At 49.4% G+C, this 57,671-nt stretch carries 50 protein-coding genes and 1 riboswitch (2 of these 51 cut by a window edge); of the genes, 12 read left to right on the top strand and 38 right to left on the bottom strand.

The genetic code is table 11. The annotated features are described in order from the left end of the window. Nucleotides 1-292: the 3' portion of a heme oxygenase gene (gene isdG / locus E0698_RS09805; protein ID WP_192511438.1), read on the top strand. 65 nt of this gene lie to the left of the window's left edge; 292 of the gene's 357 nt are visible here — the last part of the coding sequence; its start codon lies off the left edge, out of view; the stop codon is at nucleotides 290-292. A 114-nt stretch (nucleotides 293-406) separates the two neighbouring features. Here the strand turns inward: isdG and E0698_RS09800 are convergent, their stop codons facing one another. The 4 genes from E0698_RS09800 to E0698_RS09790 form a co-directional block, all read right to left on the bottom strand. After that, the gene (locus E0698_RS09800; RefSeq protein WP_192511437.1) at nucleotides 407-1,417 is read right to left on the bottom strand and encodes an MBL fold metallo-hydrolase; all 1,011 of its coding nucleotides are present in this window, start codon (nucleotides 1,415-1,417) and stop codon (nucleotides 407-409) included. A gap of 194 nt (nucleotides 1,418-1,611) precedes the next feature. Beyond that, a complete protein-coding gene (gene cydS / locus E0698_RS27630) occupies nucleotides 1,612-1,722 on the bottom strand; it encodes a cytochrome bd oxidase small subunit CydS (RefSeq protein WP_404520786.1) in 111 nt (36 codons plus the stop codon). A gap of 6 nt (nucleotides 1,723-1,728) precedes the next feature. Then, the gene (locus tag E0698_RS09795) at nucleotides 1,729-2,760 is read right to left on the bottom strand and encodes a cytochrome d ubiquinol oxidase subunit II (RefSeq protein ID WP_192511436.1); all 1,032 of its coding nucleotides are present in this window, start codon (nucleotides 2,758-2,760) and stop codon (nucleotides 1,729-1,731) included. Next, entirely contained in the window at nucleotides 2,757-4,103 is a 1,347-nt protein-coding gene (locus E0698_RS09790) for a cytochrome ubiquinol oxidase subunit I (RefSeq protein ID WP_192511435.1), read from the bottom strand. Before E0698_RS09790 ends, E0698_RS09795 begins: the two co-directional genes overlap by 4 nt. Nucleotides 4,104-4,463: 360 nt before the next feature. Between E0698_RS09790 and E0698_RS09785 the strand changes: the two genes are divergently transcribed. The 4 genes from E0698_RS09785 to E0698_RS09770 all read left to right on the top strand — a co-directional run bounded on the left by E0698_RS09785 (nucleotide 4,464) and on the right by E0698_RS09770 (nucleotide 9,567). Next, complete coding sequence (locus E0698_RS09785) at nucleotides 4,464-5,018, top strand: MarR family winged helix-turn-helix transcriptional regulator (RefSeq protein WP_192511434.1); 555 nt, start codon at nucleotides 4,464-4,466, stop codon at nucleotides 5,016-5,018. 91 nt (nucleotides 5,019-5,109) lie between these two features. Beyond that, nucleotides 5,110-6,324 carry an MFS transporter gene (locus E0698_RS09780; protein ID WP_192511433.1) on the top strand — a complete coding sequence of 405 codons (1,215 nt, stop codon included), beginning with the start codon at nucleotides 5,110-5,112 and terminating at the stop codon, nucleotides 6,322-6,324. A 183-nt stretch (nucleotides 6,325-6,507) separates the two neighbouring features. Next, nucleotides 6,508-7,641 (top strand): virulence factor, encoded by a 1,134-nt coding sequence (locus E0698_RS09775; protein ID WP_192511432.1) that lies wholly within the window; start codon nucleotides 6,508-6,510, stop codon nucleotides 7,639-7,641. 122 nt (nucleotides 7,642-7,763) lie between these two features. Beyond that, nucleotides 7,764-7,966, top strand: a riboswitch (Lysine riboswitch). A gap of 134 nt (nucleotides 7,967-8,100) precedes the next feature. Further along, complete coding sequence (locus tag E0698_RS09770) at nucleotides 8,101-9,567, top strand: amino acid permease (RefSeq protein WP_149095171.1); 1,467 nt, start codon at nucleotides 8,101-8,103, stop codon at nucleotides 9,565-9,567. Between the two features lie 123 nt (nucleotides 9,568-9,690). Here E0698_RS09770 and E0698_RS09765 read toward each other — a convergent pair whose 3' ends face one another. Further along, the gene (locus E0698_RS09765) at nucleotides 9,691-11,031 is read right to left on the bottom strand and encodes an MFS transporter (RefSeq protein ID WP_192511431.1); all 1,341 of its coding nucleotides are present in this window, start codon (nucleotides 11,029-11,031) and stop codon (nucleotides 9,691-9,693) included. 52 nt (nucleotides 11,032-11,083) lie between these two features. Beyond that, nucleotides 11,084-12,211 (bottom strand): transglutaminase domain-containing protein, encoded by a 1,128-nt coding sequence (locus E0698_RS09760; protein ID WP_192511430.1) that lies wholly within the window; start codon nucleotides 12,209-12,211, stop codon nucleotides 11,084-11,086. A gap of 280 nt (nucleotides 12,212-12,491) precedes the next feature. Here E0698_RS09760 and E0698_RS09755 point away from each other — a divergent pair, with 280 nt between their 5' ends. Genes E0698_RS09755 through E0698_RS09745 form a run of 3 tightly spaced genes read left to right on the top strand, consistent with a single transcriptional unit; the run spans nucleotide 12,492 to nucleotide 14,950 of the window. After that, complete coding sequence (locus E0698_RS09755) at nucleotides 12,492-12,737, top strand: FeoA family protein (protein WP_044644606.1); 246 nt, start codon at nucleotides 12,492-12,494, stop codon at nucleotides 12,735-12,737. Further along, nucleotides 12,728-14,737 (top strand): ferrous iron transport protein B, encoded by a 2,010-nt coding sequence (gene feoB, locus E0698_RS09750; protein ID WP_192511429.1) that lies wholly within the window; start codon nucleotides 12,728-12,730, stop codon nucleotides 14,735-14,737. Before E0698_RS09755 ends, feoB begins: the two co-directional genes overlap by 10 nt. 36 nt (nucleotides 14,738-14,773) lie before the next feature. Next, entirely contained in the window at nucleotides 14,774-14,950 is a 177-nt protein-coding gene (locus E0698_RS09745; RefSeq protein WP_082067089.1) for a FeoB-associated Cys-rich membrane protein, read from the top strand. A gap of 86 nt (nucleotides 14,951-15,036) precedes the next feature. On the opposite strand, the gene xylB is transcribed toward E0698_RS09745, so the two are convergent. Together xylB and xylA are read right to left on the bottom strand one after the other, a co-directional pair. Then, a complete protein-coding gene (gene xylB, locus E0698_RS09740; protein WP_192511428.1) occupies nucleotides 15,037-16,560 on the bottom strand; it encodes a xylulokinase in 1,524 nt (507 codons plus the stop codon). Nucleotides 16,561-16,617: 57 nt separating this feature from the next. After that, nucleotides 16,618-17,934 carry a xylose isomerase gene (xylA, locus tag E0698_RS09735; protein ID WP_134912643.1) on the bottom strand — a complete coding sequence of 439 codons (1,317 nt, stop codon included), beginning with the start codon at nucleotides 17,932-17,934 and terminating at the stop codon, nucleotides 16,618-16,620. Between the two features lie 158 nt (nucleotides 17,935-18,092). Between xylA and E0698_RS09730 the strand changes: the two genes are divergently transcribed. Further along, complete coding sequence (locus tag E0698_RS09730; RefSeq protein ID WP_192511427.1) at nucleotides 18,093-19,265, top strand: ROK family transcriptional regulator; 1,173 nt, start codon at nucleotides 18,093-18,095, stop codon at nucleotides 19,263-19,265. 57 nt (nucleotides 19,266-19,322) lie between these two features. On the opposite strand, the gene E0698_RS09725 is transcribed toward E0698_RS09730, so the two are convergent. Next, nucleotides 19,323-19,553, bottom strand: coding sequence for a glutaredoxin family protein (locus E0698_RS09725; RefSeq protein WP_025684088.1), 231 nt, complete (start codon nucleotides 19,551-19,553; stop codon nucleotides 19,323-19,325). A 60-nt stretch (nucleotides 19,554-19,613) separates the two neighbouring features. Then, nucleotides 19,614-20,555, bottom strand: a complete 942-nt coding sequence (gene trxB / locus E0698_RS09720; protein WP_192511426.1) for a thioredoxin-disulfide reductase — start codon at nucleotides 20,553-20,555, stop codon at nucleotides 19,614-19,616. Between the two features lie 281 nt (nucleotides 20,556-20,836). On the opposite strand from trxB, the gene E0698_RS09715 reads away from it, so the two are divergent. Further along, nucleotides 20,837-21,568, top strand: coding sequence for a ZIP family metal transporter (locus tag E0698_RS09715; RefSeq protein ID WP_025684090.1), 732 nt, complete (start codon nucleotides 20,837-20,839; stop codon nucleotides 21,566-21,568). Between the two features lie 77 nt (nucleotides 21,569-21,645). Here E0698_RS09715 and E0698_RS09710 read toward each other — a convergent pair whose 3' ends face one another. Both E0698_RS09710 and E0698_RS09705 read right to left on the bottom strand, forming a co-directional pair. Beyond that, nucleotides 21,646-22,095 (bottom strand): hypothetical protein, encoded by a 450-nt coding sequence (locus E0698_RS09710; RefSeq protein ID WP_192511425.1) that lies wholly within the window; start codon nucleotides 22,093-22,095, stop codon nucleotides 21,646-21,648. Nucleotides 22,096-22,105: 10 nt separating this feature from the next. Continuing rightward, a complete protein-coding gene (locus E0698_RS09705) occupies nucleotides 22,106-22,660 on the bottom strand; it encodes an NAD(P)H-dependent oxidoreductase (RefSeq protein ID WP_192511424.1) in 555 nt (184 codons plus the stop codon). Nucleotides 22,661-22,788: 128 nt separating this feature from the next. Between E0698_RS09705 and E0698_RS09700 the strand changes: the two genes are divergently transcribed. Together E0698_RS09700 and E0698_RS09695 are read left to right on the top strand one after the other, a co-directional pair. Then, a complete protein-coding gene (locus E0698_RS09700; protein WP_192511423.1) occupies nucleotides 22,789-23,424 on the top strand; it encodes an HlyD family secretion protein in 636 nt (211 codons plus the stop codon). 9 nt (nucleotides 23,425-23,433) lie between these two features. Continuing rightward, the gene (locus E0698_RS09695) at nucleotides 23,434-24,957 is read left to right on the top strand and encodes a DHA2 family efflux MFS transporter permease subunit (protein ID WP_192511422.1); all 1,524 of its coding nucleotides are present in this window, start codon (nucleotides 23,434-23,436) and stop codon (nucleotides 24,955-24,957) included. Between the two features lie 169 nt (nucleotides 24,958-25,126). Here E0698_RS09695 and E0698_RS09690 read toward each other — a convergent pair whose 3' ends face one another. From E0698_RS09690 to cydB, 26 genes are all read right to left on the bottom strand, one after another. Then, entirely contained in the window at nucleotides 25,127-27,109 is a 1,983-nt protein-coding gene (locus E0698_RS09690) for a heavy metal translocating P-type ATPase (protein ID WP_238353935.1), read from the bottom strand. Nucleotides 27,110-27,430: 321 nt separating this feature from the next. Further along, nucleotides 27,431-28,885: a PEP-utilizing protein gene (locus tag E0698_RS09685; protein WP_192511420.1), complete on the bottom strand. Its 1,455-nt coding sequence runs from the start codon at nucleotides 28,883-28,885 to the stop codon at nucleotides 27,431-27,433. Nucleotides 28,886-29,159: 274 nt separating this feature from the next. Continuing rightward, on the bottom strand, nucleotides 29,160-31,574 hold the full coding sequence (locus E0698_RS09680; RefSeq protein WP_192511419.1) for a heavy metal translocating P-type ATPase: 2,415 nt from the start codon (nucleotides 31,572-31,574) through the stop codon (nucleotides 29,160-29,162). 188 nt (nucleotides 31,575-31,762) lie between these two features. Beyond that, complete coding sequence (locus tag E0698_RS09675; protein ID WP_014278144.1) at nucleotides 31,763-32,131, bottom strand: ArsR/SmtB family transcription factor; 369 nt, start codon at nucleotides 32,129-32,131, stop codon at nucleotides 31,763-31,765. A gap of 153 nt (nucleotides 32,132-32,284) precedes the next feature. Next, entirely contained in the window at nucleotides 32,285-33,409 is a 1,125-nt protein-coding gene (locus E0698_RS09670) for an NADH:flavin oxidoreductase (protein ID WP_192511418.1), read from the bottom strand. A gap of 178 nt (nucleotides 33,410-33,587) precedes the next feature. After that, nucleotides 33,588-33,923, bottom strand: coding sequence for a cytochrome o ubiquinol oxidase subunit IV (cyoD, locus tag E0698_RS09665; protein WP_134912595.1), 336 nt, complete (start codon nucleotides 33,921-33,923; stop codon nucleotides 33,588-33,590). Next, the gene (cyoC, locus tag E0698_RS09660; RefSeq protein ID WP_192511417.1) at nucleotides 33,924-34,532 is read right to left on the bottom strand and encodes a cytochrome o ubiquinol oxidase subunit III; all 609 of its coding nucleotides are present in this window, start codon (nucleotides 34,530-34,532) and stop codon (nucleotides 33,924-33,926) included. Further along, complete coding sequence (locus E0698_RS09655) at nucleotides 34,532-36,508, bottom strand: cbb3-type cytochrome c oxidase subunit I (protein ID WP_134912591.1); 1,977 nt, start codon at nucleotides 36,506-36,508, stop codon at nucleotides 34,532-34,534. Before E0698_RS09655 ends, cyoC begins: the two co-directional genes overlap by 1 nt. A gap of 25 nt (nucleotides 36,509-36,533) precedes the next feature. Further along, a complete protein-coding gene (cyoA, locus tag E0698_RS09650) occupies nucleotides 36,534-37,517 on the bottom strand; it encodes a ubiquinol oxidase subunit II (RefSeq protein ID WP_134912589.1) in 984 nt (327 codons plus the stop codon). Between the two features lie 344 nt (nucleotides 37,518-37,861). After that, a complete protein-coding gene (locus E0698_RS09645; protein ID WP_134912587.1) occupies nucleotides 37,862-38,110 on the bottom strand; it encodes a hypothetical protein in 249 nt (82 codons plus the stop codon). Between the two features lie 216 nt (nucleotides 38,111-38,326). Next, nucleotides 38,327-39,673, bottom strand: coding sequence for a GH1 family beta-glucosidase (locus E0698_RS09640; RefSeq protein WP_192511416.1), 1,347 nt, complete (start codon nucleotides 39,671-39,673; stop codon nucleotides 38,327-38,329). Then, nucleotides 39,670-42,177, bottom strand: coding sequence for a glycoside hydrolase family 95 protein (locus E0698_RS09635; RefSeq protein WP_202894844.1), 2,508 nt, complete (start codon nucleotides 42,175-42,177; stop codon nucleotides 39,670-39,672). The genes E0698_RS09640 and E0698_RS09635 overlap by 4 nt, the downstream gene beginning before the upstream one ends. A 99-nt stretch (nucleotides 42,178-42,276) precedes the next feature. Beyond that, on the bottom strand, nucleotides 42,277-43,971 hold the full coding sequence (locus tag E0698_RS09630; RefSeq protein ID WP_192511415.1) for an ABC transporter substrate-binding protein: 1,695 nt from the start codon (nucleotides 43,969-43,971) through the stop codon (nucleotides 42,277-42,279). Nucleotides 43,972-44,061: 90 nt separating this feature from the next. Then, on the bottom strand, nucleotides 44,062-44,964 hold the full coding sequence (locus E0698_RS09625; RefSeq protein WP_192511414.1) for a carbohydrate ABC transporter permease: 903 nt from the start codon (nucleotides 44,962-44,964) through the stop codon (nucleotides 44,062-44,064). 15 nt (nucleotides 44,965-44,979) lie between these two features. Then, nucleotides 44,980-45,993, bottom strand: a complete 1,014-nt coding sequence (locus tag E0698_RS09620; RefSeq protein WP_192511413.1) for an ABC transporter permease — start codon at nucleotides 45,991-45,993, stop codon at nucleotides 44,980-44,982. Nucleotides 45,994-46,374: 381 nt separating this feature from the next. Next, nucleotides 46,375-47,160 carry an ABC transporter ATP-binding protein gene (locus E0698_RS09615; RefSeq protein ID WP_149095190.1) on the bottom strand — a complete coding sequence of 262 codons (786 nt, stop codon included), beginning with the start codon at nucleotides 47,158-47,160 and terminating at the stop codon, nucleotides 46,375-46,377. A gap of 19 nt (nucleotides 47,161-47,179) precedes the next feature. Further along, nucleotides 47,180-47,980, bottom strand: a complete 801-nt coding sequence (locus E0698_RS09610; RefSeq protein ID WP_238353930.1) for an ABC transporter ATP-binding protein — start codon at nucleotides 47,978-47,980, stop codon at nucleotides 47,180-47,182. A gap of 1 nt (nucleotide 47,981) precedes the next feature. Next, nucleotides 47,982-48,785, bottom strand: a complete 804-nt coding sequence (nikC, locus tag E0698_RS09605) for a nickel transporter permease (protein ID WP_192511412.1) — start codon at nucleotides 48,783-48,785, stop codon at nucleotides 47,982-47,984. Further along, nucleotides 48,782-49,723, bottom strand: coding sequence for a nickel ABC transporter permease (gene nikB, locus E0698_RS09600; protein ID WP_149095192.1), 942 nt, complete (start codon nucleotides 49,721-49,723; stop codon nucleotides 48,782-48,784). The genes nikC and nikB overlap by 4 nt, the downstream gene beginning before the upstream one ends. After that, nucleotides 49,720-51,255: a nickel ABC transporter substrate-binding protein gene (gene nikA, locus E0698_RS09595; protein ID WP_420873685.1), complete on the bottom strand. Its 1,536-nt coding sequence runs from the start codon at nucleotides 51,253-51,255 to the stop codon at nucleotides 49,720-49,722. Before nikA ends, nikB begins: the two co-directional genes overlap by 4 nt. Nucleotides 51,256-51,440: 185 nt before the next feature. Next, nucleotides 51,441-51,857, bottom strand: a complete 417-nt coding sequence (locus E0698_RS09590) for a cupredoxin domain-containing protein (RefSeq protein WP_192511411.1) — start codon at nucleotides 51,855-51,857, stop codon at nucleotides 51,441-51,443. 134 nt (nucleotides 51,858-51,991) lie between these two features. Beyond that, the gene (locus E0698_RS09585) at nucleotides 51,992-52,651 is read right to left on the bottom strand and encodes a response regulator (RefSeq protein WP_149095194.1); all 660 of its coding nucleotides are present in this window, start codon (nucleotides 52,649-52,651) and stop codon (nucleotides 51,992-51,994) included. Continuing rightward, complete coding sequence (locus tag E0698_RS09580; protein WP_192511410.1) at nucleotides 52,648-53,487, bottom strand: sensor histidine kinase; 840 nt, start codon at nucleotides 53,485-53,487, stop codon at nucleotides 52,648-52,650. The genes E0698_RS09585 and E0698_RS09580 overlap by 4 nt, the downstream gene beginning before the upstream one ends. Before the next feature lie 214 nt (nucleotides 53,488-53,701). Continuing rightward, nucleotides 53,702-55,522, bottom strand: coding sequence for a thiol reductant ABC exporter subunit CydC (gene cydC, locus E0698_RS09575; protein ID WP_192511409.1), 1,821 nt, complete (start codon nucleotides 55,520-55,522; stop codon nucleotides 53,702-53,704). Next, the gene (cydD, locus tag E0698_RS09570; protein ID WP_192511408.1) at nucleotides 55,503-57,302 is read right to left on the bottom strand and encodes a thiol reductant ABC exporter subunit CydD; all 1,800 of its coding nucleotides are present in this window, start codon (nucleotides 57,300-57,302) and stop codon (nucleotides 55,503-55,505) included. Before cydD ends, cydC begins: the two co-directional genes overlap by 20 nt. Beyond that, on the bottom strand, nucleotides 57,302-57,671 hold the end of the coding sequence (gene cydB, locus E0698_RS09565) for a cytochrome d ubiquinol oxidase subunit II (RefSeq protein WP_134912569.1). Its footprint extends 644 nt past the window's final position; 370 of the gene's 1,014 nt are visible here — the last part of the coding sequence; its start codon lies off the right edge, out of view; its stop codon occupies nucleotides 57,302-57,304. Before cydB ends, cydD begins: the two co-directional genes overlap by 1 nt.

Below are 57,671 nucleotides of genomic sequence, written 5' to 3'. Positions count from 1 at the left end.
TAACAAAGAAGGTAAAGTGGAGAAAATGGAAGGCTTCCTCGGTCTGGAAGTGCTACTCACTGAAAATACAAAAGATTATGATGAAGTAACGATTAGCACACGCTGGAAGGAAAAAGAGAACTTCCAGGGCTGGACCAAAAGCGAAGCTTTCCGTGAATCACACAGCCACCGCCAAATTCCGGACTATATTTTAGAAAATAAAATTACGTTTTATGAAGTCAAAATCGTGCGGCATCCCATTACCAACACCGATTCCGATTCCTTTTTGGTGAACGATACCGAAGCGGTTTAATCCTGTAACACAGCGACAGACTTGTCTGCCTGTACCTTTTTACTCATTCAAAACAACCATAAAAAGGCGACTCCGCAGACCTTTGTCCGCAGAGTCGCCTTTTATATAGAATCCTCAGATTATAGTTGAACAGAGGCTTTGAATTTTCAGCGTCTCACCGTGCCCCAGTATATGAATGCGCTCCTTGGCGATGCCCAAGCGTTCACGCTCCGCTTCGAGACGATCCAGCGCCTCTCTCGGCGTATCATCCGCCAGTTTAAAGGCTCCGTAATGCATCGGGATCATCTGATTCGCGCCGCAATCCACGAACCCCTGCAACGCCTCCTCCGGTGTCACATGCTGTGAGGTCATGAACCATTCCGGCTCATACGCACCAATCGGCATAAAGGTCAGGTCAATGTCAAAGCGCTCGCCAACCTCCTTAAAGCCACGGAAATACCCGGTATCTCCTACAAAGTACAACGTCGGTGCAACTGCTGTATCTGAAATAGAATGAGTATGCGATTCTGTGACGGACGTGGCAGAGCCGATCACCTGCTGCTCACTTTGCAGCACGTATCCTCCCCAATGCGAAGTATTCGTATCAAACGGCGTACGCCGCGTCCAATGCTGGGCCGGAACAAATGTGAAGCGCACCCCGCCTACCGTAAAATGATCCCACCATTTCAGCTCATGGCAGTTACGGAAGCCTTTGCGGACCATTTTCGACTTCAACCCCGAAGGTACAAGCATCAGCGTATCTGCACGATACAATTTGCGCAACGATTCCATATGCAAATGATCATAATGCGAATGAGACAGCAGAATGATGTCCAACGGCGGTACATCCTGAATGTGGATGCCGGGCGGAGCCAGTCTTTTGTCGAAAGCCATACGCTCAGCCCACACCGGATCCGTAACGATGTTCAGTCCAAGATACTGGATGAAAAAGGTAGAATGCCCCACCCAGGTCGCCGTCGTCGTTTCCCGGTTACTGTGCAAAAACTCCAGCTCCGGGGGATGGTTCGGAACAACGAACGTATAATCCTTCGTTTTGCTGCGGCGCTCCTGCCGCCACTGTCTGAATTGCTTGAGTGTTTTATCGGTGTTGACATGATCCATGTTGTTAAAACGAACTTTGGGCATGATGTAACTCCTCCCCTGACGGACCCGTTCTCCAAAGAAACCGAAACGGTACAATTCATTTATATATTACACGCGAGTGTGAACATCAAATGATGCAACATGCTGGTGTATGTAAAGTATAATTCAATCCGCCTTTTACATGCAAAAATGGACCCTCCCCCATCAATCAGGAAGGGCCATCTCAGATGTTGCTGTCAGTCCTGTGGATTTTTAAAGCGTGCCGAGTACATAAACAGAAACACAATCGCCACCACAATAATAATAGGCGACTCATACATGATCGTAAAATGCTCGAAAGCAGCCATTTGTACTCACCCTTTCTTCCCCGCTTGTCCTCGCACATAATCCGCATCGAACAGGAACAGTCTCAAGATCAGGATCAGTGACGGGATCAGCACCAGCAGCCCCGCACTAAACGCCGTAATCAATGCATACGCCATGGCGGAGTTTGTAAAGCTGTGATGCACATTAATATAGGGATACAAAACATACGGCAGATGCGAGCGGCCATAGCCATACCAGGCAAATGCAAATTGCAGCATGACCAGAATAAAGGAGGTTCCGAGATGACGCCGCCGCCATACCAGATAAACAGCTCCGACAAAGCAGACGAAGGAGGCGACAAACATCCAGGCCATGTTCAGCATATTGGCAAAGTGGTCTGGATTCTGTTTGTTAATCTGAAAAAATGCAAGCAGACTCGCCACAATCGTAGGACCGCTCCAGAGTAGCGCGTACCCGCGCACGATTTCAAAAGCGACCTTGTCCCCTGCCCTTTTGGCATAGTACGACAAAAACATCGCCGAGATATACAGCACACTCACCAGCGCCAGGAAAATAACCGCCCACGTATAGGAGTTGCTTAATAACTCGCCCCATCGCAGATGAACACCTGTGCCGTTCTCCACAATAATACCGCCTTCCGAAATGGCGAGAACCGTCGACAGCGCCGCCGGAATGAGCAGCCCCGTCGCACCGTACAATGCCATGTAGACGATATTATTTGTACCGGAATGTCCATACGTGTTGTACGCATAGTACACCCCTCGGATCGCGAGAAGCACAATCGCAATACTGCCGGGAACGAGCAACGCTGTGCCATAGTAATAAGCCGCATCCGGGAAGAAACCATTCAGTCCCACCACGAAAAAAATGAGAAATACGTTCGTTACCTCCCACACCGGCGATAAATACCGCTGTATAATGTTGTGGATTTTGTTCTGGTGACCTGTCAGCACACTGTAAAAGCTGAAAAAGCCTGCGCCAAAATCAATAGATGCCACAAGCAAATATCCGAACAGGAAGGTCCACAAAATGGCGATACCTACAATTTCATAGCTCACTTGCCTTCAGCCCCTTCCAGCCCCAGCTGCCTCAGCTCCTCCACTGCATCTTTATTACGGAACAGCTTGCTAAGGACCTTAATGGCCGAGAAGCACAACACGAGATACAAAATGATAAACAATACGAGCATCCATCCGACACTCGTAGAGGTGGTTGCCGCTTCGGACACCTTCATGTAGCCGCGCAAAATCCACGGCTGCCTGCCGACCTCCGCAAACATCCAGCCCAGCTCAATGGCTACCATAGCCATCGGCCCCACCAGAATGAGTGCCAGCAGCAGCCATTTGGGGTATGGTTTGCGTCCTGGCAAACGTTTGCGAATCAGATACAACAGCGGAATGACCAGAATCAGCACCCCTGTGGTGATTTTGAGGTCAAACATATAATGGATAGACAGCGGCGGACGCTGATCTACGGGATAATCATTTAAGCCCTTGACCTCCGTACTGGGCAGGTTCCCGGCCAACACACTAAGTGCATAAGGCACTTTCAGCGCATACTTGATTTCACCGTTCTTATCCATGTATCCGCCATATACGAAGGGCGCGTGCGTCATTGTATCAAAATGCCATTCGGCGGCAGCCAGCTTTTCCGGCTGATATTTGGCCAGAAATTTACCGGAAGCGTCTCCGATCATCACGGTGCTGATGGCAAATACAATGGTGCAGGTGGCGGTCAGCTTCAGCGCTTTTTTGAAATACGGGTGGTTGCGCCCCCGCAGCATACTATAGGCAGCTAATCCCATCAGTAGCCCGGCGCTCAACGTATACGAGGAAGCCAGCACATGAGAAACTTTGGTCGGCGTGGCCGGATTCAGCATGGCCTGGATGGGATGAATATCTGTCATGACTCCATTTTTAAGTGTAAAGCCTTGAGGCTGGTTCATGAACGAGTTCACAGTTGTAATAAAAACCGCTGATGCAGATGAGGCAATCGCTACCGGAATGAGCAGCATCAGGTGAAAATATTTGCTTTTAAACCGATCCCAGGTGTACAAGTAGATACCCAGAAAAATGGCTTCAATGAAAAAAGCAAACGTCTCCAAAAACAGGGGCAGCGCAATCGCTTGTCCAGCCACCCGCATAAAGGTAGGCCAAAGCAAGCTGAGTTGCAGTCCAATGGAAGTACCTGTGACGACACCTACGGCAACGGTGATGACAAACCCCCGCGCCCACCGTCGGGCCAGCAGCGTATAGTGCGGATCACCAGTTCGCAGCCCGCGCCATTCCGCGAGCGCAATCATCAAAGGTACGCCAACGCCAATGGATGCAAATACAATATGAACAAACAGGGTAATTCCGGTCAACATCCGGCTTAGCAATACGGGGTCCAGTGAAGACAAATGGTACTCACTCCTTCATTTCACATTTTAAATAGAAAGCACCTGCATATATTCCTTTGGATTACGATCTAGGGAGTCAGGCGGGCTATGCTTTTAATAACTGCGTACAGCATAATAGCCGCTATCACAATACACACAATAATGAGCGTCCTTTCCTGCTTGCGGAACATGGGAACGCCTCCTTTACTCGTCGTTTGGAGCATGGGGAGAACACATCTTAGTCTAGCTAAATTTTGTTATTTTTAACCATGCTGCCGTTATAAATTTAGCAGGATTCCATTTTGGATATTGCCATGTGCAGTCGAATCGGTTATATTGCTATATAGTTAGATAACCTAATTATATGAAAAGAGTGAAACTATGCCGCCAAAACAAAATAAGCGGGATACCGTTCAACATCCCCTCCCCCGTCTCGGTCCAGAGCCTTATCTGGAGTTAATGGATCAAACCGCTCTTGCGGAAACCGACCGTCATCTTGCCCGCATGGGTCTCTTCTTGCTATGGACGGGTGATAACGTGCTCGACGCGATTGATCTGGATTTATCGGCTTTTGGCCTGACGGAGAGCAAGCTGGATTTGCTGTTGCTGCTGACACTACATCAATCACAGGAGCAAATGAGCCCCTCCATGATTGCCGACCGTCTCGGAATCCGACGTGCCTCCGTTACATCTATACTGGACTGGACGGAGCAAAGAGGATGGATTATCAGAGAACATAATTCTACAGATCGACGCAAGATTCATGTACGTATTACAGTAGCGGGCTCCAAGCTTGTGCAACAGGTACTGCCTGTATTCTGGTCTTCGTGCGCTTCCCTGACGAGCATTTTGGAGCCTGAGGAACAAGTGATTTTTTCGCTGATTATAGAGAAGCTTCATCATCATATGGAGCGCAGACTGGGGGTGGGCAGATAAATTTTTTTAAACATATAATTAGGTTATCTAATATAATTAATTACATGTATTAAATGATAGCTTATTTTATTATTAAGGGAGTGTTCGATTGATGAGTAAATTACGAACAGATCATACAGCTATACAGCAAAAATCCGTTGTTCTACCTTATGCATGGATGACCGTAATTCTATGTTGGTCAGCGATTGCAGTCATGTCCAGTCTATATGTAACCATTCCTTTAGTTCCGCTCTTTGCGGACATATTCGGCAAAACGCTCGCTGAAGCTGCGATACCGGGCAGCATCTTCTCCTTGGGGTTTGCGGCCGGATGCCTTGTGTATGGGGGATTGTCTGATCGTTTTGGACGAAAGCAGATTATCGTTACCGGACTATTCGCATTAACCATCATCTCGCTATGTCTTGGTTTTACCAGTCAGTATCCTTTATTAATTACACTACGCTTGCTTCAAGGTTTGGCGGCAGCCACCTTTTCTCCCGTAGCTCTCGCCTACGCCGTAGATATGTTTCCGTCCGAAAAGCGGGTAACGGCCATTGGCTTTATCAGTACCGGGTTTCTGGTGGCGGGGATTGCCGGACAGGTATTTAGTATCATCATTAGCGAACACATGGGATGGAATATGGTATTTCGAGTATTAGGCGTACTGTACGCCATAACCTTCTTGATCGTAACTTTTTTCTTACCGAAAGCACCCACGCCTCAACGGGGCGTCCGTATTTGGGCTTCCTTCAGTCAGCTAGGCACCGTTCTCCGGTCGTATCCTTTATGGTTTAGCTATACAGTCGCCTTCGTTCTCCTAATGTCTTTCGTGAGTATGTATACAGTTCTGGGCAGCTATCTTAGCGGACCCGAATTTGGCCTGACTAGCAAACAAATGCTTTATGTAAGATCTGCTGGCATTGTCGGTATGCTCCTTTCACCGTTTGCCGGAAAACTAGCCCGGAAATTCGGTGTGCATCTTATACTGCGAACAGCACTTATGCTCTCCATTCTTAGTCTGGTGCTGATGGGAATCACGCATTCTCTTATGGCTATGCTGGTATTGAGTGTATGTTTTGTAAGCGGCATTGCCCTGAGTGTCCCTTCACTCATTGCACTTGTCGGCCAACTCGGCGGTTCGGCAAGGGCGATAGCTGTTTCTCTTTACACCTTCATTCTGTTTGCAGGCACCAGCCTGGCTCCGGTACTCTCCATTCGATTGATGGGAAGTGGCGGGAATCAGACGACTACGTTTATGATGCTGGCGTCTGTTCTGTTCGTGGGCTTTATCGCCTCCCTCCTGATCCGTGGGAAGCGGAGTGCATAGCATCCTATTATTTATTCAAAGAACCTCCATATGCTTACAAGGCATGTTTACATGATAATGTGAGATTTGTCATTGTATTTTTCTAGAAACGACGAACTCCCTCTTTGGAGACATTCATAGAATGAGGTACAATACAGATAAGCTATATATGGAGAACTTTTGAATAGGAGGCTGTACCGAGCTATGAAAATAACATCTATCGAGCCAACTCCCAGTCCGAACACCATGATGCTGCATCTGGATGAGCGGCTGGAAGCGGGCATTCGCAGAACATATACACGGGATAATGAACGCTCCGCTCCCCCCTTTATCCGGCGTATGCTGGGCATTGAAGGAGTTAAAAGCGTGTTTCACACGACGGATTTTGTAGCCCTTGATCGCAAAGGGAACGCAGATTGGTCCACCATTCTGGGTCAGGTTCGCGACCAGCTAGGCGAGGAAGGCGCAGACGCCAATTGGGACTTGCCAGAGGAAACCTCCGGGGAAGCTTTTGGTGAGGCACAGGTATTTGTGCAATTTTTCCGGGGCATTCCGATGCAAATCCGGGTCAAAGCGGGCCAGCAGGAGGAACGGATTTCCTTGTCCGACCGTTTCGTGGAGGCCGTAACCCGGGTAGCCAGCGCGACGCTGATCAAGGAGCGCAAGCTGAGCGATTACGGCGTCCGCTATGGAGAACTGCCGGATATCGCGCGCGAGGTGGAGCAGGAGCTGGAGGCAGCCTTCCCACAGGAGCGGCTGGAGCAGATTATCCAGCAGGCGATTGCCCATGGCGCGGACAACAGCGAATTCGTGGAGGAACGCCGCGAGTGGAGCGATGCCGAGCTGGAGTTGGCCCTACAGCACAAGGATTGGCGCACTCGCTACGCTGCGCTGGATCGGCTGGAGCCGACGCCCGAGCATTTGCCACTCATCCGCCAAGCGCTGCATGACGACAAAATGCAGCTACGGCGGCTGGGGGTCGTCTATTTGGGCGATCTGCGCACACCGGAGGCGATGGAGCTGCTGTCCGAGGCGCTACGCGATCCTTCAGCGGCCGTACGCCGTACGGCGGGCGATACGCTGTCGGATATCGGCGACCCGGCGGCTACCGGAGCTATGATCGGAGCCTTGTCAGATAACAGCAAGCTGGTTCGCTGGCGGGCTGCCCGTTTTTTGTACGAGGTCGGCACCGAGGACGCGCGTGACGCGCTGGAGAAGGCTGTAGATGACCCCGAATTCGAGGTCAGTCTACAGGCCAAAATGGCGCTGGAGCGCATTGAGTCAGGCGAGCAAGCCGCAGGGACGGTTTGGCAGCAGATGGCCAAGCGCAACTCTTAACTTGTGATTTTACGACTGGACCTTCAAAAAATTGTCGATTGTCAGAAGATGTACAGGTACGATATACTGTAGTTCGCTATACAATAAAATATCATGTCATACACCTCATCAACCCTGTTTTATGATGAGGTAGAGGTCGCGGATGTAATCAGTACACCGGAGGAGACGCCAAGAGCCGTCTGAGATTCCAGTGGAAAGGTACACCCGCCGAAGTATGCGGAGCTGACTCTTTGTGAATACTCCGAATGCTGGGGCTGCTAACCGAAAGGAGCAGAACTGTCACGCGATGTCCTAACACAGACACGTGTGTTGAGCTATCTTGTTATAGAAGAAGGTATGGTGCGGAATGCATAGACAAGGCCGCAGGCGTATTCCCTGCGGTCTTTTGACGTTTGTAATCCCCCTCCTTCTGGCTCTTGCCCTGACATGAAATACCATTTCATGAAGGAGTGTTTGAACGTGCAACACAAAGCAACGCCTGCCGCAACCTTGCGGAAAAGTCTCAAAGCCCGACATATGACGATGATCGCCCTCGGGGGTTCCATCGGAACGGGCCTGTTCCTCGCCAGTGGAGGCGCGGTTGCAGAAGCCGGTCCCGGAGGCGCCCTGTTGGCTTATGCAGCGGTCGGCCTCATGGTTTACTTCCTGATGACCAGCCTCGGCGAACTGGCTACGTTTATGCCTGAATCCGGCTCTTTTAATACCTACGCAGGTCGCTTCGTCGATCCGGCTTTTGGTTTCGCCATGGGCTGGAACTTCTGGTACAACTGGGCCGTGACGATTGCCGCCGAATTGGCAGCAGCGACCGTGCTAATCAAATACTGGTTCCCGGAAAGCCACTCTGCCTGGTGGAGTCTGTTATTTCTGGCCGTAATCTTCGCGCTCAACGCGCTGACGGTCAAAGGCTACGGTGAATCCGAATACTGGTTCGCGATGATTAAAATTGTGACCGTGGTAATCTTTCTCGCTGTTGGTGTGCTGATGATCTTCGGCATTATGGGAGGTCCAGCGATAGGCTTCGCTAACTTCACTGTGGGGGATGCCCCGTTCCACGGCGGATTTTTCGCCGTATTGGGCGTGTTCATGGCCGCAGGCTTTTCCTTTCAGGGAACGGAGCTGATCGGGGTAGCCGCCGGAGAGAGTGAAAATCCGCGTGAAAATGTACCACGCGCCATCCGTCAAATCTTTTGGCGCATCCTGTTCTTTTATATTCTGGCGATTCTCGTCATTGGATTGATTATTCCGTACACCAATCCGAATTTGCTGCGGGGAGATATCAGTGACATCGGGGTCAGCCCGTTCACACTGGTATTTGAAAAAGCGGGGCTTGCGATTGCCGCCTCCGTTATGAACGCCGTCATTTTGACTTCCGTATTGTCGGCGGGTAATTCCGGGATGTACGCGGCAACACGTGTACTGTACGCTTTGGCACGGGAAGGTAAAGCCCCCCGTTTCCTCGGACATATCAATCGACGCGGCATTCCTATGAATGCACTGCTGATCACAACCGCTGTCGGTATGCTGGCCTTCCTCGCCTCCCTGTATGGGGACGGTGTGGTCTACAACTGGCTCCTGAATGCTTCAGGGATGTGCGGATTTATTACATGGGTTGGTATTGCTGTCAGCCATTATCGTTTCCGCCGTGCCTTTACAGCACAGGGTCGCAGTCTGAGTGAGCTTCCGTACAAAGCCCGCTGGTTCCCGTTTGGTCCCTTGTTTGCCTTCGCACTGTGTATCATCGTGATTATCGGGCAAGGTGCCGATGCCTTTACCGGGCAAGCCATTGACTGGAAAACGATGATCGCTACGTACATGAGTGTGCCGCTGTTCCTTCTTCTGTGGCTCGGCTACAAATGGATCAAGCGTACCAAAATCGTTCCACTAAACGAGTGTGATTTGGACCCGGATGCGTCTTCCGGTAAATAAACAATAGTAAAAAAAGCCCGTCTCTGGGCATATACAGGTGGAAATGCGGATGAACGGTCCTATAGATCGGATCAGGTTCATCAGCATCTTCTCCCTGATATGTGGAGATGGGCTTTTTTTCTGTTATTCGGAAGAAGAAGCGCCCGGAGCTGTCAAAGACATAGACAAGGCACGACGGCTAAAGATGCCATAAATCACAGCAATCAGCGTCAGCAGTGCAGAAAACAAGTACAAATTAACGATGCCCAGATGATCTGCAATCCAACCCATCAGCAATAGCGAGATGCAAAACGTCATGCTCGTCAGCGTAGCCTGTGCGGACAGCACCTTGGGTAAATCGTGCGCAGATACGCTCATTTGCATCATCGTGCGGCGGGATACGACGGACATTTCCGCAGGCAATCCCATTAACAGCACGATCAGCAGCGTCAGCGGCGGTAATGTGTTAAGCGCATACCAAGCTGTTAACAGTCCATAGCAAGCCATCCCCACCAGCATCGCGGGCAGCAGTCTGCGCTGCAAATACTTGACACTAGCGAGAACAATGATCCCGCCGCCAATCGCGCCTGCAAAATACGCCGCATTAATGTATCCCCACCATGCCTCGCTTTTGTGCAGCACTTGCTGAGCGAAGGCAAGCGTGAATGCTCCTACCCAAACCGAACCACCCAGCAGGTCGATCATATCCATGAAAATAAGAGCTTTCAGTCTGCGACTGGCTCCGATGAGGCTCCAGCCTTCACGGAGTATTTCCTTTTTACGTTTGGGAGGTAGCGCCGGGCTCTCTGATTCCGGGCCATACAGTGTATCTTCCAACTGTGCAGGAGAGGTTGAAGCCAAGGAATCTCCACTTCGCACCCTTGTTACGGGTTGCAGCAAATAATGGGCTTTGCCCTCTAGTGGATCTCGAATCAAGCTGGTGAAGATCATCGCTACCATATACAGTCCGCCAGCCACCAGCAATGTTTTTTCCGAGCCCAGCATGGCTACGAGCACACCACTAAGCCCCCATCCAGCCAATTGCACGGTCTGATCGCTGACCGATACGAGACTGTTCGCCCGCATCAGCCCTTCCCCGGACGCAAGGCGCGGAATCAGCGCATTACGTGCAGGTGTGGTCCAGCCGTCCAGAAAGGACATCGCTGCTACCAGTGTAAATACAAGCACCCATACCGGGCTCGGGCCCGCTGACCACAAATGCCCCAACAGGAGAGCGAAGAAAGCCAGTTGGCCAAATTGGGAAACGAACAGAATAAATGGAAGCTGGAACCGGGCCAGGATCAGCGGCGCTAAAAAGCCGCTGATCATCTGTGCGCCCATCCGCAACAGCGGAACGAGAACCGAGGAAAAGATCGAATCCGTTTCATGAAACACCAGAGACACCAGTGCCATGATATAAAGAATATCGGCCGCATTCGACATCGTCTGCGTGCCGAGCAGATAAGTAAAGGAACGCTTATGCATATGAATAAAATACTCCCTTATGAATGTAGCTTTTTCTATTGCAGCAAAATGATCAGGTCCATTTCAGGGTTACACGGAGATTTCCGGTGCTGCCTAAATCCGTGATCTGGTAGGAAATAGATTTTAACCCGAGCTGATACAACGACTGTAAATCTTCTTTGAGACTTCGCTCTGTTCCCTGATAGCCGAAGGTAAGCGTGACACCACCCTTATTGATCTCTTTGCGAACCTGCTCCTTGATTTCGGCGGATGATTTAACCAGACCCTTGCCATCTTGCAGCGTATATTCCAGAGTATTGTACAGCTTTTGATACACAGCAGCCTTGGGTCCGCCCGCAGCGACCAATCCCGACAATGTCTGCCGATACGAGGTGTTCGCCTGAGGATACTGTTTAACCCAGGAGTGATCCCGGCGCATTTCGGCATCAGTCAGCAGATAATACGAAGTGCTTACCTCGTTGCCACGATCCGGGGTCGGATCATCCCATGTCGTATCCATGTGGTACCAATGTCCATCCAGCAAAACAAGATTCCATGCATGCAGCTGGCCTCCTGCCCTTCCCTCTACAATCTGGTTGGAAATCCCCGAGCGTTCCAGCATTTTGTAGGCTAGCAAGGAATAGCCCTGACACACCGTGCTTCCGGTTTTCAGGCCATCGTATGCCGTGTATTTTTGCTGCGTTTCATCATATTTCAAACGAAGCACAATCCAGTCATGAATGGCCTTCACCTTCTCATGATCTGTCATTCCCTTCGTAATGATGTCACCCAGCACAGCTTTAACCGTGCTATCCACATATGCGGTCTGCTCCTTCGTCTCCCGGTAACTCAGACGGATCGTAACCTCAGCGGACGTGGTTGTGCCTGTATAGCTGAAAGCGTAGCTTTTGATCGTATAATTCACATACGGGTCGCTCTCCATCGCCTGTTTGATGGCTGTCTGTAACTGCTGCTTAAGACCGTTCACCCGCCCTTGATATGTAAAGGTCAGCGTTTCACTCCGCGTAGCCATTGCCTGTAAAAGCTTATTTTGAAGCTGCTGTGACGATACGGACGGAGCCGGCTTGACCGACGCAGCATATACATTGTTCCCCCACTCCACAGCATGCGGCAGCAACACAGCCAGCGCTGCACCCACCACCAGGCATTTTACAAGCCTAACCCCGATTTTCCTGTTCATACAGAGCGTTCCTGCCTTTCTTAGCATAGTTGTAAACAGCTCTATCTTACCATAAAAACAGCTAACCCAAGCGCTCTAGTTTTGTCGGTTACAGACGAGTAAGGGTTCAGTTAAAGACAGGTTGTGACACCATACTCGGCTATATAACAGACCGGACAATGGGCAAATATGTCGTCCCCAGAGAATTTTATCACAGCAATCTAGTAATCCTCATGTTATGGTACTGGCATCAGAAGTAAATGATATTGATTCTCATTCTACATTAGAAAGGCTGAGCACCATGCCAGAATGTATCTCGCTCCTTCGTACTCCACCGGGTCAACCCGTGCGGCTGCAATCCCTTGCCTCTCTTCACCCCTCATTGCGCCGACGCTTAACGGACATGGGGATTGACGAAGGTTCCATTATACGGTTAAAAAAAATCAGTCTATTGGGCGGCCCTATTGTCATTGAATGCAACGGTCAACTGGTCGGCCTCCGTCAAAATCAGGTAAAACAACTGGAGGTTGTTCCTTCATGGACATGATCGCTCTATTCGGTAATCCCAACACGGGGAAAACCTCATTATTCAACAAGCTGACTCGTACGTATGCAGAGGTAGGGAACTGGTCCGGGGTGACGGTGGAAAAGAAAACAGGCCTGCTGCGCGACAAGTCTGCCGTATTGGTGGATTTGCCGGGTGCCTACTCTTTACTCCCTCTTTCGCTGGATGAAGGTGTCGCAACCCGTTATTTGCTGGAAGAACCGCCTGCGGCCCTGATTAACATCGTGGATGCCTCCCAGCTCCAGCGCAATCTGTACCTGACTGTACAACTACTGGAATATGGCCGTCCACTTGTACTTGGGTTAAACATGACTGACGTAGCCGATGCCACTGGTCTTCGGGTAAGCAAGGAATTGTTGGCTGATCAATTGAACGTTCCCATCATTCCCATGGTGGCACGCACGGGCAGCGGCAGTAAGCAAATGCTCGCATCACTTCGAGAGGTACGACGTGCGCCAAATTCCTTCCAGTTGGATTACGGCCCTGCCGTCGAGGCTGCTATTACAGATATTTGCAGTTTGCTGACGAATACACTTGTGCCAAGTCCTCGGTGGGCAGCTCTACAGTGTCTGGAAAACAATCCTGTCGTTATGGAATGGATAACGAATGAGGTACAGCGTGAAAAAGTAACTGAACGCATCCAGCGTTGCGAGAAAGAACTTCTCCGTGAAGGCTATTCGGCTACTCCCGCTCAGCATATCCGTTCTGTACGTACAGCGTGGATCGCTGATCTGTGTACAAAGGCGCTCGACACGTCCAAACTCAAGCCGCACAGTCTGACAGACAGGCTGGACGCACTGCTAACACATCGGTATTTGGGGATTCCCATCTTTTTGTTGCTGATGTACGCTACCTTCAAGTTCACCTTCGATTGGGCGGGTACTGTTCTTTCAGATATGCTGGACGGATTTTTTTCAGGGACACTAAGCAGTTGGATTACTGAATTGCTCGTTTACTTGAACGCGTCCGCTTTTACGCAGAGTCTTATCGTGGACGGTATCGTGGCAGGAGTTGGGGGCGTGCTCGTTTTTCTGCCTCAGATCGCTATTTTGTTCCTGATTATTTCGCTGATTGAAGACTCCGGGTATATGGCACGGGTTACGATATTAATGGACCGTCTCATGCAAGCTGTCGGCTTGAACGGGAAAAGCTTCATTCCCTTCATTATCGGATTTGGCTGCAATGTTCCTGCGATTATGGCGGCACGCACCATTGAACAGCCCAGAGAACGCCTCATTACAACGTTGCTGGTGCCCTTTATGTCATGTTCGGCCCGCCTGCCGGTATATGCATTGTTTGCGGGTGTATTTTTTCCAACACATGCGGCAAGCATCATCATGCTGATGTATGTGTTAGGAATCACCGTATCGCTTATACTTGCCAAAATCTTTTCCAAAGTATCCATTTTATCGGGTGAGCCTTCCTTCTTCATCGTGGAGCTTCCCCCTTATCGTGTGCCGCAAGCTCTTACACTGTTTCGTAGCACGTGGGAAAAGGTCAAGGGCTTCGTCCGGAAAGCCGGAACGATCATTCTTGCAGGCTCCGTTGGCATCTGGCTCTTGTCCAATTTCGGCCCACAAGGGTTCGGTGCAGACATGAATGATAGTCTGCTTGCCACTGTTGGAGGATGGTTCGCCCCCATACTGGCCCCTCTCGGCTTCGGTACCTGGCAAGCAGGCGCATCCCTGCTCACAGGCTTTATGGCCAAGGAGGTCGTGGTATCGACGATGAATATCATTTACCACGTTCCGGACATGCAGGGACTAGAAATGCAAGTAAGGCATGCCTTCACGCCGTTGTCCTCTTTTAGCTTCATGGTGTTCATTCTGTTGTATGTACCATGCCTGGCTACGGTAGCGGTCATTCGTAAAGAAACCCTTTCGTGGCGCTGGACCGGATTCTCTGTGATCTATCCTTTGACCGTTGCGTATCTCATTGCCGTTGTGATCTATCAGTGTGGCAGATTATTAGGCTGGGGTTAAGTTAGAGCCCTATGAAAATAGAAGGAAGTGGATTCCATGATCAATATCATCATTTTATTGGTGATTCTCGGTTATAGCGCGTGGGTGTTTGTTCGCTTTTTACGGAAAAGCCGTCAAGGTGCTTGTGCCGGATGCTCATCAAGCAAGTCATGTCCGGGCTGTGCCACGAGTGCTGTGAAGGAAGACCAAGCGAACATCAACAGAAATATCTAATCCAAACTTAGCATCCCCATGAAAAAAGCGTCTTCGGGTTTATCCTGACCCGAAGACGCTTTTCCTTTACTCTCAAACTCACAATATTAGCGATATTCCGCCAACCGTTCATTTAGCTCCCGCGTGTGCAGGTAAACTTCACGATACAGCTCATACAGGCCTTCATACCGAGCCACACGTTCCGGGTCTGGCGAGTATCTCGCTGCTTCACGAAGAAAAGATTCCGCGCATGCTTGCAACGATTCAAACCATCCGCTACCGTATGCAGCCAGCATCGCCGCCCCCAAGGCAGGCCCTTGCTCACTTTCCAGCTTGACGATATCCGCGTTAAAAATGTCTGCCTGCATTTGCAGCCACGCCTCATTACGCGCACCGCCGCCGATGGAAATCACTTCATTCACTGTTTTGCCCGTTCCTCGGAGAATATCAATGGATTCCTTGAGCGAAAATGTAATTCCCTCCAGCACGGCGCGTGTAAAATGCGCAAGCTTATGTCCCGCGTCCATCCCGATAAAGCTGCCCCGTATGGTTGCATCCGGGTGAGGGGTACGTTCACCCACGATATATGGCGTGAACAGCAGCCCCCGGCTGCCAGGCTCAATGGAGTTCACATCTTCCAACAACGCATCAAAAGAATGCTCCGGTGCAAAGGTATCCTTAAACCACGTCAGGCTGTACCCGGCCGCGAGCGTAACGCCCATAATATAATAGGCATCCTGTTCACTATGATTAAAAAAATGCGCCCGTCCCTGCACATCAATGTCCTTGCGTTCCTCATAGGAAAGCACAACACCCGATGTGCCGATGCTGCATAAAGTGCGTCCTTCGCTCAAAATACCAGCGCCAATCGCACCACATGCGTTGTCCGCGCCACCCGCATACACCTTCGTTTCAGAAGCAAGTCCGGTCTGCTCCGCAATCTCCGGCAGCAGCGTACCTGTCTGATCGAACGATTCCACCAGCGGCGGGAACAGAGACGACGGCAGTTCGAAAGCAGCGGCGATCTCTTGGCTCCACTGCTTTTTTGCCACATCCAGCAGCAGCGTGCCCGCCGCATCCGAATACTCCGTCGCCAGCTCTCCCGTCAGGCGATACCGCACATAATCCTTGGGCAGCATAAAATGGGCCGCACGGGCCAGCACGTCTGGCTCATGCTCCTGCACCCACAGCAGCTTGGGCAGCGTGAAGCCTTCCAGCGCGCGATTACGTGCGATGTTCAGCAGCTCCGGCCCGAGCTGCTCTTCAATGCGGCGGCACTGCGCCGTTGTACGCGTGTCATTCCACAGAATAGCAGGGCGCAGCACTTGCCCTTCCTTGTCTGTCAGCACAAGCCCATGCATCTGCCCCGAAAAGCTAATGCCGTCCACGGCATCTGACCCGCCGATTCCGGCCTTTTCCACGAGCTGCTTCAGTGCTGTTAACGTACCGCTGACCCAATCCTCGGGATGCTGCTCGCTATATCCTGCCTTCGGTTGATGGAGTGGATAAGACTGGGAGGTTTCAAAGGCCACCTGTCCCTTGCGGTTGACCAGCACCGTTTTGACCGCACTGGTACCCAAGTCCACGCCGATGACGTAGCGCTCTTGCTCCTGTTTCTGCTTTTCCAGCATCGAAGTTCCTCCTTTCCTGTTACCTTGTAGACGCTGTCTCATGTATAGGTTCTGGCATTAATCCGCCAAAATGTATTGATTTAATGTCGCTTTCAGATACTCCTGACGACCGGATACGTTTTTGCGTGGTGCTTCGTTCGCCAGTGCATATTCAGCCAAAGAAGCAAGCGTTGCTTTACCGGATACGATGTCTGCTCCAATACCTTCTTTAAAGCTGCTATAGCGCTTATCGATAAAGTCCTCGAACACGCGGTCCTCGATCAGTTTGGCAGCTACCTTCAGGCCTTTCGCATACGTATCCATACCTGCGATGTGCGCAAGGAACAAGTCTTCTGGCTCAAACGATGCTCTGCGCACCTTGGCATCAAAGTTGATACCGCCGCGGCCCAAACCTTCATTTTGCAGCACTTCATACATGGTCAGGGTTGCATCATACAGATCAACCGGGAATTCGTCCGTATCCCAGCCCAGCAGCAAATCTCCCTGGTTTGCATCCAATGATCCCAGCATACCGTTAATCCGTGCTACACGCACTTCATGATCAAAGGTATGACCCGCCAAAGTTGCATGGTTAGCCTCCAGATTGAGCTTGAAATGCTGATCCAGATCATATTTTTGCAGGAAGGCAATTGTCGTCGCCGCATCAAAATCATACTGGTGCTTGGTTGGCTCCTTCGGCTTCGGCTCGATCAGGAACTGGGCATCAAAGCCGATCTCCCGCGCATAGTCTACGGCCAGATGGAACATCCGTCCCAAATTGTCCTGCTCCAGCTTCAAATCTGTATTCAGCAGCGTATCGTAGCCTTCACGGCCTCCCCAGAAAACATAGTTGTCCGCGCCCAGACGTTTGCCCACTTCCAGGCCTTTCTTTATCTGGGCAGCTGCGTGTGCGTATACATCTGCATTGCAAGTTGTCGCAGCTCCATGCAAATAACGTGGATGGCTGAACATATTCGCTGTGTTCCACAGCAGCTTTTTACCCGTTGCCTTCATATGCTCTTCGATCAAATCCACGATGGTATCCAGGTTTCTGTAAAATTCCTTGAGCGACGCGCCTTCCGGAGCAATATCAACATCATGGAAAGCAAAATAAGGCAGGTTCAGCTTATCCAGCAGTTCAAAAGCAGCTTCCACACGGGCCTTCGCCAAATCCAGCCCGGTAAACTTGGACCACGGACGCTCCGCCGTCTCTACCCCAAATGGATCGGAGCCACCTGCAACGAGTGTATGCCAATAGGCCATGCTAAAACGTAAATGCTCTTCCATTGTTTTCCCAGCCACAATTTCCTGAGGATTATAAAATTTGAACGCAAAAGGATTATTGGATTGCTTGCCCTCAAAGTTAATTTTGGATACCTGCTCGAAATAAGCCATTAATAAGTTCCTCCTTTGTGGTAACCGTTATAGCAATCTTTATAGTAAACGTTTACAAAAAAGATTCTAGCACAGCCAAAAGACTTTGTCTATTGCTTAAACTAAGTTTGTTTTTATGATATACTATTGGGAATTACACCAACAGGAAGTGAAAAATCATGAATGTCACTGGCGATCAGGCGCTTGTCAAAAAGCTGAATAAATCCATTGTGCTGGAGCGTATTCGCCTCCATGCTCCCCTATCCCGGGCACAATTATCCAGTCAAACCGGGTTAAATAAGGCTACCGTTTCCAACCTGGTGGCGGAGCTGATCACCGACGGGCTTGTATATGAAACGGGATTAGGTGAATCCAGTGGCGGTCGTAAGCCTTTAATGCTGCTGTTTAACAGTCGTGCGGGCTTTGTTCTCGGCATTGAGGTCAGCGTGCAGTATATCAAGGGTGCTCTGACCGATTTGGCAGGAACCATTGAAACAGAGCTTACCTTCCCCCTTGCGCAGCATGATCCTGCTTTTGTTATGGAGCAGATTCAAAGGCTGGTTCAGGAGCTTATGCAGACGGTCCCTCCCTCCCCTCATGGTATCGTTGGTATTGGGCTAGGGGTGCCGGGTATGGTGGATGAATCGGGAACTGTTTTGTTCGCGCCCAATCTGGGCTGGGAAGAGGTTCCGCTGCGGCAACAGCTTGAGGAAGAGCTTGGGCTTCCCGTGGTGGTGGATAACGAAGCCAATGTCGGTGCGCAAGGCGAGCTGTACTATGGTATGGACAGCGATCACCGGCAACTGGTGCGGGATCTGGTCTACATCAGTGCAGGGTCCGGGATTGGGGCCGGGATTATCATAGACGGCAAGCCGTATCAAGGAGCTTGGGGATACGCCGGAGAGACAGGTCATATGTCCATTGACTGGAACGGGCGGCTCTGCTCCTGCGGTAGCCGGGGCTGCTGGGAGCTGTATGCTTCGGAGAAGGCGTATGCGGCATCCACTTTCAAGCTGCCCGCACACAGTACAGCGGAATTACTGCCGTTTGCCCTGCAAGGTGATACGAATACGTTAAGCGTCTTTCGTGATATCGGGCGATATTTGGGCGTGGGCATTACCAACATTGTGAACAGCCTCAACCCCGGAATGCTTATCATCGGCGGTCCACTGGCGGAAGCCAGACCATGGCTGGAACAGAGTATGCGTGAGGTGATTGATGAACGTGCCTTGCCCTATCACCGACGGCAGCTGCAAATCCGTTTTTCCACGCTTGGCAGCCGTTCGACCATGCTGGGTGCAGCCTACGCGGCGACTGCTCCTTTTCTCGGGCGTGTACGGGTATCTTTGTAAAAGGAAAAGAACCCTTGTCTCCGAAGAAAAGGGTTCTCCATATCGAATGAAGTTGGATTAAGCGTTCAATACTTTTTCAAACTTGGTTTTGTTCATGCCGGAAATACGTTCTTCTCCGATCAGGGTCAACGGTACGGCACGAATGCCCATGTCCCAAACTTCTTGAGCGAAAGCATCATTGGTTTCGATGTTGCGTTCTTCGTATTCCACGCCCTTTTCACTCAAGTAGCTTTTTACTTGACGACAATGCGGGCAGTTTGTAGATGTGTATACAATTGCTTTTTCCATGAATATCACCTCATAATTTATTTTTGTAGAAATTATATTTATTCATACTTAAACGAAATATTACAGTGCCAGTGCGCTGTGCTCCAGACTTTCGATATACTTCTCGCTATCCATAGCAGCCATGCAGCCGCTGCCTGCTGCTGTAATCGCTTGTCTATAGCGTGTATCCTGTACGTCGCCACAAGCGAATACCCCAGGTACGTTCGTTTCGGAAGTACCAGGATTTACGACGATATAACCGTTCGCATCGGTTGTGATTTGACCACCCAGGAAGCCAGTATTCGGATGATGACCGATCGCCACGAATACGCCGCTAACTGTAATAATTTCCTCTTTACCTGTTTCATTATTCAACACCTTCAAGCCAGTTACCCCGTTCTCATCAGCAATCACTTCCACAGGAGTACGATTCAGTGCCCATTCGATTTTAGTGTTCGCACGAGCGCGGTCCTGCATAATTTTGGAGGCGCGCATTTCTTCACGACGATGCACCAGCGTAACTTTGGAGGCAAAACGCGTCAGGAAGTTGGCTTCCTCCAACGCCGAGTCTCCACCACCGATAACAACAATTTCTTTGCCACGGAAAAAGAATCCGTCACATGTTGCACAAGTGCTCACGCCGCGTCCAATGTTGTCCTGCTCGCCCGGAATACCCAGGTATTTGGCAGTTGCGCCTGTGGAAATGATCAGCGTATCTGTAACCAGTTCGCCCAAGCCCTCTACATCCAATGTGAAAGGACGAGCGGCTGTATCTACCTTGTTCACCCAGCCTGTGCGGAATTCAGCACCGAAACGCTCTGCTTGCTTACGCATATTATCCATCAGATCGGGTCCCATGATTCCTTCAGGAAAGCCAGGGAAGTTTTCAACTTCTGTTGTTGTAGTCAATTGTCCGCCCGGTTGTGGTCCTTCAATCACCAGTGGACTCATATTTGCGCGTGCCAGATAAATAGCAGCTGTCAAACCGGCAGGGCCGGTACCTATAATAATGGACTTGTACATATCTTTGTTCCTCCTAAAATATGATAAGAATGATATAGCGAGTTTTCGGTACCGGGAGATGGGCAGATGCATATACTCTAAAAGTAGTTCTGCCAGACGCTCATTCAAAAATGTGGACACCCGGATCTTGCAAAAACGATTCACATATTTAATGTCTTTTTATGACTTAGACTGATTCTAAATCCTAATTCCATTATGCGGAAAGAGCTACAAACAGTCAAATGAAGTTTTCATGAAGCGAACCTTAAAGATTAATCAGGTATGGAGGGATTATCCCGATTATGAGCGACGTGTTTGTAGGCAGCCTTATTTCTGCCCTGTCCACCGGGCTCGGTGCCGTGCCCATACTGTTTATGCGTAAAATTACGCACCGTCTTCGTGATGTACTGTTGGCTTATGCCGCGGGGATCATGACTTCTGCATCTGTGTACAACCTCATTCCCGAGGCCATCCATCATTCCAACTGGTTCGTGCTGTCTGCGGGAATTTTACTCGGCTGTCTTGTGCTGCTGGTGATGGAAATGTATATTCCACATGCCGATCTGGAGGACCCGGATTCCAAAACCTTTCATCTGGAGTCCAAATCTTTTCTCATTATCGCGGCTATTACACTACATAATTTGCCCGAGGGACTTTCCGTTGGAGTCAGCTATGCGAGCGAAACTCAAAATCTTGGCAATCTCATTGCCTTTTCCATCGGCCTGCAAAATGCCCCGGAAGGCTTTATCGTCGCGCTATTCCTCGTGAATCAAAACATCGGCCGTTTCAAAGCATTGGGCATCGCTACCCTCACCGGAGCCGTGGAAATCATTACGAGTCTGATTGGGTTTTATTTGAGTAGCTGGGTTAACGGACTGGTACCTTACGGCCTTGCTTTTGCCGCCGGAGCCATGATGTTTATCGTCTACAAGGAACTGATTCCCGAAAGCCACGGGGACGGCAACCAGCGGATCGCCACATTCTCTTTTATTCTCGGCTTAATTACGATGATTGGGCTAACCGAATGGCTATAGCTGTGTATCACAAAAAGGCTGCCCTCTGCCTGTAGTCCAGACAGAAGAGCAGCCTTTAGGCATGTCTCGTTCGCACTTCATTTTTTTCGGTTCATGGAGCGCAGCGCTTCACGATATTGCTCGTCCTCGCTTTTGTGCGTCTCACGTTCCCCATGATTATTTTTATGCGGTTCTTCCTTTTCTTCGCCCTTTCCGGCAAATCCACGCAAAGCCGCCCGATAGTCCTGATCCCCGTAGGAATCTTTGGTGTGTATGCTATCTCTCAGCGGCTTGGTATTCGTATCTACCTCAGGCTCCTCGTGATGAATCCCCGCCTCCGTAACCTTATGCCGTGTCTCTCGCACAGGATCAGGCAGCTCCCGTGCCTCAGGCTCCACTTCCACCGGATAAGGACGTTTGCTTCTTTGCCGTGAATCCTCATCGGACGGGCTGACCGCTTTGGGAGAGGGTTTACGCGCCATTTTCGTGTTGAATACCAGCAAAAAGATAAAAGCAACCGCAGCTACTACGATAAAAGCAATGGTCATAAGCGGCCTCCTATTCCCTGTCAGCGTTACGGTACCGTCCCGCCGTCTCAGCGACCCGTTTGCCCAAAGACCGACCAAGTGCAAGGTCATCACCCGTTGGGAAATTTGCCGGACCGTTCGGGTCTGTCTCCACCGGACACGTCACCCCTACGCCGTAATAGGAGCCGTAAAGCGCATTTTCCGCAATATTGGCGGGCAGCCCTACGATAATCATGCCTTGATGCAGCATCGGAGTAATCAAATTCAGCAGTGTGGATTCCAAGCCGCCATGAACGGTAGCTGTCGTGCAAAACACCGCGCCGATTTTATCTACCAGCTTGCCCTGCGCCCACAGATACCCGAGCTTATCAATCCAGCTTTTCAAGCCACTGCTGATCGTCCCAAAATGACCCGGGCATCCCCAAATGATCGCGTCCGCGTTCACCAGTTCATTCACATCGGCTTCATCAACATGCTTCAGCAATACTTCCGTGTGCTCATGGCGTGCGCCTTCTGCTATTGAACGGGCAAGACGCTCCGTATGCCCATTTTCACTGTCATATACAATCATGATTCTGGTCGTCATTATGCGCATCATCCTTTGTCAGCAAAATCATCCTTTTCGCGCTCTTAACCTTTCCCAAAATCCATCTGAATATTATGAATCGTTTGACGCATACTTTGAAAATCCAAAAACTAGGGAGGCATGTATACATGAATTCACGCGCCATATTAGTCAACCTGCTAGTTATTATCATTATTCTGGCAGGAGGTGGAGCCGCCGCTTATTACTACAATCAATCCGCCAACTACATAAAAACCGATAATGCCCAAGTGAGCGGACAAGCGGTTACAGTTGCCTCTCCAGGCGCGGGCAAGCTCACAGGCTGGAATGCTGAAGTTGGCAAAACCTACACCGCTGGAAGCACACTTGGTAGTGTAGGAGGAGGCGGAAGCCGGATTAGCGTTACAATTCCAACCGATGGTACCATTGTGCAGCAATCTGCGGTCAACAACTCGATTGTTGGGGCGGGCACACCTTTAGCGAAAGCTTTTGATCTGAACAATTTATGGATTACCGCCAATATAGACGAAACGGCTGTGCAGGATCTACAAGTGGGACAGACGGTGGATGTATATATTGATGCATACCCCGACACGTCCCTAAGCGGCAAAATCGAAAAGATCGGTCTGGCGACTGCCTCCATCTTTTCGCTGCTCCCTACCTCCAACACCACTGCCAACTATACCAAGGTGACGCAGGTCGTGCCTGTTAACATTTCCATTCAAGGCTACAAAGGACTGGGCATTATTCCGGGCATGAGTGCAAGCATCAGAGTACACAAGTAGGAGGCTGTCATGGAACAAAAAATGTCCATCGGACGAACCCTGTCCGTACTGCTGCTAGGCGCCTTCATTTCTATTTTGAATCAAACCCTGCTGAATGTGGCGATTCCACATTTGATGAATGACTTCAATGTATCCGCAACTACCGTTCAGTGGCTATCCACCGGTTATATGCTGACCAACGGGATTTTGATTCCGATTACAGCCTTCCTGATTGAGTCGTTCGGGACACGTGCGCTGTTTATTTCCGCGATGGGGCTGTTCACCGCCGGATCTGTCGTCTGCGCCGTCAGTAGCGGCTTTGCGCCTATGCTGGTCGGACGCATCATTCAGGCTAGCGGAGCAGGGATTATCATGCCAGTGGTTATGAATGTGTTCCTGACTGTATTCCCCCCGGAAAAACGGGGAGCAGCCATGGGGACGATGGGCATCGCCATGATGTTTGCCCCAGCTATCGGGCCGACTTTATCCGGCTGGATTGTGGAGCATTACAGCTGGCGACTGCTATTTTTACTGGTCATTCCGCTGGCGATCATTGATATCCTGTTTGCGGTACGCTGGCTCAAAAATGTGTCCAAGCTGACGTATCCGCATTTTGACCTGATGGGAACGATCTTTTCGACCCTTGGCTTTGGCTTCCTGCTGTATGGCTTCAGTTCCGCTGGAGACAAGGGCTGGAGCAGCAATACAGTAGTACTCACACTCGCTGCCGGGCTCGTGTTTATTGTATTGTTTGTCGTACGCGAGCTGAATATGAGGCAGCCCATGCTGGAATTCCGTGTGTTTAAGTATGATATTTTTACGGTATCCACATTGGTGGGCGCTACCGTCAATATGACGATGTTCGGCGGGATGCTGCTGTTACCGATCTATCTGCAAAATATACGCGGCTTTACACCGCTGCAATCTGGTTTGCTGCTGTTGCCGGGCGCACTGCTGATGGGTGTCATGTCACCGATATCGGGAGCCATTTTCGACCGTATTGGTGCGAGGCCACTGGCAATTATCGGGTTGATTATTACGGCGGTCACGACGTGGGAATTCAGTCTGCTGACGGATGCCACCACCTACGGACACATTATGCTCATCTACACGATTCGCAGCTTCGGAATGTCGCTGTTAATGATGTCTGTACAGACGGAGGGGCTGAACCAGCTACCTCCCCATCTCGGCAGCCACGGTACAGCCATGTCCAATACGGTACGGCAAATCGCCGGGTCCATCGGCACCGCATGGCTCATTACTGTTATGAGCAGCCGGGCTACGGTTCATTTGGCGGATTATGCGAATGTGGCTACCACCGCCAATGTACCTTTAACTGAAGGCGTAGCTGAGCTGGGGCAAACCCTCGTGCAAACGGCGGGGGTTTCGACGGAAACTGGCTCGGCACTTGCGTTACAGCAGGTATATCGAAGTGCCGTCACAGAATCGACGATCCACGGCATTAATGATGCCTTTATCATTGCTACCGGAATCGCACTGGCGGGACTGCTGTTCTCCCTGTTCTTGCGGCGGTCTATACCCCGTCGGAGGTGAAATTACAGCTATAAGCTGAACCAAAGATGTACATGAAGCGCCACTATGCGGTCGGATGGTACTTCCCATCGCTGTTGCGCTAGTTCATCTTATAGAGATGATTTCCGTGGTTACGCAAAGAAGGAGCATTCACCCCTGTCCTTTAAGGGATGTGAATGCTCCTTTCCATTTATGACCGCAGCAGGCGCAAGCCGTTCAAAATGACAAGCAACGTGCTGCCCTCATGCCCGATGACGCCAAATGGCAAAGCTATATCTTGCACAAAGTTGCTAATGATGAGCAGTAAAATGACACTTACGGCGAAGATCATATTTTGCTTGACCACGCGCTGTGCCTTTCGTGCCAGCGCTACCGTCGGAGCAATCTCTTCGATCCCGTCGTTCATCAGCACCACATCCGCGACCTCCAGTGCGGCTCCACTGCCATGCATACCCATGCCCAGTCCGACCGTTGCGGCAGCCAGTGCCGGAGCATCGTTCACACCGTCGCCGACCATGACGACATGCCCGTACTGCTCCCGAAGCATGCGAATATGACTGACTTTGTCCTCTGGCATCAGACCAGCGTATACCGCATCGACTCCAGCCTGCGCCGCGATCACAGCGGCGGTTTCCGGGCGGTCTCCGGTCAGCATGACGACCCGGATGCCCTGCGCTTGCAGGCGTCTCACCGCATCCTGCGCCTGTGGCCGCAGCTCGTCGCGCAATGCCAGCATCCCGGCAATCCGGTCATCCGCGAGGATAATGGATACGGTTTTGCCCTCGGCTTCTAGTCGAGCTCGTGTTTCCACCCATTCCGGCTCTGCCAGCGGACTAGTGTGATCCAGCACATCCGTGCGCCCGATTTTCCACCTCACCCCGTCTACAATGCCCTCCATTCCCCATCCGGTCAGGGATTGCACTTGCTCCACTGTGGGGAGCTCACGCTGCCCCAATTCGGCTTGGGCTTTGGCTACAATCGCTCGTGCCAACGGATGCATGGAGTAGCTTTCTACTGCCGCGACAATGTGTAACAGCTCATCGGCATCGTAGCCTGTGGCGGTAATCCAGTCAGTTACAACAGGCGACCCGATGGTCAGCGTACCTGTTTTGTCAAAGGCGACGACAGATGTCAGCGCCATATTTTCCACATGCGCACCACCTTTGAACAGGATGCCCCGACGGGCACGGTTGGAAATAGCCGACAGCATGACTGGCATAATGGATGATACGAGTGCGCACGGTGAGGCCACAACGAGAAATACCATTGCCTTGTAAAACGCTGCTGCCCACGTCCAGCCCAATACCATTGGCGCACCTGCAATAACAATCAGCGTAACAGCGACAACAATTCGGGCGTAAATCGACTCGAACCTTTTGATAAACCGTTGGGAATCGGGGACCTCTGTCTGCGCTTCCTCCACCATACGGATGATTTTTGAAAATAGAGTACCTTCGGAGGATTGACTAACCTCCACGTACAGCACGCCTTCCCCGTTAATGGTGCCCGCATATACCTCGTCACCCGCCGCTTTGTTCACCGGAATGGATTCCCCGGTAATAGATGCCTGATTCACCGCCGAAACGCCCTTGGAAATCCGACCATCCGCCGGAATCAATTCGCCCGGCTTCACCAGCAGCAGATCACCCGGCAGCAGTTGCTCAATGCCGACCATCTCCGTCCCCTCGGGGGACAGACGTAAAGCCGTTTCTGGCTTCAACGCCATCAGCTCGGAAATATCCTTGCTGCTGCGCTCGGTGGTATAGCTCTCCAGCGCACCGCTAAGTGCAAAAATGAAGATCAGCATTGCTCCTTCATTCCAGTAGCCAATAGCCGCCGCCCCCAATGACGCTGCGATCATAAGCAAATTGACATCCAGATCACGTTCACGAATCAGCGTCTCAATTCCTTCTCTGGCTTTGGACCAGCCACCCATGGCGTAGGAAACCACATACAGGATGACCGCCAGCCATTGCGACCAATGCGAGACGCCCCATGCCATCAGCATAAGTGTTCCACTGCCCAGAGCAGCCTGCATCTCCTTGTTTTTCAGCATGCTTTTGAGCTGGAATTGTGGTTTGCGATTCGGGCCTGGCCGTCCGCTGCCGCTGTTTTTTGAAAGTATCCGATCAGAGGGAGACAATGTCTTTTGAAGTTGTTGAACTGCTTGCATCATGTCACATTCCTTTCCTTTTTTGTTCTTTGTTACTGCATCTCATTGAGAATGATATCCATTGTTAAGTGCCTTAAAATAGCACATGCTGCTTCGGGAAGCCCGAAACAGCATGTTTGGCAATGAGAATGATAATCATTTTTGCATTTATGCAATTATTTTGGTTTAGAGAAACTTTCGCTTTATTATAACCCTTTTCTTCTCCGGTTGTAAACCGTCATTCGCCCCAAATAAAAAAAGATACCCGCGCAAGCAGCGCAGATATCCTATATTTTTCGAAGCATGCTGTCATATGAATTGCGTGCTACCTTCGGGATTGGTCTACAGCGGAAACCGCTGCGCGGGGTTTTGTAGAGCAACAAAGCCTTGTTGCTGCTCTGCATGTTGCAGCAGCCCAAAACGTGCAGCCGCAAGGCGTGCAACAGGAGCTGCTTTTTCAGGGCAAATCACGCCCGTTAGCCCGCTTCCCCAGATTGCAGCTTCATCCAGCGAATCGTGAATAGCATCTAACGCCACCCATACGGGCAGCTCGGACTTCACGCCCCGAATGGCGTGCATTATGCATTGTATCGTATCACTGGCGTTCTCAGAACCACCAGCAGCGGGTTGGTTTAATCGATGCTCTCCCTCGCCATTATATGATGGAATCGGTGCGATTTCCAAAATCACCGCATCGGCAAAACGTGCCATATCTGCGGCTTGAGCCGCCTGCTTGATCTGCTGCGCTCTCACTTCCGGCATGAGATTGGCACTGGCAGACTCATGAGACGGTTTGGCCTCCCCGTTCCATGTTAGGCTGACATTGAGCTTCGAGGACGCATCGACCGTCAAAAGCACGCCTACCCGATATGGAATGCACCGCAGGCGGCCGCATAAGGTTTGCTCCGCAACGCCGTCGATCCAGTCCCGTGTGGCCCGAAATTGGTTCACGTCAGCCGGATTGCGTACCATAATCTCCAGTTGCGGTTCTCCCCCCTGCTGCACACTTCGCAATGCTGCACGCAGCAACGCCTCCAACTGCATATCTTGCAAGCTTCCAATGCCCACCGCGTTGTTCTGTTCTATCAGGGCGATCGTGAGTGGCAATCCGTTCAGAGACTCGAATAACCCTTCATACTCTGTTTCCAGTAGCCCGATAATTCGCCGGGATAGATACTCACACAATCCGGGCAAGCCAGATGCCTGATTAAAGGCTTTGTACGTGTCTGATGCACGGGAGCCTGGAATAAGGAGGGGGGCTTGCTCCCCGTCAGGACCATGAATCGTATGCCCGGACTCCGCCGCGTCCAGATAGGCACGACATAATTCAGCCGCACGGCTGGACGACTGCGACAAGGGACCGTGCAGAAGACTATAGCCATCAAGGCTGCCCATACTTAGCCCTATCGCTGACTCCTTGCTTGTATGATTCGCATGGGCAGGATCATCCGCATAGATACGTATGAATGTACGCCTGTATTCATCGCTCCATTCCAGCAGTCTGATCATCGCTTCCCTGTCATCGTTGCCCTTATTCAGCAGCGTTTCCCCAATTAGCTCGGAATCCGCAGCCAGCAACGCCTCCTCATGACTGATTATGCCCTGTTCGGCTAATCCGACAAGCCAGCCCAGCGGGTCTTCCTCCTGAGAGGCAGATACTTCACTGCACCCTTCGAGCACCGACTCGATAGCCAGTCTCTGTGCAGCAGCCTCACTCCCCGACTCGGGGTCTTCGCAATTCCGGCTGTTTTTTTCACTCAACAGTTCTGCGAATACATGCATCATTTTAGCCTCCATGCTACAAATCCATCCTTTCTTCCGTCAGCAAGTTGGCACACACGAATTCGAGTATCCCACCTAAAAGAGAACGCTTACTTATTAGACGGCAAACAGAATTCAAATGAGACTTACATGTAAGGTCCCTACCTTAACGTATTAGGCGCACCCCACATTTATACATATCTGTAGAACGACCGGAAAACATAGATTAAACCGCAGCATTTAGCGCAAAAAAACCCCCGGATCTCACAGGATGAATACATCCGATGATAACCCGAGGGCACTGATTTTTTTATTCGAAAGAACGTACTTTCAGTACACGCATAACATTTAGTACGGCAAGCAGTGTTACGCCCACATCGGAAAATACAGCCTCCCACATGGTAGCAATACCGAAGGCACCCAACGTGAGAAACACGCCTTTGACACCGAGCGCAAATATAATATTCTGCCACACGATGCGACGCGTATGCTTGGCGATATGAATCGCTGTAACCAGTCTCGAAGGCTCGTCGTTCATGATCACGATATCCGCCGCCTCAATCGCGGCATCTGAACCCAAACCGCCCATCGCTACACCCACATCTGCCAGCGCCAGCACAGGGGTATCATTAATCCCGTCGCCCACGAACAAAATCTTGTCGCCCGCTTTTTTACTTGCAGACAGTTGTTCAATCGCTTCGGCTTTATGCTGGGGTAACAGCTCTGCACGTACTTCGTCCAGACCCAACTGTCGTCCTACGGCCTCTGCAACCGTCCGGCTGTCACCTGTCAGCATGATCGTTTTCACTATACCCAGCTTTTTCAGTGAAGCAATCGTTCGTGCCGCGTCCTCTTTGACCTCATCCGAAATCAGGATACATCCGGCGTACATTCCGTCTACAGCTACATGAACGACCGTTCCCTCATCAAGTGTTCCTGCACGTTGTGCGTCGTTATAAGCGACTTGCTCCCGCTCCATCAGCTTCGCATTCCCGGCCAACACCAGACGACCATCTATGTGTGCCTGAATTCCATGGCCGGAAATTTCGCTATATTGCTGTACCCGCTCGGCTTGAAGCTCCTTGCCATAGGATTCACGCAGGGAAGTGGCAATAGGATGTGTGGAGTGCAGCTCAGCCAAAGCGGCCGTTTCCAGCAAACTTTCCTTCGTAAATTCCCCGACAGGGTAAATTCCTGTTACACGGAAAACCCCTTTGGTGAGTGTACCTGTTTTATCAAAAACAGCATATTTCACATGGTTCAGTGCTTCAAGATAGTTCCCGCCTTTAATCAGCACACCTGAACGAGAGGCTGCCCCGATTCCGCCAAAGAAGCCCAACGGAATGGATACGACCAGCGCACATGGGCAAGAAATGACGAGGAAAACAAGTGCACGATATACCCAATCTGCAAACAGTGCCCCCGGTACGAAGAGCGGTGGAACGACTGCCAGAAGCAACGCAACGATAACCACAACAGGAGTATAGTATCTGGAAAACTTGGTGATAAACTTTTCGGTCGGCGCTTTTTTGGCGCTCGCATTTTGCACCAGCTCCAAAATTTTGGAGACCGCCGATTCGCTGAATTCCTTGCTAACCTCTACAGTTAAAAGTCCGTTTGTATTTATAAATCCGCTCATCACACTGCTTCCCGGCTCCACGGTACGAGGCACGGATTCACCCGTCAACGCCGAGGTATCCACATGCGATTTTCCGTCTACAACTTTACCATCCAGCGGAATCTTCTCGCCCGGCTTGATTACAATCAGATCACCTACACGCACATCCTCGGGTGACACACGACTTACGGAATCAGCTGTCTTCAGGTTGGCATAGTCCGGTCGAATATCCATAAGGTCGCTGATGGATTTGCGCGAACGATTGACCGCAATCCCCTGGAATAGCTCACCGATTTGATAAAAGAACATGACGGCTACGCCTTCCGGATATTGCCCAATTGCAAATGCGCCAACCGTTGCCACCGTCATCAGGAAATACTCGTCAAAAGCCATTCCCCGCACCAGACTGCGAACAGCCTGCAAGACTACATCTCCGCCGACAATGATATATGCCAGTAAAAACAGTGCCAGCTTGCCTAGGCCCTCTACAGGCAACCACCAGGCAACTGCCGCAACGACTGCACCGATAGCCAAGCGTGCAATCATCCGGCGCATACCGTCTGTACCGTGGTCATGTGTATGCCCGGCATGGCTGTCATCCTCATGCGAATGTGAATGAGCATGTGTGGAATCACCATGATCATGTGCATGTTCGCCATGGTGGTGGCCATCATGGGCATGAACTTCCTCAGCATGTGCTTCATGACTATGAGTATGACCTGTGTGGCTGTGAACTCCATGTTGTTGGCCGTTCTCATGCGTATGTCCTTCACCATGCTCATGACTATGGGGGCGCTCCCCTGAACTGCCTGCCTGTGCGGCACCCGCCACACTGCGATGGATCTCACTCGAGCGTCCACGTGCGCTTTTTTCGATCATACGGACGTGAGGCTCCAGTCTGTGAACCTTCTGTTCCGTTTGACGAAGAATCTCCTCTTTTTGATCCGGGCTTGCTGTCATCGTCAATGTTTTCGTCACAAAATTGACCGAGCAATCAAGTACACCTTCTATTTTACTGACTCCATTTTCAATCTTCAGAGCACAGTTGGCGCAATCCAAGCCTTCCAAAATCCATTCGTGCCGTTCCGTTCTTTTCAGAGCATCCATAATCATTGGCCTCCAATTAACTATATATGAGCAACTGTTCATATATTATTTATTAAGGCCATTATATTCAGGATCAGGGTCAAAAGTCAATGACAATAGCCTCTTTTCGCCAAAAAAAGCTCCGATTCCCCAGACAAACACCAAAAGAGCGCCATGCGCTGGCGCTCTTTTGTTTTTTGGTCCAAAAATCATTGATGTGAAATGTGCTGGTGGGTTTGCAAAAATATCTGCTCCACATGATTATCATCCAGCGAATAAAACACCGTCTTGCCTTCCTTGCGGCGTTTGACAATCCGCAAATTACGCAAATAACGAAGCTGGTGAGATACGGCAGATTGCCCCATATTCAATACCTGGGTCAGATCATGTACACACAGCTCCTTCTGAGCCAAAGCGTAGATTAGCTTGATCCGTGTCGGATCACCCAAGGCTTTGAACAGCTCCGACATTTTGTATGCGATAGAATCCTCAACAAGGGAAGATTTTATGTGCTCGATTTCTTTGTCTGAACCGTGACAAGCCGGCTCGCAATCCAAAGCTTCCGTTTCAGAATTCATCCATTTCACCCCGTGTATTTCGACTTGATGCTCCTATTATAGCAAATTCGTAGAATTTACGAATAGCTTATATTACAGCTTGCCCTGTAACAGAGAATTTTCAAGTCTCAATGCCTGGCTACCCACCCTGTATAGCGTTGCGCTAAATAAGGCTTAATTCAACGTTTTTAATGCTTCATCACTGTAGGGAATAATTTCTTCTATTTGTTGATCACGTAACTTCACCGCAAACGCCGGATCAACCAGCAAAGCCCGTCCAACCGCAACCAGATCAGCTTCCTCTCGTTCTACTTGCCCCACGAGTTGTTCCAATCTTGCCTCTACACTACTGGATTGATCGGTTTGACGACTATTATTTTTTTCCAAATCACTCAAAAAGGCCTTTTCCAAACCAATCGAGCCCACAGTAATAACTGGCTTGCCTGTAATCTTTTTGGTCCAAGCTGCCAGGTTTAGATCTGACCCTTCAAATTCCGGTTCCCAAAAACGGCGGCTTGAGCAATGGAATACATCCACCCCCGCCTTCACTAATGGAGCCAGAAACTGTTCCAGTTCCTGTGGTGTCTGTGCCAGTTTTTCTTCATAATGGTACATCTTCCACTGGGAGAATCTCAATACAATTGGGAAATTCGGCCCCACTGCACGACGACAAGCCTCAATGACCTCCACTGCAAACCGAGTACGCTGGGCCAAATTGCCTCCGTATTGATCGGTACGCTTATTGGTTTTGTCCCAGAAAAATTGATCGATTAAATAGCCGTGTGCTCCATGAAGCTCAATGCCGTCAAAACCCACTCGCTGGGCATCGGCAGCGGCCTGAGCATAAGCTGAGATAATATCCGCAATCTCCGCCTCCGTCAATGGCTCAACCACCTTTTCACCGGCGGGAGAGATACCGGACGGACCGACAGGCAATGCCTCGGGATTCGGTTGATTATCCGCACCTATTTTACGGGCCGTACCCACATGCCAGAGCTGCGGTATAATCTTGCCACCTACCGCATGAACCTCCTCGACTACCTTGGCCCATCCCTTTAATCCCTCACCATAAAAATTAGGAATGCTCGTATGCTCCACGGCTGCGGGATGATTAATAGCAGTTCCCTCTGTAATAATCAATCCAACTGCATTTTCCGCACGGCGACGATAATACGCGGCTACATCAGACCCTGGAATACCTTGAGGAGAAAAATTCCGTGTCATAGGCGCCATAACAATCCGATTGGGAAGAGATAAATTACCTGCCTTAAAAGGTTTAAACAGTAATTCTGTGTTCATTACTTTTTCCTCCGCTCTCCACTAGTATTATCGTTTTCATTCTACTGTTATACAATTCCATTTTACACATATGTAAACTTGAGTTCAAGCAGCCACAGTTTATAATTCCAATATGCTGCACAAAAAAAGAAGAAGCGGCTCTAAGTCCGCTTCCTCTTATCTAATTAGTTTGTACTTATTAGTGTGCTACCATGTTGTATTCCATAATCCATACAGAACCACCAACGACGGTCAACAGGATAACTACACCGAAAATCAAAGTCATGACATTCCAGCGTGGTCCATTGCTTTCACGGATGTGCATGAAGAAGAAAAGCTGAACCAGAAATTGCAGCACTGCCGCGACTAAAATAACAACCATAGTCGAAGTGCGGCTCAACATATGATTCATAACCACACCGAGAGGAATGATAGTCAGTACGATGGACAGAATAAACCCGATAACATAGGATTTCACTGAACCGTGAGAATCATCATGACCATGCGAACCCGCTCCTGATTGATGCTGTGCCATCTACATCACCCCCATCAAATAGACGACTGTCAGCAAGAAGATCCAGACAGCGTCCAAAAAGTGCCAGTACAAGCTCAATGCCGAAACTTTGCCCTTTGTCTCTGGTGTAAGCCCGCGCTTTTTCAACTGGAACATGAGTCCAATCATCCAAACCAGACCTAACGAAACGTGAAGTCCGTGCGTTCCAACCAAAGTGAAGAATGCCGACAAGAACGCACTGGTTCCAAAATTGGCTCCTTCGTGTACCAACTCAACAAACTCGTAAACCTCAAAACCGATAAAACCAAGACCCAGGATCGCTGTCACGATTAACCAGCTGATTAATCCCTTCATGCTACCTTTGTTCATGGCCAACACAGCCAGACCACTTGTGAAGCTGCTCGTGAGCAAGAGGAACGTTTCAATAATAACGCCCGTCATGTTAAACAGCTCTGCGCCACCCGGTCCTCCAGCTGTGTTGTTCCGAAGGACGACGAAGGTTGCGAACAAGGTACTGAACAGGATCACATCCGTTACGAGGAAGATCCAAAAACCAAGCATCTTCAACTCTTGCGGATCGTGATGCCCGTGGTCATGATCATGGCTTTGATGTGCTGCAGCTTGTGCCATTATACAGACCCCCTTATTGCCGCTTCCGTGCGTTTTACTTCATCCGCAGGGATATAGTAGTCGCCATCATAGGAGAAGAACGAACGGCAAATCATACAAATTGCCACACCGATCAGCCCTGGAATATAGAAGAACGACCATCCGAATACGAACCCGAAACCTGCAATGAAAAAGAATACCGACATAATGAATGGAATCGCCGAGTTCTTCGGCATATGAATCGCTTCAATTGGCGGTTGCTTTCTGAAAATACCTTTTGCACGTTTATCTTTTTCTGCCCACCAGTCATCGCGTTCTTCCACTTGCGGAATGGTAGCAAAATTGTACTCCGGTGCAGGTGAAGGAATCGACCATTCCAACGTATGGCCACCCCAAGGGTCGCCTGTTGTATCCTTCAGCTTGCGGTAATTCTTGATGCCCAGAAGAATTTGAAGAACCTGGAACAAGAAACCAATTCCCATCAGGAATGCCCCAACGGTCGAAACGAGGTTAAGCGGCTGCCAGCCGGTATCCCAGCCATAAGTGCTCAGACGACGCGTCATCCCCATCAGACCGAGAGAATATTGCGGAATAAAACATACATAGAAACCGATGTTCCAGAACCAGAAAGCCCATTTACCAGGCGTTTCAGGCAATGTGAAACCAAACATTTTAGGCCACCAATAGTAAAGACCTGCCAAGTAACCGAACACTACACCACCAATCAGAGCGGAGTGAAAGTGAGCGATCAGGAAGTAACTGTTATGGAACTGGAAGTCTGCAGGCGCTACAGACAACATTACGCCCGTCAAACCTGCAATCAAGAAGTTCGGAATAAAAGCAATTGACCACATCATAGGGGTCTTAAATGTGATCTTACCCCGATACATCGTGAACAGCCAGTTAAATACTTTAACCCCTGTCGGTATTGCGATAACCATCGTCGAAATCGCAAAGAATGCATTAACATCTGCGCCTGATCCCATCGTGAAGAAGTGATGCGCCCAGGTGAAGAAGGACAAGATCGCAATAATGAACATGGCGTAAACCATGGACTTGTATCCAAACAATTTCTTTTTGGAGAATACGCTGATGACCTCGGAATAAATACCGAAGGCAGGCAAAACTACAATGTATACCTCAGGGTGACCCCACATCCAGATCAAGTTGATATACATCATCGGGTTACCGCCGAAGTCAAGGGTAAAGAAGTGTCCTCCTCCAAAGCGGTCAAGGAATAGCAAAGCTAAAGTAACCGTCAGAATTGGAAACGCGAAAATGATAATAACACATGATGAAAATACGGACCACGTAAAGATAGGAATTTTCATCCAGGTCATACCAGGTGCACGCATTTTAATAATGGTAACAATAAAGTTGATACCCGTAGCCAATGAACCTATACCAGAAATCTGAATACCCCAGATATAGAAGTTCTGACCGACGCCGGGACTAAATTGCAGTTCTGAAAGCGGTGGATAACTCAACCAGCCTGCGTCTGGCGAACCACCGATAACGAAGGACAGGTTGAACAACATCGCTCCCATAAAGAAAAGCCAGAAGCTCAATGCGTTCAGGAAAGGAAACGCAACGTCACGCGCACCAATTTGAAGTGGTACGGCGATGTTAAACAAACCAAACATCAACGGCATCGCCATAAACAAGATCATGATCGTGCCATGTGTTGTGAAAATCTGGTTGTAATGCTCAGGATGCAGGAGTGTAACATCCGGAGTAGCAAGTTGAATACGCATCAATAATGCATCCACGCCACCGCGGAATAACATCAAGATGGCCGCAAGAATATACATAATACCGACTTTTTTATGGTCAACGGTAGTCAACCAGTTTTTCCAAAGCCAGCCCCATTTTTTGAAATAAGTGAGCACAAACACGATCCCGATCATTGCTAGTGCGATGGAAACGTCCGCTCCATAGATCATCGGGTCTCCAGTAACGAAGAAAGTGGATGCAAACTCTTTTATTTTGTCAAGCATTGGGGGCCTCCTTCCCTGTAATCATTTAATTGTGTCCGCTCATATTCATATGACTCATGTCCATTGCAGCTTTATCCTCTGTGCCGGACTTGGAAGAACCTTCTGTGGATGCTCCTTCACCATGTCCTGCATGCGGGTTAGAAGCACCGTCTACTACGTACTTGGTTACAATTTCCTGGAACAAGCCGTCGGGAATCGAAGAATACTCATCAGGCTGGGACAAACCTGGTTTTGCAAGCGCCAAATAGCCGTCCTTCGTCAGCGGCTTAGACTGCTTCTTGATGTTAGCGACCCAGTTTTTGTACTCTTCATCCGACTGAACCTCTACATCAAAGCGCATTTGTCCAAAATGCTCACCGCTAAAGTTTGCACCCGAACCAAAGTAAGTTCCTTCGTGGTCGGCCTGCAAATGCAGTTTCATAGCCATGCCTGACATGGTGTAGATCTGACCGCCCAATTGCGGAATCCAGAACGAGTTCATCGGGGCGTCGGCAGTCAGTTCAAAACGGACCGGAACACCTTTAGGAATGTGAATTTCATTGACTGTAGCAATACCTTCTTCCGGGTACATGAAGAGCCATTTCCAGTCCAGTGAAGTCACTTGAATGGTTACTGGCTTTTGTGTACTTGCCAACGGCTTGGAAGGCTCCAGCAAGTAGGTATACCTCGCGGTTATAACCGCAAGAATCAAGATCACTACGATTGGAATAGCCCACCATACGGTCTCCAGCTTTTTACTGTCATCCCAGTGGGGTTGGTACTTTGCTTTGTTATCCGGTGCGTCGCGATATCGCCAAATGATGAAAAAAGTCAAAATCATGACCGGTACAATCAGAAGTGCAGCCATAGACGTTGAAAGAATGATCAGCTCTTTTTGTGCTTGCCCAATAGGTCCTTTCGGATCGAAAACAACGTATTTTCCGCCAGCATAAAAACACGTCCAAATGAGCAATGCTACCGTGAGCACGGTCAAAACCAACGCAATAATCGCTTTTGGTTTTTTGTTCATGTTGTTCCCCTCTCCTTAAATAATAAATTACTCAAAACTAACGAACTCCTGTAATGTTGCCCCTATATAAGATATCAGAAAAGCAGGGACTTTTTTTATTGTTAACAGAATTGTCGATTATTTGTCCGTTTTTTGTGAAAAATCTCTCTTAAAATAAAATTTCTCTTGCAAATTCAAAATTTCTTGTTAATTCAAAGATGACATAATAAAAACGTTATTGTGTATCTTGAAGAAGCTATATTAAAGCAAAAAACGGGACTCCTTACAGTTATCATGCTACACTGCTCGAAGCCCCACGTTGTTGTTTTTATTATATGTTTTCTTAAAATATTTTTTCAATTGTTTTAACGATGTCCGTTTTCTTGGTCTTCCTTCTTGCGGGCAATGACCAGCCCTTTTCCGATCATATAAATAAAAAATCCGCCAACGACACATCCAATACCCACCATTAAATATATATTACGATCACTTAGATTACCTAAATTGAACAAAATAAGAATAATGCCCACAATCCAAGCGATCCAGGCGATGACAGACACCGAGCGGCTCATTTGCTTTTCGTTCGATCCTGATTTTCTAAAATTCGAAGCCATATCCTCCACTCCCCTTGGTCTAAAATTGTTGAAACGCCCTCTTCAGGTATTTTGTCAGTATGCACAATCACTGTGATTTTATTCTTGATAGCCTCACCATACTTCTAGCAACCTGCAATTTCATCCTGGGTATTATTACCCCGGAGGGCTTGCTGTTCAAACAAAAGGGAGCGGAGACAGGCCCATGTCCGCTTTATCCTCAAAGTGCATGCTCTTTTAGCGTCTGGTCTCCAGCCAGTTGTTACTTACCACATTTCGATACCAGTAGTAGCTTTCCTTGGGGGTGCGGGTCAGAGTGCGAAAATCGACATGAATCATACCGAATCTCATATTATACCCTTCCGCCCATTCAAAATTGTCCATGAGCGACCATGCCATATAGCCTTTCACATGAAGGCCGTCATGAATCGCCCGATGCACCTGCACCAAATGCTGCTGCATATAGGAAATACGGCGGTCATCCTGAACCTTGCCATTCACAATCTCATCGTTAATACAAGCCCCGTTTTCTGTAATATAAATATCGATGTTGCCGTACTTTTGCAAATAATGCAGGACCTCATACAGCCCGCGCGATTCCACCGGCCAGCCGATATCTGTCACAGGCAGCCCCATATTAATCTCTTCGGATTGAAGGAATCCAGCTTCGGGATTAAAACGATTGACGGACATAGCGTAGTAGTTTATACCGATCAGATCAATAGGTTCGCTAATAATGCCCATATCTCCTTCCTGAATCGGTACGGTAGCTCCTTGCCCGGCGAACCAGTCTACCAGAAACTGAGGATACGAACCCTGGTAGATGGGCTGGAGAAACCAGTCACTATGCAGGGAAACCGTACGCGCACACGCCGCTTTGTCTTCCTCGGAAGTGCTATAGGGTACAGCCCAGGAGACATTCGGCGCTATGCCAATCTGACCACTGGTGCCCAACTCGCGGAAACGGCGTACGGATAGGCCATGCGCAACCAGTAGATTGTGCCCAACGTTGATGGCTGTCTGGAGATTGGTCAGACCGGGAGCATGAACTCCCAGCATATTGGATAAAAAGGCGATGCACCACGGCTCATTGAACGTCAGCCAATGGTGTATCTTTCCATGGAACTCGCGGAACATCGTCTCTGCATACTGGACGAATGCCTGAATCGTGCGACGGTTTTCCCATCCTCCGGCATCTTGAAGTACCTGTGGCAGATCCCAGTGATACAGCGTACAAAACGGCTCAATTCCATTTTCGTTCAACATATCCACTACACGATGATAATAGTCCAGCCCTTCCTGATTGACTTCACCGTCACCATTGGGGAATATACGCGGCCATGACACCGAAAAACGATATGTACGAATGCCCAGCTCCTTCATCAGCCGAATATCTTCTTCATAGCGATGATAGCTGTCACAGGCTACATTCCCGTTATCTCCGTTGAACACCTTGCCGGGCGTATGGGCAAAGGTATCCCAGATGGACAAACCTCTTCCATCCTCCTCATAGGCCCCCTCGATTTGATAGGCTGCCGTTGCCGTCCCCCACATAAAGTCCTGCGGAAATTGAAAAAAGGTCATATTTTTTCTTCCTCTCCATCAATAATAATCGAATGTCTGTCCGTAGTTTCCTGCTCTTTGGTAAAATTCCATGACAAAATGAATCCTCCATGTTCTGGATCAGGCTGAGCCTTCCGAGCATCTGCACTGAACGGATGGGCACTGCGAATCGTGCAGCGTCCAGTCGGGACGTATGCGGCAAGTTCCGCGCGAACGAGTCGGGCACTGGACCATTCCATGTTGACCGTCATCCCGCCTTGTCCCCGCAATCCGCTGACCCGCCCCTCCGACCATGCCGAAGGCAGAGCGGGCAGTAAGGTCAGCTCACCCGGACGACTTTGCAGCAGCATTTCCGCAATCCCCGCCGTCGCGCCGAAGTTGCCGTCGATCTGAAAAGGCGGATGAGCGTCGAATAAATTCGGATAGGTCGAACGCGACAGCAATGTGCGCACATACCGATGTGCTGCTTCGCCATCCTCCAACCGAGCGTACAGGTTAATCAACCAGGCACAGCTCCATCCGGTATGACCACCGCCATGATCAAGCCGTCGGCGCAGCGATATGCGGGCTGCTTCTGCCAGCTCCGGGGTATCACGAACATGGATTTCTCGTCCGGGATACAAACCATACAGATGTGAAACATGTCGATGTCCCGGCTCCGCTTCCTCAAAATCGGCAAACCATTCCTGTAACTGTCCGTGACGACCAATCTGGTAGGGCAGCAGGCGTTGCAGTGTCTCTTCACAGCGGTTGCAGAATTCACGGTCTAATTCCAGCAGGTCGGCAGCCTGGATGCAGTTGCCCAGCAGCTCTCGAATTAGCGTCATATCCATCGTTGAACCCATGGATATACTGCAATCCTCTCCGTCCAGGGTTTTAAATTTGTTTTCAGGTGATGTAGAAGGTGAGGTCACAAGCCAGCCGTCCGGGCCTTCCACGAGCCAATCTATACAAAAGGCGGCCGCTCCCTTCATCAGCGGATAAGCTTGTTCCGCCAAATAAGCTGTATCCTGAGTAAACAGATACCGTTCCCATAAATGGGCGGTTAGCCAGACACCCCCGAGCGGCCAAAAGGCCCAACTGGCATGGCCTCCTGACGGTCCGGCATACCTCCAGACGTCTACATTATGGTGGGCCGTCCAGCCTTGAGCGCCATAATGTATCGAAGCAACTCTGCGTCCCGTACGGCTAACTTCACCAATCATGTGCAACAAGGGTTCATGGCACTCGGCAAGATTGCATATCTCCACCGGCCAATAGTTCATCTGGGTATTAATATTCGTTGTATAATCACTGTTCCACGGCGGCTGCACCCGGTCATTCCAGATACCCTGAAGATTGGCGGGCTGACTGCCCGGACGCGAACTGGCTATCAGTAAGTAGCGTCCATACTGAAACAACAGCACCTCCAAATCCGGGTCCGTCTGACCTTCGCGGTACTGCTCCAATCGCAAGTCAGTCGGAATTTGTCTTTTTGTCATTCGATCCTTCCCGGTATCATCCCCAAGCTCTAACTCGACGCGGCCAAATAGTTCCCGATGATCTTGCTCATGCCGTCGCTTCACCTGCTCGTATCCAAGCGAGACTGCTTTATCCAGAGTAACTTGGCATACGCCTGTCGGTTCCGCTGCATCACTGTCCGGTTTAGTATCAAATCCCCGGAATCCGGTAGCTGCGGCCAAATACACCGTGAGTTTATCCGCACCCGATACACTCAGCACTCCGTCAGCATCCTCTGTCAGCGTCCCCCCCTCGGGGATAACCCGCGTCTGAACCGCAAAGGCCATCCCCAATTCATCCTCGTAAACAACCGACTGCGGATGATCCCCGCGATAATTGGACTCCACATGGCTGGGCGCTCGTCCGGTTAACGTAATTACGTCCCTCGTTGATTCATCAGATGGGCCCTCTTCCTTGTCACTATTCCATTTCGATGAATCACCAAAATGTGCATCCTCGCCAGCCTCGGTTTCACAAGGATGCGGTGTAGTTATACGCACGATTGCATTGATCTTTCCAGGCCTATCCGCAGTCAGCGATACCATAATAATTCCATCTGGTGCACTGGCGATAACTTCACGGGTATAGCGGACCCCATCACTCTGAAAAGTGACCGCTGCCGTTCCGGTCAGCAAATCCAGTTCCCGTTCATAATGCGCAATTCCCCCTAGGCCCTCCTGCGTAAACCACAAATCTCCCAAAGGCTGATAAGCCTCCGTATCGCGACCTAGCATATTCGTATTAATCAGATGTTCCGCGTCCTTGTATTTTCCGTCCGCAATCAGTTCCCTGACGGGCTTCAAATATCTCAATGCACCATATTGAACGCCGTCTCTGGAAAATCCGGACCAGAGCGTATCCTCGTTTAATTGCAAACGCTCCTCCCCGATCCCGCCAAAAACTATCGCGCCCAGCCTCCCATTGCCGACAGGCAATGCTTCCTCCCACACCTTAGCAGGCTGGCGATACCATAAACGCAGGGATTTCTGCTTTTCGCGTTGTCTCACATCAAACCCTTCCCCCATTGAGATTAAACAGAGCGCCAATCCCGTATGAACCACAAGGACAAGCGCTCCGTCTTTCCGACAACCCATCATTTTGTTGCGCCTCGTTAAGTCAGCTCGCTATTTAGAAGCCTTGCCGCTCCATAACTCCACTCTGTCCTTCACCAGTTGCGTGTATTGCTGTTCCATTTGGACAGCTCCAGCGGCATCCAGTTCTTTAACCATGTTGTCGTATACGGTGTCAAAATTGGATGTTGGGGCCAAGATAGCTTCCGGTATACGTTTGCGGATAATATCCGTCGTTTTTTTGAACGTAACGTTATAATTTGATTCATTGTCTGTTGTCAGGTTATAGGCTGCACCCCATGGCTTCACATCAAATTCTTTCTTGTCCGGGAACAGATCTTTCCACGTTTTTACGCCATATGCTTTAAGTGATTCTTTCTCCGGCTCCGAATAAGCCGCGATAATTTGCTCCGGGAATTTGGCAGTATAGTAGTTACCTGTAGGATCCTTCACGCCATCACCATAGTGTCCGCTGATGAGCGTGTACAATTCTATTCCAGTGGATTTATTGAAGTTGGTTGCATTATTCGTTTTTTGCTCCAGCACATCAGCCGGAATGACGCGTTTGCCGTCTTTGATCTCATAATGCTTGCCCTCGATCCCCCAGTTCACTAGCACCTGTCCTTCATCGGAAGCTAAATAATCAAGGAATTTAATAGCCCGCACCGGGTCCTTGCAATTTTCTGTAATACCTACTCCATAACCGGACGTGAAGCCCGTATCCTGAAAGGAACGATCCTTGTATTCTTCCGAAAGTGTAACTGGAAAATGGGCGTAACTGGAATCGGCCTTGCCTGACGCTTTTAACGCATTCTCAGCATCCTGATAACCCCACTCCTGGTCGATCAGACCGAGGACACGACCGCTGGCAATTTTGGATTTGTATTGATCACTTTTTTGCACAAATGAATCTTTATCCAGCAGCCCTTCATTGTACATGTGGTTCAACCAACGGAAATATTCCTTTTCTTCTGGACGTTTATAATGAAGTTGGGCTTCAAATGTTTTGGGATCAATAAAATATTCACCATCATCCGGCGCTCCAGTCGTCTGGAAGGCAGGATTCGTTACGGTAATCATAATTCTCCAGTCGTCTGCATCCAGCGTGAGAGGGATCGTTTTTTTGCCATTGATCGTCGGATGCTTGGCTACATAGGTTTTGAGTACGTTTTCATAATCCTGTAGCGTTCTTACCTTTGGATAACCTAACTCCTTTAGCACTTTATGCTGAATTTCAAATCCCCCCGTCGCGTCAAAGCTCTCCTGTCCCACACCTGCATACGTAGGAAGGACATAGATAGATTGATCTTTATTACTGTATTTCAAACGATCCATATAGGGTCCGTATAGCTTTTTGAGATTGGGTGCGTGATCATTGATCAGATCTGTCAGATCAATCATGGCCCCCGCATCCACGAGCTTGCTAATATTCGCTTTAGGAGAAACCAAGTCCGGGTATTCTCCACTTGCTGCCATCAAAGCAATTCGGTCATCTCCACCTCCGCCGCTGACATCAAATTCCGCATTCAAGGTTATACCTGTTTTCTTGGTGATTTCCTTGCCTATTTCATCCTTCATTCCATTCCATTGCGGGCTTGTATCTGCTCCGAAGAAGCTAAACGTAATCGGGTCTGTGCCGCTGGATGTACCTTCCTTTGCTGCTTTATCGCTTCCCCCACAGCCTGCCAGTGCGGTAAGTGACACCGCGAGCAAGGGAATGAGTGCAAATCTGGACCAAACCTTTTTCATGAACAAAACCTCCTATATTCTTATGATGACTTAACCTGCAAATCGCAGTTACTTTACCGCCGGAAGCCCGGCTTTTATGATTTCACCGCATTATGATTTCACCGCGCCCAGCGTCATCCCGCCTACAAAATACTTTTGCAGGAACGGATATACCATCAGAATGGGAAGTGTAACCGTAATTGTAATCGCCATTTTAATCGACTCTGGTGAAATTTGAGCCATTTGCTTAGCCATATCGTTACTATTTGTCATACTGGAGCCACCTTGCTGCGTACTTTGCAGTATCTTCATCAGCTCATACTGCAGCGTCGTCCATTGCGGAGCCCCACCATTATACAAATACGTATCAAACCAAGCATTCCACTGACCTACTGCCAAAAAAAGAGCAATCGTTGCCAATACTGGTTTGCACAGCGGCAAAATAATTCTCCAGTAAATCGTAAAATCATTCGCCCCATCGAGTTTGGCAGACTCCTGCAACGCATACGGCAAACCGTCCATAAAGGAACGAATAACAAACACGTTAAATGCGCTAATTAAGCCTGGAAAAATGTACACCCAAAACGAACCCAGTAGATGCAGATCACGCATCAAAATAAACACGGGCACCATCCCGCCGGAAAAATACATCGTCAACGCCAGAAACGTGGAGATAAACTTACGAGCGCGAAACTCGACCCGACTCAATGTAAAAGCAAGCATAGACGCGCAGATCAATCCGAGTACCGTCCCGACTAAAGTACGAAGAATGGATATTTGCAGTCCCTGAAGAAGGCCCTCGTACTGGAAAATCGTTTTGTAATTTTCGAGCGTAAATTGGCGGGGCCATATATAAATACCACCGCGAACGGTGTCCGTTGAATTGTTCAGGGAAATCGCAAGTACGTTCAAAAATGGATATAATGTCACAACCACGATCAAAGCCATCAGGACATAATTAAACAGGTCAAACAGCTTTTCAGACCGAGTAGCATTAAATGCCTTATTCGTCATTTCGCATCTCCCTCCCTACATGATGCTTTCTTTGGTCAGTTTTTTGAATATGCCATTTGCCGTAAACAACAGCAGGATGCTGACCAACGAATTGAAAATACCAATCGCTGTCCCGTAAGAGAAACGACCCAAATTAATCCCGTAATTCAGCGCATACAAATCCAGCACCTCGGAATAATCCGTCACCAGACTGTTGCCGAGCAAGAACTGCTTTTCAAAACCGTTGCTCACCAGATGCCCAATCGCCATAATGAACAGAACGGCAATGGTCGAACGGATACCCGGTAGCGTAATATGCCACATCTGTCTCCAGCGACTTGCCCCGTCCACACGCGAGGCTTCATACTGTTCCTGGTCAATCCCGGTGATTGCGGCTAAATAAATAATCGTGTTCCAGCCCGTCTCTTTCCATATATCTGAAGCGGTTACAATATACCAGAACCAGCTACCCTTCGCCATAAATTGAATCGGCTCATCCACAATATGAAGCGCTATCAATATATCGTTGACGATTCCTCCGTCTATGGACAGCATTTTCGTAACCAACCCGGCAACAACAACCCATGATACAAAATGCGGGAGATAGGATATGGTCTGCACGAATCGCTTGAACAACATCCCCCGCAGCTCATTTAGCAGAATGGCAAAAAAGATTGGAACAACAAAACCAAAGATAATCCCCATCAGGCTCATCGCCAGCGTATTGCGCAGCACCAAATAAAAACGTTCGTCCTGAAATAGCTCAATAAAGTTATCCAGCCCCACCCACTTCTGATCCAGAAAGTATTTGGCGGGCTTATAATTTTGAAATGCCATCGTCCAGCCCCACAGCGGAAGATAACTGAAAACAAACACCCATATGACGAAAGGAATGGACATAAAATAAAGGTACTTTTGTTGCTTTACACTGTCCCACAAGCCTTTTTCTCCACGCCCGCGCTTCGGCCCGCGTACCTTGCGCGGTCTGCCCCGGTTAGACTCAGGAATCGTAGCACCAGCATTGGAAGCGGTTTCAGTTGATGATTCCATAACAAGCTCCTCCTTGTATGTAGTTACTATTATCATACTTGGCTGACTTGAAAGCGGATACCCAACGAATTAGGAGAAAAATCAGTTCAAAATTAGATATATGGGGGGAACGTTGAAAATTACATTCGTGCCACTACGCATGCGGATGGTGCTTCCCATCGCTGTTGCCCCCGGATTTCTTGAATAAGCACATAATGGTAGAAATCCCGGGGCAGTTTATGCTTACGATGCGAGCTTTCCTACGGAAAGCTTTCAGGCGATCGCTTCGCTTGTCCAGCAACATTCCGCCTGCTCCGTTCTAATGTGAATTTTCTAATTTAAAATCATAGATACAAAAAAGACCAGCAATTTAAGCTGGTCAGGGCAATGAATTAGAATCTATTAATCATATTCTGCAACTAATTGGCGGGTGTATGGATGTCTGTTGGGAGCAAAAAGTTCCTCCTTTACAAACTCGTCCACCAAATGTCCTTCGTGCATGACTAGCACCCGGTCGCACATATACTGCACCACAGGTAAGTCGTGGGAAATAAACAAATACGAAAATCTCAGTCTGCCCTGTAACTCCTTGAGTAAGTTCAACATTTCTGACTGAATTAAGGTATCCAGACTGGATGTTGGTTCATCCATAATAATGAGTGCAGGCTCCACGCTGATAGCTTTTGCCATGCAAAGCCGTTGCTTTTGTCCACCGCTGATTTCATGAGGGTATCTATCCAGCAATTCAGGTGATAGGCCCACATATTCCAGCAATTTTCCTGCTATTTCTCTTCTGTCCGAACCACAGTCTTTCAAAAAGGATGGAATCTTTTGTTCCAGTTGATCCAGTGGCTCCATGACGGATTCCAGTAAACGAAACCTTGGATTTAGCGCCGCAGAGGGATTTTGAAATACGGCCTGCATCTGTCCTTTATAACGTTTTAACGATTCCTTTTTTTCTGCTTGAACGGGCGTTCCCTGAAACCAGATTGTTCCTGCATCTATACCTTGCATGAGCATGATGCAGCGTGCCAATGTGCTTTTTCCACAGCCGCTTTCTCCAATCAGTCCCACACATTCACCCGCTCGAATCGTCAACGATACCCCGCCGAGCACTTGTCTCTTTTTGCGGTAAGATTTATGCACGTCCTGCACGACTAAAAGTTCAGGTACAAGTTTCGGGTTCATAACGATGTTGCCGCCCTCTCTATATGGACTCATGCACGGATTTCATTGATGGGCGCAAGGATGGAATAGCTTCAATCAGCCTTCGGGTGTAGGGCTGCTTCGGGTTGTTCAACAATGGCAATGTGTTCCCCGACTCCATAAGCTGCCCTTCTCGCATTACGGTGACTTGATCGGCGTAGCGCTTGACGTTTCTCAGGTCATGCGAGATGAACAAAATGCCGCATTGGGTGCGTTCTTTTAGCTCTGAAATGATCCGTAAAATTTCGTTGGCATTCGTTTGATCCAATGCTGTCGTAGGCTCGTCCATAATCAGCAGCTTGGATTCCAGCATGATGGCTACCGCAAGCGATACCCTTTGTAGCTGCCCACCGCTGAGCTGAAATGGATAACGGTTGTATATTTCTTTCGGTAATCGAACGTGTTCGAGGACTTGCACGATGCGCTCTTTGCGGCTTTTGCGTTCTAACACATGATGTGCTTTTAGCGTTTCGTCCATTAGTTTGCCTATAGTGATAAACGGCGTAAACACGCTGGCATAGTCCTGAAAAACATAAGCGATTTCCTGCCCGCGAAGGCGTTCTCTATCTCTCTTGGACAGGGTGAGTAACGGGCTTCCACACAATTCGATCTTACCGGATTCTACCCAGACCGTCGCAGGAAGCAGATCGCCAATCGACAGCGAGGTCATGCTTTTCCCACTACCGCTTTCACCAATCAGCGCATGGCACTGTCCCGCGCTAATAGATATATGAAGATCACGTACGATCAAGCCTTGCTCTGACCTCAAATGCAGTCCGGTTATTTCCAGAATGTTCATCATTTCATTTCCCCCGTGGCCTTAGTTCAAGATTGTCCCGTAGCTGATCCCCAATCAGATTGGATAAAAGAACGAACAGCATAATGGCCACCCCCGGAATAACCATCGCCAACGGAGAACTGTGAAAATAGGCCCGTCCCTCATTCAGCATCGCTCCCCATTCGGGAGTAGGCGGCTGTAGCCCGAGTCCAATATAGGATAGACCCGCGATCATTAAAATGATTTTACCCAAATCCAGTGTGGCTACGACCACAATTTCTCTGAAAGCCGCTGGCAGCAAATGCCGGATGACCAATCGAATCGTCGGCACCCCGCTCAAGCGGGCGCTGTAGATATAATCCTTCTCTTTTTCAGCCATCAAGCTGCTTCTTACCAGACGAGCGTATGCCACCCATTTTACCGATACAATTGCAATCATCAGGTTGACGACACCCGGCCCAAGCAAGCCTGTCAGTACGATGGCAATCAAGTAATCGGGAAAAGCCAAAAAGGAATCCGACACACGCATGAATAGTCGGTCTATCCCTTTGCCCATAACCCCTGCGATTACGCCGGCCGGAATGCCAATACCGAGAGACTGAAGCAAAATCAACAAGCTTGTGCCAACCGTATTTCTGCCTCCGTATACCAACCGTGACATTAAATCTCTGCCTAAACCATCCGTACCCAGCCAATGCTCGCCGCTTGGGGATTGAAGCCTATGATTGAGCGAAACGAGTAACGGATCATTTTTCATAAACTCAGGCAGGATGAACAATGCAGCTATTCCACCGATAAACAACCATAGAGGAAGTCGGGATGTACTCAATGTCCTCCCTCCTTCAAGCGGATTTCAGGATTCACGTATCCTACCGTTATATCCGTCACCACGTGAAGCAGCATAATGATAGCACCCATAAATAAAATGTATCCCTGAATCATCGGGTAATCCCGGTTATGAATGGCTTCTACAATAAATTTCCCCAGACCCGGATAGGCGAATATCGTTTCGACCACGACACTCCCACCCAACAAGCTTCCGACACTAATGCCAAACATAGTCACTACGGGAGTCAGGCTATGGCGACACGCATGCAACCAAAAAATACGCTTCCTTCCAATCCCTCTGGATCTTGCACCCAGTATAAAATCCTGGCTCAAGCTGTTTAACAGGCTGGAACGAATAAGACGCACATATACCGCAGCCATTGTCAGCCCCAGTGTCAGCGAAGGCAACACCAGATGCATCAAAGTACCGTTCCCCATGGAAGGAAAAACCGACCAGCGCACCGAAAATCCCTCAATAAGTAAAATTCCTAGCCAAAAGCTGGGGATCGATGCTCCCATAATCGCGAGCACCCGGCTGACTCGATCAATCCATTTCTTGGGATATAAAGCTGAACAAGCGCCCAACGGTACCGCAACTCCGATCAACACCACAATGGAGGTACACGTCAGAAGAAGCGTCGCCGGCATCCTCGTCCATATTTCTTCTATGACCGGACGATGTGTCATGTAGGAGGTTCCCAAATCCAAACGAATGAATTTCGAGAGCCATTCCCCATATTGCACGATAACCGGCTCATTCAGCCCCATGATCTCCCTTTGGATCTCTACTTGCTCGTTCGTAACCGCCACATCATCCACACGCAGAAGTTGTCGCACCGCGTCTCCCGGAGCAAGCTTAATGCCCGCGAAGCTGATAAGCGACAGAAGAAAAATAAACAGGAAAAACTCGATCAGCCTTTTCCCAAGCCTTTGAATCATTTTGCTTCAACATCCAACTGGTTGGTAAGCATGTAATATTCGCTTTTGCTGGTTACCCAGTTTTTCACACGGTCTTTGTATACAACCAGCGTGTTCGGATGCACCAGATAGGAATAGTACGTTTGCTCATGAATTCTCGTGAGCGCTTGAGATATTAGTTCATTCCGTTTTGCTGTATCTACGGTTTGATCTAACTGGTAAATCAATTTATTTAAGAACTCATCGTTGATTTTTCCATAATTCAGCGTACCATCTGGTAGAAACGATACATTCAAAAAGTAGCTGGCATCACCACGAGGCGCAATCAACGGACTGTACATGCCCAGATCCCAAGTCGTATCGTTCATCAAATAGTCTTCGTAATTTTCAACCTGCTCGATTTGCAGCGTAATGCCCAAATGCTGGGCTTCCGATTGCAACGCTTGTGAGAAGATAGGGAACTCGGCTCTGGATGCGTAAGTCACCAGCTTTAAGGTTAACGGCTTCCCGTTTTGCGTTACTTTGCCGTTTTCCACCTGATACCCGGCTTCCTTAAACCACTTGAGCGCTTCTTCAGTCCCGGTTTTGCGGGTTGGATATTCCGGTACAAACGGGAAATTCGGCAAAAATGGACCTTGCGCGACCGTAGCCTGTCCGCCCATAATAGCATCCTTCAGCTCCTCACGGTTAACCAAAGCATCAAATGCCTTGCGCAAATTCGCATTTTGGAACAAAGGCTTTTTCGTGTTAAAAATCAACTCATGGGTACGCAAGCTAACCACTGAATCCAGCTTGAGCTGATTGTCTTGCTTCATTTTGTCCATGCTTTCAACAGGTGGGCGATAAACGATATCTGCATCACTGGATAAAATGGCGGATAAACGTGCATTCGCATCCTCGTTAAAAGCAAAAACCGCCCGATCCAGCTTGGCTGCCCCACCCCAATATCCATCATAGCGGGCAAGCTTTAATGATGTGCCTGCAGTGAAGGATTCTACTTGGAAGGGCCCTGTACCGATTGGCTTTTTATCCGGATCGGCTGCTTCTGTATCCAGAATGGCTGTGTTGGGATGAACCAGTTCGGATGGGAACTGAGGGAATGGTTCTTCCGTCACCACATGCAGCGTTTGGCCGGAGGCCTTCACGGATTTAATTCGCAATACCTGCTTAACCCCCGGATTTAGCTCTATTGAGCGTTCCAGCGATTGCTTAACCGTCTCTGCGGTCAGTTTTTTTCCGTTTTGAAAGGTTACACCGTCGCGAATCTGAAACTCCCAGTTTTGCCCGTCTTTACTCGACCATTGGGTAGCCAGCCTTGGCTGTATTTTTACATTCTCGTCCAGTTTAACCAACGTTTCTACGACTCCTGCTCTTAGCGGAGTGTAATCCAGACTGGGATCAACAGTCTGACTGGCGAAGTTAAACAGGAAGGTTAGCTCTTTCTTTGGCTGCTGCGTTGCTGGCATTGAACTTTCTTGCGGGCCAGAACAAGCAGCCAGTAAGACTACGGTCAGAAACATACATATCATTTGGGTGAATCTTCTTTTTTTCATGCTTCCCCTTCATTTCTCTATCATTTCCTTCCATCATACCTACCTGTCACTTGTCATGACCTGACCCACTTGAGCTATATCAGCCTACTAATCTTGAACATTTTGTGACTTTTATTATAGATCCCTTGTATTAAGGCAAAAAAATAGCCCCTCAGCACAAAATGTGTTGGAAGGCTACTATTGATTTATTTCACCGTGATGGTCCCATAGTACATGTACATGCCGCAATTATACTCATATACACCCGGTTTCAGGTCTTTGATGGTAAAATAGTTATTTTCGTGGTCCATAAAAACGTCCATTCCAAGCTTCAACGATTGTACTTCGTCTATGCAAGTAAAGGATGTCGATCTCTTAAAATTAATTTTAGTCGGGACACCAGCTTTTATTTCAATATTTTTAGGATAAAAACCGTCTCCCTCTACATTTACCGTAACAATTTCATACTTGGCTTTGTCCGGCTCTTCTTGAACGGTTTTAGGTTGGCTAGCCGGAAACGAAGACACGCTCCCCTGAAAATAAAACAAGACAAACCCGCCTACGATCAGCGCTACAAAACCAATCAGCATCAAGTGCCAATTTTTAGAGATGAATGTTTTCATTCAAGTCAATCCCCTCCAGTTGATCGTTCACATGTGACACATCAACTCTAACCAGTATATAAAAGTTAATCAAAATTTAAAACACCTCATTCGAGCTATATTTTGAACTAAATGGTGTCAAAAAACAAAAAGGCTTATGGCCTGAATTTAGGATCATCAGGAACAAGCCCCATTTCCAATGCATATCTCGTCAGTTGTACACGGTTCTGAACATGCAGCTTCTGCAAAATATTTTTTAAATGGTTTTTTACCGTGTACTCGGAAATACCGTATTTTTCGGCGATCTCCTTGTTCGTCCACCCTGCCGCCACCCCATATAAAATATCCTGCTCTCTTGAGGTAAGACGGACCTGCGGTTCCTTTTCCGCTGTTATGGTGACGTCTTTCAAGATTTGAAAAGCCAGTTCCCGGCTCAGCGGCGCTTCCTCATTCACAATAGAATGCAGGTATTCCAGCCATGTGGAGGGCGCTATATTTTTTAACAGGTAGCCTTGGGCACCCCGTTTCAAAGCCTCAAGTAGATGAATCATGTCATCCGACACGGTAATCATCACTATTTTGACATATGGATACATGAGCTTAATCCGCTGTGTAGCCTCCAGTCCGTCCATTCCAGGCATCGAAATATCCATCAGGATCAAATCTGGAAGCCATTGCTCGGTAAATTCAATTGCTTTTTCGCCGTTATCCACCACACCGATGATTTTAAAGCTTTGATCCATAGACAATATTTCACAGATGGCCTCGCGAGCATGAACAGAATCATCTACGACCAGTACACGGGTATGTGTCATTTGTGTTCTCCCTCTTTGGATATTTCCACTATGGTATACGAAGAATCCGACAGAAGCTGCAACGTCCAGTTCATATCTTCCGCTCTTTCCTTCATGATATTTAGGCCGTATCGGTCTTTAAACCGAAAAGGATCGGTCGTAAAACCTTTGCCGTTGTCCTTGACGATGACTTTCCATTGATCGAGGTCACCTTCTCCAATAATCCAGCCTTTGGAAGCCCCAGCGTGCTTTTCAATATTGACAACTGCCTCGCGAATGCAGGCCAGAAGCTCTACTTTCTCTTTGGGAGTCAGCGCATCATCAGGAATGGTCCACTGAATATCTACATACACAGGAATTTCGTGAATCATTTGCTGCACCTTGTAGTCCAGGGATTCGTTGGTTGCCAGCATCTCATCGGTGGTCGGATCAAATCTTAAATTGGCAATCGCCTGGCGAACATAACGGTTCACTTCGTGGACGGTCTTTCTGACTTTATAAATATCCTGATGATACTGCTCTTGATCGCCGTTGTGCTCCAGCCGGTCCATTTTGACGGACAATAAAAAAAGTGATTGGGCAATCCCGTCATGCAGCTCCTTGGCAAGATCCTCTCTGGCTTCAAGGGCTGCTTTGGCCGCGCGTTCGTATTGCAACTCCATCTGAATACGTTCCAGCATATGAAAAAGCTTGGTTAACAGCGTCACACTGATTAAATACAAGATGACCGGAGTCAGCCAGTTTCCCAGGTCCATAGATATATAGGGGAGCAAGAACTGGTGTCTCACATATTCCCAGGCTCCAACCGTTAGTGTAGGTACAAATAGGATAATCGATTTAATTTGTTTATACGTCATGCGGGCCTCCTCGCAGCACCACGAAACTCGCACTAACCGAGCAGATCAGTGGTTCAAACCGTTCCGAGTGTCTTTATGCCTTCCAAGCATAACTTTTTTGCTGATTCAGAACAAGATCGTTCTACAGCGGATAGAGAAGGAAAAAAGCCGGCATATATCCATGCCGACTCCAATGTTAAGGATCTTTTTACCGAAGCTTGATCTTCTCTATTTCTTACAGACCGGGATGATCCAGTTCATACAGGTTGCGGTATCGGGGTTGCTCCTGCCAAAGCTGCTCATGACTGCCTCGCATCGAAATGCCGCCTTGCTCCATAAAGATCACCTCGTCCATATGCTCCATTCCGGTCAGATGATGTGTAATCCAGATGAGCGTTTTGCCCTCCAGCACACGAAACATCGTCTGCATTAGTTCATGCTCTGTCAGCGGATCGAGTCCCACCGTTGGCTCATCCAGTAGAACAATGGGGTGATTTTGAAGCAAAATCCGCGCCAGTGCAATTCGTTGTCTTTCTCCACCGGAAAAGCGCAGGCCCGTTTCCTGCATCCGGGTGTCGTAGCCATCCGGCAAAGAATCAATTAGCGTTCCCAGTCCCACCTGCTCGGTTACTGCACGAACCTCTTCCAGCGTAGCATCAGGCCGCGCCAACCGAATATTGTTCGCTACCGTTGTATCGAACAAATACGGTTGCTGGTTTAACACTGCAAACAGGCTGGAATACGCCCCGCCTGTATACACGGGCGCACCTGCGACAGTGACGCTCCCTTCATCCGGCTGCAATGCACCCTGAATCAGATTCAGCAGCGTGGACTTGCCCGCACCGCTGCGACCAAGCAGCGCAACCTTACCCCCTTGCGGCACACGCAGGGAAATGTCGCGCACGCTCCATTCTTGCGTTGCTGCATAGCGGTAGCTCACGTTGTTCAGCAGTAGCTCTTTTGAGTTGCCAGATAGCTGGGCGGTCACATGTTCTACCTCTGTTTTGTCTACTGTGCCACCTGCTGCTTGCTGCCCTGCTTTCACAGAAGCCGATGCCGAAAACGATGCAGGTGCAGCAGGTGTAGGTGTATTCTTCTCTGACTCTTTCAGGCGTCGAAGCGAATCCTGATATTCCGGCGCATGGACCACCGCTTCTCCAGCGCGGACAAAAGCATCCAGCAGCGGAAAAGCAACAAGCGCAAAGGATGCCAGCCATGTTGCCTCTATGCGGTTCTCCGCTACCAGTCCTCCAGCCCATACGGTCATCATCACAATTCCGCCACCTACGACGCACTGTGCGATCCAATGAGAGCGCCATTCGCCCCGTCGAAGTGAATTTTCCACTACAGCAGCCTTGTTTTGCCGTTGGGCGAAGGAAGCCAGAAAATGTCCAGTCCGCCCGCTCAGCACCAAGTCACTCATACCAAACAAAGCATCGGTCAGCTCCTGATAGGCTGTATTTCGTTCCTGCTTGAACGTTCGCCGTTTGGCGAGCGAGGTCCACAGCGAGATGGCCGGGGCAATAAAAAGTAAAAATCCGCAATACAGTGCCATCATCAGGGCAAAGGTTCCGTCCATCCGTCCGAGCGCCGAAATGCCTAATGCATAAATGAGCAACGCCGATATCGCGGGCAGAACCAGCTTCAAATATATGTTTTGAAGCTGCTCAATATCCTCCGCCAGCAAACCCAACAGATCCCCTGTGCGAAACTTGCTGCGAATCATAAGTGCTTGTGGTTCTACTGCCCGATACAGCCGTACCCGCATACGGGACACGAGACGCAGCGCGGCATCATGTCCTACCAGCCGTTCCAGATACTGAATGACCGCCTTACTAAAGCCGAACGTCCGTACAAGCACAATCGGAACGTACACCATCAATATATTTTCCGGTTTTAAAGCCGAACGGGTAATCAGATGACCGGACGTAAAGAGCAATGCGCCTGCACATCCAATCGCCAGAGCGCCCAAAAGCGCCGCAGCCAGAAAGGCCCAGAAATATTGTCTCAGATAAAATATAAACCAGCCTTGGCCGCTATTGTCCGTGGCTCGCATATCGTCCGTCCCCTCCTTCCGTCATTCCCGTCAGCAAACGGTAATATCCTCCCTTGCGGGCAACCAATTGCTTATGTGATCCTGCTTCTTCCAGACAGCCTTGATTCATCATCCAGACACAGTCCATATCCGGCATCCAATGGAGTCGATGGGTCGCGAGAAACACTCTTTTATGTTGCAAAACAGATAAAATCGTCTGTTTTAGCTCCCATTCCGTCTCAATATCCAAATGTGCAGTCGGCTCATCCAGCAAAATCACTGGACGATTACTCAGTAAAGCACGCGCCAACGCTATCCGCTGCGCCTGTCCTCCACTCAGCGCCCGGCCCGCTTCACCAATCGGCTCATCCAATCCATTCGGAAGACCATCCACCAGCTCACGCAGTCCAACCGCGTCAATCGCCCATTCCACTTGCTCGTTGGATGCCTCCGGTTCATAAAACCGGATATTATCCGCCAAAGAAGCGCTGAACAGGTACGGATGCTGCGGAATATAGGCAATATGACGCTGCCATTCGGCTTTGTTATCACCAGCCAATGCCCATCCATTCACGTTCAGCTCGCCCGAGGTCGGTTCAGCGAAGCCGCCAAGCAAACTGAGCAGCGTTGTTTTACCTGCACCGCTGGCTCCGACGATGCCGATCATATTCATATGCGGCTCAACACTCGCGGATATGTGGTCAAGCCGTGCGGAACCGTCCTCGTTGAGAAGGCATATATCCGACAACCTGATCGTACCCTGTCCCGTGATATTTAGGGCATTGCCGTCACCCTTAGCATTGTCTGTGCTGCCACTCCCCGTAAGGATATCCACGGAATTTGTTTGTTGAGCCGCTTCATCCTCTGTACTGAGAATGGAGCGCATTGCACCCCAAGCCTCCTTGCCATCCAGCGAGGCATGATAGTCCGATCCCAACTGGCGTACAGGCATAAAATATTCCGGGGCCAGAATGAGTACCGCAAGTGCCGCTTCCAGTCCCACCGATCCGGTAATCAGTCGCAAGCCCAAGCCTACCGCCACAAAAGCCACCGACAGCATACTAAAAAAATCGAGAGCAAAAGAGGACAGAAACGCGACCCGCAGTGTACGCATCGTAGCCGTGCGGTACTGGTCGCTGACCTTCCCGACCGTTTCTCCATGCTCCCGGCTACGGCCCAAAAAACGCAGCGTCTGTAGGCCGCGCAACGAATCCGTGAAATGATGCGATAACAGACGATAAGAACGCCACTGTTTATCTGCCTGCTTCCGCGCCGCCAAGCCCAGCAGGATAAAGAAGCCAATCAGGATGGGCATCGTAGCCGTCAAAATCACACCTGAAATTACATCCAATGTGAAAACAGACACAAGCACAAGTATCGTCACACACATCATGTCAATCATACGCGGAATGGACAACTCCAAGTACGTGCGAAAACGATCCACTCCATCCAGCGCCAACGTCACCAGCTTCCCGCTACCTTCCTTGGCAGCAAAAACAGGCCCTCGCTCGAACAAACGAGCAAGCAGACGCTCCCGCAAGGAAGCGCCTGATGCTTCGGCAAAGCGGCCTGCTGTCCGGCGTTGCAGCCAGATCATCGTATGCCTCGCAGCAAAAGCCGCGAAAAACAACGCCAGTGGCGGCCAAGCCATCACCAGCGGATTTTTATCAAATAAAATCGTAACAGCCTTTGCCAAAAAAATCGCTTGCGCAATCACAGCGGCCCCCTGGGCCAGGGAAAGGGCGGCCAGCAGCAGCATTACCGGCCGAATGCCCTTTAATCCAAACCATGCTTTATCCATTAGTATTCCAAATGATCCTTTTCACTGAGACGCTTATGGAAAACAAAGTAGCTCCACGCCTGATAAGCCAGCACAAAGGGTAAAAGCGTTGCTGCAACAATCGTCATGGCTTTCAGTGTGTAATGACTGGAGCTTGCATTATATATCGTCAAATCAAATGCACTGTTGATCGAACTCACCATAAATCTTGGGAACAAGCCGACGAACAACGAAACGAATGTCAGCAAAATGATAGCTCCCGTCATCCCGAAGGCCCAGCCTTCGCGGCGCTGCTTCAGGAAATACCATGCCAGCACATAGGCGACGATCCCCACTGCAACTGCGGCATACATATAAGGGCCACGTCGAGTGAATACGTCTGTTGCAAAA

The organism is Paenibacillus sp. 23TSA30-6, from assembly GCF_014858585.1.
GTDB lineage: Bacteria > Bacillota > Bacilli > Paenibacillales > Paenibacillaceae > Paenibacillus.
This window is presented reverse-complemented; position numbering and strand designations above follow the sequence as displayed.

Coding starts and splice junctions, on each gene's coding strand:
- E0698_RS09775 (WP_192511432.1), top strand. CDS start 6,508: ATGAAAATAACATCTATCGAGCCAACTCCCAGTCCGAACACCATGATG.
- E0698_RS09745 (WP_082067089.1), top strand. CDS start 14,774: ATGATCAATATCATCATTTTATTGGTGATTCTCGGTTATAGCGCGTGG.
- E0698_RS09630 (WP_192511415.1), bottom strand. CDS start 43,971: ATGAAAAAGGTTTGGTCCAGATTTGCACTCATTCCCTTGCTCGCGGTG.
- E0698_RS09675 (WP_014278144.1), bottom strand. CDS start 32,131: ATGAATTCTGAAACGGAAGCTTTGGATTGCGAGCCGGCTTGTCACGGT.
- E0698_RS09625 (WP_192511414.1), bottom strand. CDS start 44,964: ATGACGAATAAGGCATTTAATGCTACTCGGTCTGAAAAGCTGTTTGAC.
- E0698_RS09680 (WP_192511419.1), bottom strand. CDS start 31,574: ATGGATGCTCTGAAAAGAACGGAACGGCACGAATGGATTTTGGAAGGC.
- cydD (WP_192511408.1), bottom strand. CDS start 57,302: ATGGATAAAGCATGGTTTGGATTAAAGGGCATTCGGCCGGTAATGCTG.
- E0698_RS09700 (WP_192511423.1), top strand. CDS start 22,789: ATGAATTCACGCGCCATATTAGTCAACCTGCTAGTTATTATCATTATT.
- xylA (WP_134912643.1), bottom strand. CDS start 17,934: ATGGCTTATTTCGAGCAGGTATCCAAAATTAACTTTGAGGGCAAGCAA.
- E0698_RS09610 (WP_238353930.1), bottom strand. CDS start 47,980: ATGATGAACATTCTGGAAATAACCGGACTGCATTTGAGGTCAGAGCAA.
- E0698_RS09800 (WP_192511437.1), bottom strand. CDS start 1,417: ATGCCCAAAGTTCGTTTTAACAACATGGATCATGTCAACACCGATAAA.
- xylB (WP_192511428.1), bottom strand. CDS start 16,560: ATGCTGGAAAAGCAGAAACAGGAGCAAGAGCGCTACGTCATCGGCGTG.
- E0698_RS09755 (WP_044644606.1), top strand. CDS start 12,492: ATGCCAGAATGTATCTCGCTCCTTCGTACTCCACCGGGTCAACCCGTG.
- E0698_RS09585 (WP_149095194.1), bottom strand. CDS start 52,651: ATGACACATACCCGTGTACTGGTCGTAGATGATTCTGTTCATGCTCGC.
- E0698_RS09695 (WP_192511422.1), top strand. CDS start 23,434: ATGGAACAAAAAATGTCCATCGGACGAACCCTGTCCGTACTGCTGCTA.
- E0698_RS09715 (WP_025684090.1), top strand. CDS start 20,837: ATGAGCGACGTGTTTGTAGGCAGCCTTATTTCTGCCCTGTCCACCGGG.
- E0698_RS09765 (WP_192511431.1), bottom strand. CDS start 11,031: ATGCATAAGCGTTCCTTTACTTATCTGCTCGGCACGCAGACGATGTCG.
- E0698_RS09645 (WP_134912587.1), bottom strand. CDS start 38,110: ATGGCTTCGAATTTTAGAAAATCAGGATCGAACGAAAAGCAAATGAGC.
- E0698_RS09780 (WP_192511433.1), top strand. CDS start 5,110: ATGAGTAAATTACGAACAGATCATACAGCTATACAGCAAAAATCCGTT.
- E0698_RS09670 (WP_192511418.1), bottom strand. CDS start 33,409: ATGAACACAGAATTACTGTTTAAACCTTTTAAGGCAGGTAATTTATCT.
- cyoC (WP_192511417.1), bottom strand. CDS start 34,532: ATGGCACAAGCTGCAGCACATCAAAGCCATGATCATGACCACGGGCAT.
- E0698_RS09760 (WP_192511430.1), bottom strand. CDS start 12,211: ATGAACAGGAAAATCGGGGTTAGGCTTGTAAAATGCCTGGTGGTGGGT.
- E0698_RS09685 (WP_192511420.1), bottom strand. CDS start 28,885: ATGGAGGCTAAAATGATGCATGTATTCGCAGAACTGTTGAGTGAAAAA.
- E0698_RS09580 (WP_192511410.1), bottom strand. CDS start 53,487: ATGACGTATAAACAAATTAAATCGATTATCCTATTTGTACCTACACTA.
- E0698_RS09730 (WP_192511427.1), top strand. CDS start 18,093: ATGAATGTCACTGGCGATCAGGCGCTTGTCAAAAAGCTGAATAAATCC.
- nikA (WP_420873685.1), bottom strand. CDS start 51,255: ATGAAAAAAAGAAGATTCACCCAAATGATATGTATGTTTCTGACCGTA.
- E0698_RS09640 (WP_192511416.1), bottom strand. CDS start 39,673: ATGACCTTTTTTCAATTTCCGCAGGACTTTATGTGGGGGACGGCAACG.
- E0698_RS09635 (WP_202894844.1), bottom strand. CDS start 42,177: ATGGGGGAAGGGTTTGATGTGAGACAACGCGAAAAGCAGAAATCCCTG.
- E0698_RS09690 (WP_238353935.1), bottom strand. CDS start 27,109: ATGCAAGCAGTTCAACAACTTCAAAAGACATTGTCTCCCTCTGATCGG.
- cyoD (WP_134912595.1), bottom strand. CDS start 33,923: ATGGCACAGCATCAATCAGGAGCGGGTTCGCATGGTCATGATGATTCT.
- E0698_RS09785 (WP_192511434.1), top strand. CDS start 4,464: ATGCCGCCAAAACAAAATAAGCGGGATACCGTTCAACATCCCCTCCCC.
- E0698_RS09655 (WP_134912591.1), bottom strand. CDS start 36,508: ATGCTTGACAAAATAAAAGAGTTTGCATCCACTTTCTTCGTTACTGGA.
- E0698_RS09590 (WP_192511411.1), bottom strand. CDS start 51,857: ATGAAAACATTCATCTCTAAAAATTGGCACTTGATGCTGATTGGTTTT.
- trxB (WP_192511426.1), bottom strand. CDS start 20,555: ATGTACAAGTCCATTATTATAGGTACCGGCCCTGCCGGTTTGACAGCT.
- E0698_RS09705 (WP_192511424.1), bottom strand. CDS start 22,660: ATGACGACCAGAATCATGATTGTATATGACAGTGAAAATGGGCATACG.
- E0698_RS09615 (WP_149095190.1), bottom strand. CDS start 47,160: ATGAACCCGAAACTTGTACCTGAACTTTTAGTCGTGCAGGACGTGCAT.
- E0698_RS09620 (WP_192511413.1), bottom strand. CDS start 45,993: ATGGAATCATCAACTGAAACCGCTTCCAATGCTGGTGCTACGATTCCT.
- nikB (WP_149095192.1), bottom strand. CDS start 49,723: ATGATTCAAAGGCTTGGGAAAAGGCTGATCGAGTTTTTCCTGTTTATT.
- cydC (WP_192511409.1), bottom strand. CDS start 55,522: ATGCGAGCCACGGACAATAGCGGCCAAGGCTGGTTTATATTTTATCTG.
- E0698_RS09710 (WP_192511425.1), bottom strand. CDS start 22,095: ATGACCATTGCTTTTATCGTAGTAGCTGCGGTTGCTTTTATCTTTTTG.
- cydS (WP_404520786.1), bottom strand. CDS start 1,722: ATGGCTGCTTTCGAGCATTTTACGATCATGTATGAGTCGCCTATTATT.
- cyoA (WP_134912589.1), bottom strand. CDS start 37,517: ATGAACAAAAAACCAAAAGCGATTATTGCGTTGGTTTTGACCGTGCTC.
- feoB (WP_192511429.1), top strand. CDS start 12,728: ATGGACATGATCGCTCTATTCGGTAATCCCAACACGGGGAAAACCTCA.
- E0698_RS09725 (WP_025684088.1), bottom strand. CDS start 19,553: ATGGAAAAAGCAATTGTATACACATCTACAAACTGCCCGCATTGTCGT.